A 55,460-nucleotide genomic window follows, 5' to 3' on the forward strand; every position below is an offset into this window, starting at 1 on the left:
ACGGCGGCGAAAGCCTGCTGGGCAGGCGCGCCGTTAGCACGCCAGTTATCGGTACGGTAAGGCCAGCACATCCAGACAGCCTGATGCGGTGCCCATTCGGCAGGCATGGCAAAACCATCCTGACGCGGTGTGGTCAGCGCAGACATTATTTGCTCCTCTCGCTGCCGTCAGAGGTCGCGATGGTGCTATACATATTCGGGCGACGGTCACGGAACAGACCCCAGGAGGCACGTTGTGCAGCAATGGCATCCAGATCGAAGGTGTGCACCAGCACCCCTTCGTCGGTCTTGTTCGCCTGTTTCACCAGCTCACCGGTCTGGTCAGCAATGAAGGACGAACCGTAGAAGGTCATTTCCAGGCCTTCGATGTATTTGCTTGCTTCGGTGCCGATACGGTTAGAGGCGATAACCGGCACCAGGTTTGCCGCTGCGTGGCCCTGCTGTACGCGGGTCCAGTGTGGCTGGCTGTCGATTTCCGGGTAAGCCGGTTCAGAACCAATTGCGGTCGGGTAGAAAATAATTTCTGCGCCGTTCAGTGCCAGGCAACGTGCAGTTTCCGGGAACCACTGGTCCCAGCAAATGCCCACGCCGATTTTGGCGTAGCGGGTGTTCCACACTTTGAAGCCGGTGTCGCCAGGGATGAAGAACTGTTTTTCCTGGTAAGCCGGGCCGTTCGGAATATGGGTTTTACGGTAGGTTTCCAGCACGCTGCCGTCGGCGTCAATCATCACCAGCGAGTTGTAGTAAGCGTTGTTGTGCTTCTCAAACAGGCTCAGTGGCAGAACCACTTCCAGCTCTTTTGCCAGTGCTGAGAAGTGTTTGATAAGTGGGCTGGTGGCAACTTCCTGCGCCAGCGCGTAGTGTTCCGGGCTCTGATCGATGCAGAAGTACGGGGCAGCGAACAGTTCCTGAATCAGGATAACCTGCGCGCCTTTGCTGTGCGCATCACGCACCAGACGTTCAGCGTTGGCAACGTTCTTATCGAGGTCCCAGGTACAGGCCATTTGGGTAGCGGCAACCGTTACATTTCTCATGAGCTTCTCCGTAAAGCAGAGGTTAATTCGTTCTGTGTCATAAACGCTGCCATCAGGCTGCAGCATCTATTTTGCGTAAGGATGACTATAGCAATGTCTGACGTTATGCATAAAATGTATTGTTTGCATGAAACCATGAACAGGATGCATAGTCGTGATTGACCTCAATTTGCTGCGTCTCGTCCCCATTCTGGCGAGAGAGAAAAATGTCACCCGGGCGGCGCGCAAAGCCAACATCACCCAGTCGGCCTTCAGTCACGCGCTCAATCGCCTGCGCGAACAGCTCAACGATGAGATGTTTGTGCGCACGCGCAACGGCATGGAGCCAACACCTTATGCCGCCTCGATGATTCCGGTGATTGAGAATGCCCTGAGCAAACTGGATTCGGCAACGCGGGGGAAGGGTAACTTCAACCCGGGCCGCGACCCGCACACCTTTTATATTGGCGCGGTGGATTACTTCGAATTTATGTATATGCCTGCGTTAACGGCAAAATTTAAGGTGACTGCGCCGAATGTGCGGCTATCGGTCGACATTCTCTCCGAAACCATCAAATTCGAACGCGTGGAGCGTGGGCAACTGGATGCGTTTATTGGCGTAAATAACCTGCAATACATCCCGCAGTATTTTAATAAGCACCCGCTGATTTCCGACCATTATGTGGCGATTGCCTCGGTTGAGCGCACCGACTTGCCCGAGCAATTGACGCTCAAACACCTGGTGACCGAAGCACAAATTCATCTCCCTGCGGTAAGTTCCGGCGCAGACCATATTGATAGCTGGCTGCTTGAGCAACACCTCTACCGCCCGTTGACCACCGTGGTGCAAAGTTACGCCGTGGGTGGCCGCGTGGCGGTGGCATCGGGATATTTGATGTGTGTGCCGTACCGTATTGCCAAAGAATTAGCGGCGATGATGCCGCTGCGTATTCTGGAATTACCCGCAGGTGCACCGTCTTATGACTTAATCCTGTTAACGCACCGGTTGTTTGATTATCAGTCGGCGTTGCAGTGGCTGATTCAGGAATTGAAGGCAGTGAAGATAGATTGATTATGCATATGATGCGCGAAATTAGATTCTTTTATTTTTTTTAAAAATTCTTTTATCTTTTTCTGAAAGTCAGATTAACGTTATTTTTTGATTGCAGAAATTATCACGGCCCTTGTATTTTACCTCATCTAATATTTTATCGAGTCAACATTCCTGCTTTATATTGGCAATCCTGTTTCATATTCCCAATCATGATGCTCGCGCTGGTTTTTTAAGAAGGCGATCCTCATGGATTTGACGGCATCTCATGCCGTTTCAGGAAAGAAAAGGATGCTGAAAGATGAAAAGACGGATTTTATTCGCGTGCGGACTGCTGTGTTTAACTACTTTGTTGGTACCACGAATGGCCTGGGCGTTTGGGTGCGATACTAGAACTGGCAGTAATAAAATAGCGGTTTCAACTATTCCTCTCACTATGACTGGTGAATCATCTTCAAGCGGTGCCTGGACAACAGGTTGTAGCGGTGTGTCCCCTGGCGGAGAGCAAGATGCATTACGTATCGAGAGCATCACCCTGGGGCCAGTTTTTTCAAGTGCCGGTTTTGATATTGACGTTGCAATAAACGGTGTCTGGCAAGAACGGACGGCTGCTATTCAGGCATGTTTATGGCCCTCTTCGAATACGAATCTGAATTGCACGCCAGCGAAGGGCAGTGGTAGTAAACATAATATGCGAAGCCTGCAGGTAAGGGTGAAGCGTACTGCCATTAATGCTTTTACCTCTATTGCAAACAATACTGTGATTGCCACAATCAGAATTACACAGCGTTCAAGTGGTCGATGGGGGTATGCCCCCATGACGTATACAATTACATCAAACGGTGAACTTAAATCCGTTGTCCCCACCTGCGACGTGAAAGACTTTGATAATAAGGTTTTGCTCCCTATCGTAAAAGCTACCGATTTACTCGGCAACGGTACCGGGCGTTATGCCAAAGCCAAAAAGCCCTTTACCATTAATCTGGAATGTAAAGACAGCCCGAAAGTCAGCGTCACTTTTACCGGGACAATTATGGACAGCAATGATGAGGTCCTGAAAAATCTGGAATCAAATAACCCTAACGTCGGCATACAACTGGAGTATGTTGATAATTACAGCACGACCAAAATGACTGTGAAAAACGGTACCGCTTTTCAGGTATTACAAAACGCGGGAGCCAACGAAACGCTGAACTTTAATTCCTATTATTACTATAAAGGCGGTAGTTCAACAGTAAACGGTGGCCTGGTAAAATCAAACGCTGAATTTTTGTTTGCCTATGAGTAACAGGCATCAATATTTCAACGCTACAGCTTACCTGCTGTAGCGTTTTTTTTGCTATGCGCTCTGCGCCAGATTCTCTTGCTGAGGTACCGCACGGTTAAACGCCTGATGCACAAAGCGGCGCAGCAACTCAGCGGTTTCCGGCGACGGCAGCACACCAGACAGCAGTGCCACTGGGTCAAAACCCTCTTCGCTCAGCGCGCTTTCGCGCTGGTGAATCATCGCTGAGGCGATTTCCGGGGTAAATTCCGGGTGGAACTGCGTCGACATGGCGTTCGGCCCGTAGCGAACAATCTGATGCTGATCGTGCGAGGAAGAGGCCAGCGCCAGCGCGCCTTCAGGCAGGCGAGAAACGGTCTGCATGTGGGTCAGATGCGCGGGAAACTCACGCGGCAATGTGCTCAACAGCATGTCGTTACTGGCATGCGGGTGAAGCTGAATCGCCTGGCTGCCCACTTCGCGGCCCTGCGGGTGCCACTCCACTTCGCCACCGAGCGCATGTGCCATCAACTGGTGCCCGTAGCAGACGCCAAACAGCGACATGCCAATCGACATGGCTTCACGGATCCACTCCGCGGCGGCTTCGCTCCACGGCAGACGATCGGTGACCATCGCCCAGGAGCCGGTAATGACGGCAACACGGTTGGCATCCGGTGGGGGAAGGGCTTCGCCTTCGAAAACTCTGACCACTTCCGTTTGTTCAAGAGGGTGCTGGATAGCGCGGCAAAACCAGGACGGGATATCGCCATGGGCTTCACGAATAGACTCTGAGGGTAAACCGACTTGCAGGATAATTAACGGACGATCTGCCATTACAACCACTCTCTTCCTCTGCTGAACATTTGCTCAACTATGCGCCGAAAAATCCATGCTGTGAAGGGGTTAGCGGTAAGAGGATTGTAAAGGCGAAGCGGAAAGTAGAGAGGCTCGCAGCCCAGTAATTACGCTATTTGTTTGTTTTTCTGAGCGAAAATCGTACAGTTTTGAACATATGATTTTTTTGTATTTATTTAGCATAAAAGTGCATGAATTTTTAGTGACGTCATTCATTGAGTTGATTAAATATACTCACAAGAAGCACACATGAGCCACACCCCAAAAATGTCATGGATAAGGGCGCGGTTGCTGGGCTGAGGAAGATGGCATTGCTCCGTTTCGTGAAGAAGAAAAGCAAAAACGGTTAACGTTACGCGTTCCAGTGCGTATTGATTCCCATCTGACGCTTGTGGCTAAACAATATGCCGTTTCTAAAAACCAGATTATCGTGGATATTTTAGAGCGCGAGTTTGCCTTTGCTCACTGAAATCAATCAGGGCGTTGAGCGGCCTGCACCTCCGCATTTGTCGGTCCGGTAAGCATCGCGCCACCGGGCATCCCGCATTACAACTTCAGTTCCGTACGGCTGATTTTACCCACCACGAACAGGTAGCAGAGCATAGCGGCTACCGCCGACGCGCCGACGAAAATCAGTGCGCCATTAAACGAATGCAGCTCTTTAACCAGGTAGCCAATCACCAGCGGTGTGACGATGGATGCCACGTTACCAAAGGCGTTAAAAAGCCCGCCGCAGGTCGCCGTTTCTTTATCGAAACGCAGGACCTGTTGCAGCGTGCGCCTTCTGCGCTGACCGTAGTGCAAAGTGAAGTGCTGGTCCGTGAGCCCTTCGTGCTGGTGGTTCCGCGCCAGCATCCCCTGGCGACGCAAGCAAACCTGGCGATTGCTCATCTCGATAAGCAACCGTTCATCATGTACGCGCTCTCGGCCTGGCAACCCTTCTATGAGTTATTCGCGGGCATGTTCCGGCCCGACTATGTGCAGCATATTGGCTCGACGCTGACGATTTTATCGCTGGTGAATGCCGGAATGGGTGTCACCCTGGTGCCGGAAAGTGCAACCCGAATTCAGTTTGATGAAACCATATTCCGTCAAATTGAACTGCCTTCGGGTATTGAAAGTCTGCTCTATTTTGCCTGGCGGGATGATAACGACAATCCGGCGTTTAAGGTGATGCTGAGGTTAATTAAGGCTTCTATTAATTAATAAATGACTATGATCACTATAACCTATTTACAAGAGTAATGATTTTAATAATAAACCTTCCTGAGCTAATGGATGTTTTCTGAATTATTTTGTTTTTCACCCAAAATACGACTTGTTTATTGACATCTATGATTGAAAAGTAGACTTTTCTAAATAATGTCTTTGAATGCCATTTCATTCTCATTAATTATTTATATGCTGTTTCAGTAAGATAAAAATGTATTCTGAATATCCATGAGGTTCTAAAAATTGTTAAAAATCAATACTGCTTTTTATCTACTTTCATTTCTATTGGCTGGCGTTTCCTGTCAGTGTCAGGCTTTTTCATTTCATTATCAATCCTCAGGGAATCTGTATAACAGTATGGGGAATTTTTCCAACTATGCAGAGTCCGGTACCTCCTGTTCCAGCTGGAGTACAGCAGGCACCGTTACTGCTAATGGTCAAAGCGGGGGGACTAACTATGATGGCGTTTATGTCCATAGTGTCACGTCAGTGCCCGCTTCATTTTCTACTGACGGAATTACAGTCAATATTAGTCCCGGTGTGGGCAGTTCGATCTGGACTGGAGCACAAGACTATGTTCCAAATAAGTCGAGAAATGTATCAGTACAGATCTGTCGGCCTGCCAACAAGGCATTTCAAACGATCAATGGTGGAACGATAAAAGTCAAAGTTATGCAGACTAATGCGAGTAAACCCTTTTGGGCAGGTGGTACGGGGAATTTTTATAATATTGATTTTTATCTTCCGACTATAGCGGGTGTTTCGAAAACCTGTGACGTCACGGGTGTGGATAATAGTACAGTACGATTACCTTCCGTCCAGCGCGCTACAATGAAAAACGGCACTGGCCGTTACCCTGATACATCTAAAGATTTTACCTTTGTACTAAAATGCAAAAGTAAACCAAAGATCAATCTCAAATTCGACAGCGAAAATAAAATGACCGGTGTCTCTGACGATGTTCTGGCAAACACAACGTCAGGTAATGCCAATATAGGTTTTCAAATATATTATGGTGATACAGCACTTAAGTTTGGTAACAATTTGGCATTAATGACCAGTAGTCAGGATACTGAAGAACTTAAATTCACGGCTTATTATTACCGAAAATCAACCGAGATAAATGCGGGTACTGTTACAGGTAATGCAGAGTTTACGTTTACCTATGATTAAAAAAGCTGTCAGCCTCAATATCGGGCTGACAGAGTTTTTGCGATTGGATTCCTGCTAACACCTCTTTGCCCCGTCTTTTCCGCTCGTATTAAATCCGCAACACCGAAACACTTTTTAAATTTGCGTTAAGTGAATTTCGAATGAAACTACATGTAGGTTGCTGCTCGCTTAACATTGCACGCGGTTTGTTTGGGTAAGGATAACGTGCCTGGAAATGAAAAAAAAAGAACTCAATAACCCTTTTCCGCTCCGTTTCATGAGGATCTTCTCATACTGTTCAACACGGTATTGATAACATCTTCTCAGGTTAATCAGTGAAGGAGTTGGACCTGACTTTCAACATTTTGGTTATCGGAAAGGTATCAGAACATAAACCAGGATTTGTTTTTTTAAAACGCCATTTTGCCATGTGGAATACGCTTTTATATGAAACCGTAGCACTATTTAGATTAAAGAAATTCTATTAATTGTCGTTATACCCACTAATTCAACCAGACCGAGTGCTGCCATTATGACATGGAAAAATACACAGGGCCGGATCGGCCTGCTCCTTATAAGTTTTTTCGTTATTTTACTGATGGTTACCTGGATTGTTATTAAACAATTTGTCTCTCCACAGATTATTGAAACGGAGACTAAAAATATTCAGGCAACGGTTGAATTGCAAAGTGATGCCATTAAAGAGCAAATGAACCGTGTTAAAGCGCAGCAACGTGCCATTACTGAACTGGTTGTTGCATTACAAAGTGAACAGATTGATGAGTTATTACCGCAACTCGTTAATCAGTATGGAGATTTAAATGTCTTCGGTGGTGGAATCTGGCCATTACCGGGCCAGCGTGACCCGGCGCGTGACAAATTCAGTACCTTCTATGCACGTAATTCCAGCGGCACTCTTCAGGTCAACACCGTCTGGAACCAGCCTGAATCGGCAAAATACTGGGAACAGCCCTGGTATAAAGACGGCCTGAGCGCACCGAAAGGGGAATGTGCCTGGGCAAAAGCCTACCAGGACGCCGCCAGCCCGCAGCCACGTACTAACTGCGCCATGGCAATTACCAAAGACGGTAAAGCCTGGGGTGTGGCAACCATCGACGTGACGCTGGGCTTCTTTAACCAGTTGGCCGTGGACATGGGTAAAGCCGTAGGTGGCAGCGTACTGATCGTTGAAGCGGACGGCAAAATCGTCGGCAACGGCTCATCTGTACAAGACAAACCGGCGCTGTCGAACGTGCGTGACCTCAATCTCCCGTCCTCTTCTGCTTTAAGCACCTTGCTGGCGAAAGGCAGCAAGACGGAAATCACTGGCACGTATGATGGCCCGGACGGTGCACACACGCTGCTGGTCCTGCCGATTAGCGGTAGCCCGTGGTTGATGGCGGTCGATATTCCAAGCAGCCAACTGGTGAGCATGTCTGACGCCATTATGACCAAACTCACCATCGTGCAGACCGTGATTGGCCTGCTGATCGTGTTAATCATGATGGTCATCGTGCGTAATATTTTCCGCAATGTGACGCTGCTCAACCGCAACATTGAAGCGCTCTCCAGCGGCGGTGCCGATTTAACGCAGCGCCTGGTGGAAAGTAAGAGCCCTGAATTCAATGCCATTATCAATAACTTTAACAATTTCATCTCCTTCCTCAATGAACTGATGCGACAGGTTGGCAGCAGCTCGATGGCGATCTCTTCTGCGTCGCGCGAAATTGCCAGCGGCAACCTGAACCTGTCTTCGCGTACCGAAGAGCAGTCGTCGTCGATTGTGGAAACGGCGGCCTCGATGGAAGAGCTCACCAGCACCGTGCGCCAGAATGCTGAGAACGCACTGCAGGCGAATAAGCTGGCGGTTGAAGCAACGCAGGCGGCGAAGAAAGGGGCCAGCGTGGTAAACCAGGTGGTGTCGACGATGAATAACATCAACGACTCTTCCTCAAAAGTGGTGGAAATCATCAGTGTGATCGACGGCATTGCCTTCCAGACCAACATCCTTGCCCTTAACGCGGCGGTGGAAGCGGCACGTGCAGGCGAGCATGGACGAGGGTTTGCGGTGGTTGCAGGGGAAGTGCGTTCCCTGGCGCAGCGCAGTGCCCGCTCCGCGCAGGAGATCAAAAAGCTGATTGAAGAGTCCGTCAGTAGTATTGAGCAGGGCAGTGGGCTGGTGCGTCAGGCTGGCACCAACATGGATGGCCTGATGGAAAAAGTGGAAAGCGTGAACGTCCTGATTTCGGAAATCAGCTCCTCAAGCGATGAGCAGAGCCGTGGGATCGCGCAGATCAACATCGCCATTAACCAGCTCGATAGCGCTACGCAGCAGAATGCCGCGCTGGTTGAGCAGGTCGCGGCCGCCGCCCAGTCGATGGAAGAGCAGACCGTACAGCTCGAAAACGTCGTTGGTAGCTTCAAACTCTGAGTGTAAAACAGGGCCGACCCGCAAGGGTCGGTCATCTCGCTTCTCTCCTTCAGCACATTTCCCTCATCAATGAATATCAGATTTACCTATTGTCAGAAAAATACATTAGCGCTAATGTATTTTCTCACTTTGAGGATTCTTGCATGCAAAACACCCCAGGACTTGGCGAACTGCTGCGCTACGTGTCCGATCTCGTCGACAGCGGTTCTGAAAAAACCTACCGCGACATGGCGATAACGTATCGACCCCGGTTTACTCCCGTGCTGCGGGCGATGGCGGCGGGCGCACAGACCGTTACGGACATCACCGCGCAGACATTTTTAACCCAGGGGGCCATCAGTCAGTCGGTCACCATGATGGAAAAAGAGGGCATTCTGCACAAAGTGGCGCTGGAAGACGGGCGCAAAAGCCGCCTGCAGCTCACCGATCAAGGGGATGCGCTGGTGTCGGAACTGCAACCGCACTGGCAGACGTTGTTTGTGGCTATCGAGCAACTGGAGAAAGAGACCGGGCACCCGCTGCTCACCATTCTTCAGGACACTGCCCGTGCGCTGGAGAAGCAGGGTTTCGATGAGCGTATTCGTCTGGCGAAAACGCGTCACACAGACGAGGGTGAAACAGCATGCTGAACTGGTTTGAAAGCGGTGGTGAAAACTATGCACGTTATCGCCCGGAATACCCGGAGGTGCTGCTGGAGTACCTGGCGTCTATCACTCCGGCTCATCACCATGCGCTGGATGTGGGCTGCGGCACGGGGCAGTTGACCCGCCTGCTGGCTTGCGCCTTTGACAAGGTGACCGGCATCGACCCCAGTCAAACTCAAATCGACAATGCTGAGTCTCATGTGCGTATCGACTACCGCGTAGGGCCTGCTGAGCAACTGCCCGCAGATTTGCACGGTATCAACCTCGTCACTGTTGCCCAGGCGGCGCACTGGTTCGATTTACCTGCCTTTTATCGCGAAGTGAAGCGGGTGGCGGCACCGGGCGCGACGTTGGCGCTCATCAGCTACGGTGTTCTTAACCCTGATGAGGTCATCCGGGCGCGGTTTCTGCAGTTTTACTATGACGAAATCGGCCCGTTCTGGCCGCCGGAAAGGCAACTGGTGGACAACGGCTACCGGGGAATTGCATTTCCCTTTACTGAGCAAAGTGCACCGGCCATGGCGATCCGCCTGCACTGGGATCTGGAGGCGCTGATGGGCTATCTCTCCACCTGGTCGGCGGTGAAACGTGCGCGCGACGCGGGGAAGGAATACCTGTTGGTGCGTTTTTACGACGACGTCCGTCAACTCTGGGGCAACCCGTTACAGGTACGCACTTTTAGCTGGCCTATAAACTTACGCGCAGGAACAGTATGACTACACTCCCACTCAACGTTGGGCTGATTCATCAGGAACAGTTCACCGTGGAACCCCGCCACACCGTGCCGCAGGTTGAGACGCAATGGCCCGGTTTTCAGGATATGCCGCCGCTGCTGGCAACCGCCATGATGATCGGGTTTATGGAGCAGACCTGCATTCAGGCGCTCCGTCCGTTTTTAGAGCCCGGAGAACACACGCTGGGCATTGCGGTGGACGTGAGCCACGATGCACCCACGCTGGCAGGCAACACCGTGACTGCAACCGTCGAACTGGTAAAACGTGAAGGCAAAATTCTCTATTTTGCGGTGAATTGCCACGATAATAACGGACTTATCGGTAAAGGGATGCACAAGCGGGCGATCATCCAGGTCGAACGCTTTATGCAACGATTACAAGGGCAGTAACGGAGGTGCCGTCGGGGTTTGGACCTGACGGCAGCGTGGTTAGCGCAGTAAAGCACACGCCTTTTCAATGCGCTGGCAGGCCGTTTCCAACAGGCCGTCTTCCACCGCATAGGCAATGCGCAAATAACCCGGTGTACCAAAGGCTGAACCGTGCAGCACGGCAACCTGGGTGTGGGCGAGCAGCCAGTTAGCTAACGCCTTATCGCTGTCCAGCGTTTCGCCTTCCGGCGTGACGCGCCCCATCAATGCCTGACAGTTCGCGAAAATGTAGAACGCCCCTTCCGGTGTCCTGGCGCTCAGGCCGTCGGTGGCGGTAATCATCGCCAGTACCCGCTGACGACGTTTATCGAGCGTCGCTAACCAACCCTCGAAGAACGTTGCCGGGTGGTTCAGGGCGGCGACCGCTGCCGCCTGCGAAATGCTGCTGGGGTTGGAGGTGCTCTGCGATTGCAGGATCTGCATGGCAGCGATGAGCCACTGCGGGCCGCCTGCATAACCCAGACGCCAGCCGGTCATGGCATGGCTTTTTGACACGCCATTGACCGTCAGCGTGCGCGAGGCCAGATGGGGTGCCGCTTCGGCAAAGGTGGTGAACGGCGTGTGGTCGTAGCGCAGCGGCTCATAAATATCGTCGGCCATCACCAGCACCTGCGGGTAATCTGCCAGCACCTCTGCCAGCGCGGACAGCTCCTGCTTGCTGTAAATCGCCCCGGTAGGGTTACCGGGTGAGTTGAGAATCAACCAGCGTGTTGAGGGGGTTAACGCCGCCGCCAGTTTCTCCGGGGTCAGCTTCCAGCCGTGTGCTTCTTCGCAGGGCACAATCACCGGCTCACCTTCAGCCAGCGCCACCATGTCCGGGTATGACACCCAGTATGGGGCGGGAATTATCACCTGTTGGCCCGCATCCAGGGTGGCGAGAAAAGCGTTGAAAATAAGCTGTTTGGCACCGCTCCCGGCAATGATCTCTTCCGGGCGATATGTCAGTTGATTATCGCGAGCAAATTTTGCCGCAATGGCCGATTTCAGTGCTGCTGTACCCGCCACCGCCGTGTATTTGGTCTGGTGTTGCACGATGGCTTCAATGCCCGCGTAGCTGATGTGTGCAGGGGTGGCAAAATCCAGTTCCCCTTCACCGAGATTAATCACCTGCTTGCCTGCCGCTTCGAGTGCACGCACCTGGTCGGAAATGGCTGCCGTCGGGGAAGGGCGTACCGATTGCATACGACGGGCCGTTTGACTGTTATTCATAAATCCTCTTTTGTATCTAATGAATCAATTAATACAATTAAGCACCCAACATCAGCAGGAAAATTGCCGTGTCACCGATCTTTATTCTCGATAACGCCTCTGTTCCCGCCCGCTTTGGCATTACTGCCAGCCTGTGGGCCAATCGTCTGGGCTTGCCCTTATGGAGCCTGCGCCCTGAATTTGCTGGCGATGTGCCCGACAGCCACCAGCACGTCATTCGCACCGGGTATTGCGTCACCAGCGGCCTCTGGCGCAGTGACACGTTGCGCGAAGAGGTGCGTGATGTGGCGCAGTTACCCACCTCTGACGCAGTCGTTGTGCTGGCGGAAGCCGATATACACCGGATTGCCTCACTCATCGGCACGCGTCTGTACAGCGACGATCGTGACGGCAACCTGACCCTGCGGGAGGGCACTCAAACCCTGCTACGCCTGACCACTGACCGTTTTGGGCGCTGGCTCACCACAAAACCTGGCGAAGCGGGGGCATCGCTGCGCATTGGTCTGGTGGGGCGCGAGGCTGACCACCGCCTGGTCTATCCCGCCACACTCGGCTCACTAGGCGATGCTGCCAGTGCTCTGGGCTTTGACCTCGACGTGCATTTTCTGCCGCCCGCAGAGCTGTCTGACGGCTTGCAGGAGCTGGATGCACTCCACGGCGTGGTGCTGCCGGGAGGCGCTTCCATGGCGGTGGTCAACGGGCAGATCCGCGTGGCGCAGGAGACCCTGACCCGCCGGTTGCCCACCCTCGGTCTGTGCCTTGGCATGCAGAGCATGATGACCGCCGCCGTACGCCAGTCAGCCGGTTATGAGCAGGCCATCCTGGCGGAAGTCGCGCCCGATGCTGCCCACCACAGCTTTGTGGCCTTTGCCGATGGCCGCCATCGCTGCGGCGTGCTGCCCTTTACCTCAACCTTGCTGCCGGGCAACACGGCGCATATGCACTACAACCACCGTTACCGTTTTAACCCGCAATTCCTGCCGCAGCTTGCCGCGAGCGGCGTGCAAATCAGCGCCCAAACCGACGATATCGTTGAGGGCATCTCCCTGCCTGAACACCCGTTCTGGCACGGTGTTCAGGGGCATCCGGAACTGATGTCCCGCCCGGATGCGCCCCATCCGCTGTTTACGGCGTTGCTACTGACGGCACTTAGCGCGCAAGGGTGACGCCAGTGCGCGGGTCGCTGGCGAGGGCCTGCATCACGCGGGTCAACTCTGCCAGCGCCGCTTCAGAGACCGGCTTTAACGGTTCGCGCACGGTGCCGCCGTTAAAGCCGCGCAGTGCCATCGCCGCTTTCACCAGTTGTGGCTGCCCGTGTTTACGCGCCAGCGCACGGTAGTCGTACCACATCTGGTGCAAATCACGTGCGGTAGCGGCATCACCCTGTTCCACGGCGCGGAAAGTGTTGATGATGATTTCCGGCAGTGCACCGCTGTTGGTGGTGCTGATGCCGTCAAAGCCCGCCATCATAGGCCCGAGGAAGGCCAGGTCTGAGGCACAGAACAGGCGCAGACGCCCGCGCAGGCGGTTAGCAATCTGGTCGATAGCCGTCGGGTTCAGATCGCCTTGCTTGATTCCGACCACGTTCGGGATATCTGCCAGCTCATCGAGTAGCGCCGGAGAGAGGGTGATGCCGATACCCGGCGCGTTGTAGACGAGAATGCCGGTTTTGGATAACGGGGCCATTTCTTTGAAATAGCTGATGATTTGCGCGTCAGTGATTTCGCTGACAAAAGGCGCTGTCACCATCGGCAGGCCACCGAGGTCGCTCGCCAGAATCGTCAGTTCACGGGCATCACGCGGGTCAGAACTGGCGCTGCACAACATCACCGGAATGCGATCGCCCACGCAGGCCATCACTTCAGTAAACAGTTCGCGGCGCTCTGCCACTGTCATCACCGGAAACTCACCGTAGGTGCCGCCAATCAGCAGTCCGTCATAACCTAATCCGATGACGCGCTCGATGTTCTCGCGCAGGGCCGGGAAATCAATCGCTCCCTGGGCGTCAAAAGGGGTCACGGTGATATTGAAGATGCCCCGCAGGCGTTCACGACATTCGTTAAAATCTTTCATTTTTATTCCTTACAGCAGAGTTAATGGGCGAGCCAGGCTACCAAGCTGGCGATATCCGGTTTCGGTCACCACCACGGTTTCACTGACGCCGACGGTGAATTCACCGTAAATGCGCAGGGCCGGGGGGATGTGGAAGGTCATGCCAGGTTGCAGCTCGGTGGTGACACCGCTGTACAAACTGAGGATTCCGCCTTCGCCCCAGTCGGGAGCAAAGGCCACACCGATGGAGTAACCGGTGCGTTTTTTAAAGTTGTCGGTAAAGCCGGCGCGGTCGATGACCTTCTGGCAGGCCAGGTGTGGCGCTTCACAGGTGGCACCCGGACGAATCGCGTCCAGCGCGGCCTGCAAAGCTTCCTGGCACACTTTTTCCATTTCCAGAGCGATGGCCGGTGGGCGACCGAGCCAGGCGGAACGCATCAGCGCGGCGTGGTAACGATCGTGGGCGGCAGACATCTCCAGGAAGACCGGGTCGTTGTCCTGCATCACGCGGCGACGCCAGGTACCGTGTGGCACGCCGCTGCGTGGGCCGGTGGAAACCAGCGGCTCCATGCCGACATACTCAGAACCCGCAGCAATAGCGGCACCCATCATGGCGGAGACCAGCGCGTTTTCGTCCGCACCGCTGCGAATGGCCGCCATCCCGGCACGCATCCCGGCATCGACATAGCGCGCTGCAGCAGCGATTTTGTCCACCTCGGCGGCGGATTTCACCGCGCGCAATGGCTCGATGACGCCAGCGGTATCAGCGATGGTGCCGAGTTTCGATTGCAGCAGTTCATACACCGCAATTGGCAGGAACCAGCCGCGTTTGTCCAGCCCGATGCGCTTGTTGAGCCAGCCGCGCTGTTGCAGCATGCCCACCAGGAAATCCACCGGGTTATCACCGTCCTGATAGACGGCGGCGTCAGAAATAAAGGTGTTGGCGATAAAGTTAAAATATTCGAGCTGGCGAATCACAAACACCGGTTCCCCTTCTACCGGCAACAGCAGCGCCTGGAAGGTGTAATAACCGGGTGTTTGCTGACCGGTTAACCAGAAGATGTTCTCCGGCCCGGTGACTATCATCACATCCACGCCCGCCTGGCTTAAGCGCTCGCGGGTGCGCCGAATGCGCTGTGCATATTCGTCAGCACCAAATGCCGACTCACTGCCCTGAATTACGTTGTTAACATCTTGCATCACTAAACTCCTGAAGGAAGGTGGCTTGCGCGGCGTCGAACTGCACGCCCAGGCCGGGAGAATCGTTGACGGCGACAGCGCCATGCTGGTAGTTAAGCCCACTGACCGGATCGTCGGTTAAACCGTCTGCGCCATACAGTTCGGCAAAATCGGGTTGTACTACCCGGCAAAGCTGGAGGGCAGCGGCGGTGGCGGCATGGCCTTCATTCATCTGCCCGACCATAAAGGGCACACCTGCCGCCTGGAGTCGTTTTGCCGCTGCGAGCGTTGGAGCGATCCCGCCCAGTTTCACCAGCTTGAGATGGCCCCACAGTGCCCCTTTGGCCGCCACTAAACGGTCAATGGCCGTCTCGCTATTGAGGCTTTCATCAAGCATGACTGGAATGCCGTAGTCGTAGAGCTCCGGCAATTGGGCGTCATGTGCCGGGCTTAAGGGTTGTTCGATGTAGCTCAGTGCCAGTTCACGAAGCTGAGGAAAGGCCTTGTGTGCCTGGGCCACTGACCATTGTCCGTTGACGTCGATCGCCAGTTTTATCTGCTCACCAAAGCGTTGACGAAGTGCCTGTAAGCGCGCCAGATCGGTGGCGAAATCTGCCACTCCGGTGCGTAACTTCAACTGAGTGAAGCCCCGCTCTACATAGCGCCATGCCTGGTCGAGCATCTGCGCTTCGCTCCCCCAGAACAGCGTCTGATTTGTGGGCCAGGATAGCGGGCTGTGATGTGCGCCGAACCAGGCCGCAACGCTCTGATTTTGTTGGCGTGCCAGCAGGTCGTGCAGCGCCATGTCCAGCACCATGCGTGACGGTGCAAGCAGGGCATTACCCGGTGCGTGCACGGTAGCGAGCAGCATATGCGCGCTCTGCTGCCAGTCCCATCCGGCGAGCATCGTCAGCAGGTTGTCCAGTACCTGGGTTTCGCTGTAGCCGTGCAGGTAACGGATGTTGAGCCGCACTTCACCGATGCCCGTGACGCCCTGGTCTTCGAGTTGCAGCCAGAGGGTGTCGAGTGCGGTAACCGCGCCGGAGGCCGCGGTGTGCAGCGTGACCCCGGCATAGTGCAGATCTCCCCGGAAAAGTTGCGCTTTCACGACGCCGACTCCACCGGCAGCATCGCCAGCGCGATATCAATGTAGATATGCGCTGCGGCGATGAACTCATCGATGGGCACGAACTCATCAGGTTTATGCGCCACCGCCAGTGAGCCTGGGCCAATCACCACACCTTTTGCCCCCAGCGAGCGGAAATGGACGAGGTCGCAACCGCCCTGGAAACCGAAGGGACCGGGTTCGTTCTGCCCATGTCGGCGGCAGGCTACCAGGCTTTGCTCAACAATGGTTTCGCTGCTGTCGGTTTGGGTTGCCCCACCGGTAGTGGGCTGCCAGGCGATGATTTCGGCTTCCACACCCGCATGGGTATGGGCATGGTCCAGGAGTTGCTGTAATTCAGCTTTGACGACCTCTTCGTCTTCGCCCGGCACCATGCGGCGGTCGAGCAGCAGTTCGCAGCTGTCCGGCACCACGTTGTCGGCATGGCCGCCGTGAATACGTGTGACCGTCAGGCTGGCGTTACCGACCAGGTCGTGGCAGCGGCAGCGCACCTGCTGGTGGTGCGCCTCTTCAATCAGGCCTAACAGGCGTGCGGACTGATAAATGGCGTTGACCCCCAGTTCCGGCGTGCCGGAGTGGGCAGTGACGCCTTTGACCCGCACGCGAGGGCGCAGGCTGCCTTTATGGGCCGAGAAGGTGGCGTTGGAGGTCGGTTCACCGATCACCGCGAAATCAATGGTCGGCGGGTTATCACGCACGTAGTACTTCGCCCCTTCACTGGCGACCTCTTCATCAGCGGTGAATACGCCCATCAGGGTGCCGGACCACAGGTTTCGATGCGCGACCAGTTGGCGCAGGGCTTCAATCATAGCGACCAGTGGCCCTTTGGCATCACATGAACCACGACCGTACAAGCGCCCGTCGCGTTCGGTGAGGGTGAAAGGATCGCTGCTCCAGCCGGTGCCTGCCGGGACGGTATCGATATGGGTGTTAAAGGCGAAGCAGGGGCCAGGGCCATTGCTCAGTACGGCAATCACGTTGGTGCGCCCCGGTGCGTATTCACTGAACGAAAGATCGAAACCGGCACTCATCAGCCAGTCGGCCAGACACTCGGCGGCCTCGCGCTCCTGTCCTGGCGGATTTTCCGTGTTGATCGCCACCAGCTTCGCTAAGTTCTTTTTCATGCGTGCGCTGTCAACCTGATACGTAGACATAGGTCACTCCGGGATTAATGTAATATTTGGGTCAGGAAGCGCTGTGCGCGCTCGCTGACATTGCCGGCGAAGAAATCACTGGTGTTGGCGCGATCGATAATTTCGCCGTCTTCCATAAAGAGAATTTTGTTGGCGGCCCGGCGGGCGAAGCCCATTTCATGGGTCACCACCATGCTGGTCATCCCTTCTGCACTCAGCTCTGCCATCACTTCCAGCACTTCACGGATCATCTCCGGGTCGAGTGCGGAGGTCGGTTCGTCGTAGAGCATCAGTTCGGGCTTCATAGCCAGCGCACGGGCAATGGCCACACGCTGCTGCTGCCCGCCGGACAGCTCGTCCGGGAAATGGTCAGCGCGTTCGTTAATGCGCACCTTGGCGAGCAGCTTGTCTGCCAGCTTGCGGGCGTCGATGCGGTTCATGCCCAGTACCGTCATCGGGGCCAGCATGATGTTTTCCGCCGCCGTCAGGTGGGAAAACAGCTCGTAGTTCTGGAACACCATGCCGATGCGTTGGCGCAGTTGGTGGGCGGGGACTTCGCCCCGGCTGATGTGTTGGTTAGCGAAGAACACGTCGCCGCTGTCGGCAGGCGAAAGCATGTTGACGCAGCGCAGCAGGGTGGATTTGCCTGAGCCGGATGGCCCAATCAACACCACGGTTTCACCGCGTTGAAGTTCAAGGGAACAGTTCTTCAGCACGGTCTGGCGGCCAAAGGCCTTATCAATGCCGATCATCTCCAGCAGTGGTTTCTGGCTCATGGTGCCTCCCGGGCGGTTTTCGGTAATTTAAACAGGCGGGACAACCGTTTCTGGCTCTTGCTGCGGCGCTGTTTCGGGTCCAACACACTTTCAAGCCATGACTGGAAAATCATGAATAGCGTGGTGAGCAGCAGGTAGTAGATGCCCGCGGCGCACAGCGCTTCGAAGTAACGGAAGCTGGCGCTGGCGGTCTGGTTGGCGACCAGCAGCAGTTCCTGCACGGCAATAACCGACACCAGCGCGCTCGACTTCAGCATGCTGATCATCTGGTTACCCATTGGTGGCAGAACAATGCGTGCTGCCTGAGGCAGCACGATTTTGCGCATGATTTGCCCGTTGGTCATGCCCAGCGCCATGCCGGCGGTACGCTGGCCGCTTTTCACGGCCTGCAAGCCTGAGCGCAGGATTTCCGCCATATAGGCGCCTTCATTAAGGGAAAGCGCCAGCACTGCACAGGTAAACGCGGAGAAGCGTAAGCCGAAGCCAGGCAGCACGTTGTAGACGAAGATTATCTGGAACAGCACTGGCGTCCCGCGAAACAGCCACAGGTAGAAAAAGGCCAGCCCTTTTCCGGCGCGAAACGGCGATTCCTGCAATAACGCCAGCACCAGACCCAGCACCACGCCACACAACAGTGAGCAGAGGGTAATTAGCAGCGTCATCCACGCACCCTGAATAAACTCGGGTGAGAGGAAGTACTGCCACATAAGTTCAATCGACATAGCTTTCTCCGGTTAATGGCAAAACGATTTAGAAAATGGCAACGGAGTCAGGGAAGTTCCATTTCTCAATCAGTTGCTTGTAGGTGCCATTCTTGACGAGGCCCTGAAGGCCTTTCTCCAGCAGGGCATGGGTGGCGGTGTCGCCTTTGCGCACGGCAAACGCGATGTGGGTATCAGCTTCGAATTCATCACCAACGGCTTCGAACATGCCCGCTTTTTCGGTTAACAGCGCGACGGTACCTGGAGTAGAGAGGAACTCAGCATCCGCACGCCCCTGTGAGACGGCGACGGCAGAGTCGGTGGCCGCCGGGAAAGTCATCACGTTAATGGCCGGCTTTTTGGCATCCAGGCAGCGCTGATTATCCGCACGAGCCTGGCTCTCTTCGATCCCGCCCAGGGTCACGGCGATGTTTTTGCCACACAGGGAAAGGTCACGTCCGGTAATGCCTGCCGGATTGCCTTTACGTACCACCACGCGGCTACCGATTTTCAGATAGGGCACGAAATCGACCTGTGCTGCACGAGTCGGGTTGACGTACATCGCAGAGTTAATGATGTCGAGGCGTTTGCCCTGGAGTGCAGGAATCAGCCCTTTGAATTCCATCGGCATGGGTGCTGGCGTCAGTTTGATCTCTTTGCTCAGCGCGTTGATCAGGTCGATATCGAAACCGGTAAGCTTGCCCTCTTTAACAAATTCAAACGGCATAAAGGTGGCTGCTGTCCCGTAGGTGAGCTTGCCCGGGGCGATGGTTTCTGCTGCCTGGCTTGCCAGTGGGAATACGGTCAGCGCGAACATCAAAGTACGTACGCGGCGAAACAGTAAAGAATTGCTGGACATAGTCGTCTCCTGGTTAAGGTCTAAATTGAATTTAGTGAGTCAATAAATACAATTGCGTATGTGAAAAAAATGTCTCATCCTGGTGCGCCTTGCACGTTAACCGTGCAGTCCTTGCTTTGTTTTGCTGCGTTTTGTTGCCCGTGCTATTGTATCTTTCGACCACAATAATGCATTTCAGGGAACCGTTCTCCATGCAGCCTGACTCCACTGCGAGCAGTCGCCGGATAGCCCGGCAAATACTCGACCTGATATCTGAAGCAAGATTCGATCCAGGTCATCATCTACGTGAACAACATCTTGCCGATGCGCTGGGTGTTTCGCGTACGCCGGTGCGTGCCGGGCTTAAAGAATTGACCCGCATGGGGGCGGTTGAGGCGCGCCCAAACCAGGGGTTTTTCCTGCTCAAGCGCAGCGATGAACTGGAGTTGCTGGAGATCGAGCAATCCAAGAGCAATGACCAGAAGCTGTATGAACAACTGGTGCATGACCGTATTGCGGGTGTGCTGCCGGAATCTTTTACTCAGACGGAAATCAGCCAGCGTTACGACGTGGATCGCGGCGTGCTGACCCGTACCCTGGTGAAGCTGTCTGAAGATGGCCTGATCGCCCGCAATGCCGGGCACGGCTGGCGTTTCCAGCAGACTCTGAACTCAGACGTGGCCCTGCGTAACAGCTACGGTTTTCGCCTGATGATTGAACCGACGGCGCTACTGACGCCCAACCTGCATGTGGACAGGCTGATGCTAAAACGTCTGCGCGCTCAGCATTTGCGACTCATCACCCACCCGGACATTACGCTGGTTCCGGCAAAAGAGATTTTCGAGACCGACGCCGCCTTTCATGAGCTGTTGGCGGAAGCCAGCGGCAACCTGTTTGTGTTGCAGGCCATTCAGCAGCAAAACCGACTGCGCCGTCTGCTGGAATTCGGCAGCTATCACAATAAGCGCCGTGTAAAAGAGTGGTGTGAAGAGCATGTTGCCATCATTGATGCCCTGCGAGAGAACAAGCAGGAGCAGGCCGCAGAATTAATGAGAAAACACCTGCAATATGCATTTGACCAGGTAAATGTTAAAAACGCCCGCGCATAACTGGCATCACTCTTGCACATATTGCTTCTGAAAATACAATCAGGAGCATTTATGGATTTTCAGATACAACAACGTGTGGCACTGGTCTGCGGTGCCGGAAGTGGACTTGGGCAGGCTATCGCTCTTTCACTGGCGCAGGAAGGGGTAAAAGTGGCGGTCACCGGGCGTAACCCGGAAAAGCTGGCCCATACCGTCGAACTGATTACCCGACAGGGCGGCACCGCACAGGCCTGGCAGCTCGACCTGGCGGCACCCGAACAGTTTGATGAGATTATTGGTGCTATTCGCCAGCACTGGGGGGATATCGATATTCTGGTCAACAACTCCGGTGGGCCACCGCCCGCGCTGGCGCAGGGGACGGACGGGGCAATCTGGCAACAGCAGTTTTCCGTGATGGTCGCCTCGCTGATTCAGCTCACCGATAAACTGTTGCCCGCCATGCGCAGCCGTGGCTGGGGACGCATTATTACTACGACCTCTTCCGGCGTGATTGCCCCTATTCCTAACCTTGCGCTCTCCAATGCGCTACGTATGAGTCTGCTCGGCTGGTCAAAAACCCTCGCCAGTGAAGTGGCGGCCGACGGCGTGACGGTGAACGTCATGGTGCCGGGGCGCATCGCCACCGACCGCGTGGGTCAACTGGATGCCATTAAAGCGAAACGGGAAAACAGCAGCGCGGAAGCGGTCGCGGAGAAAAGTCGCCAGACTATTCCGGCAGGGCGCTATGGTGAGCCGCAGGAGTACGGTGCGACAGCCGCGTTTCTCGCCAGCCAGCCCGCCAGCTACATCACCGGTGCGGTGATTCGGGTCGACGGCGGATTGATTGGCTCGATTTAGTGGGATAAGCATTACTGCTTATCGTCAGTTCTTATCGAATTCGCCTTCTGCTGGCGGATAAAATCTTCAAGGGAACGGTCGGGGCGTTCGGCAAAGGGCTTACCAGTTAGCGTTACCGCCTCACAGCGATCCAGGCGGAAGCAGCGATAATCCTGACGCAGTTCGCACCACGCTACCAGCACCCACACTTCCCCCCAGAACGACAGGCCGAGCGGATGGATAATCCGCTCAGAGCCTTCGCCTTTATCATTTTCATAACGGATCCAGACTTCATCATGCTGGCGCATGGCCTGATGGAAAACATCAAACCAGCGTCGGGCCAGCGGGTACTTGCCAAAATCCGGCGTCAGAATGCGGTTACGTTCCGCCAGAATGCGCCTGTCCGTTGGCAGCACCGCCAGCAGTTTTTCCTGCGCTGAACCCGCCGCTTTTGCCAGGGTGTCACCACTCCAGGTTTGCAGCATGCCGATGGCGGCAATCAGGGCTTCCACTTCCATACCGGTAAACATCAGCGGCGGCAGGTCAAAACCTGGCATCAGGCGGTAGCCGCACCCTGCTTCTCCCTGAACAGGCACGCCTGACAGCGACAGATCGCGAATGTCGCGATAGACGGTGCGTTCCGACACCTCCAGCCTTTCCGCCAGCATGGCCGCCGTGACCCGGCGGCGTGTGCGCAGGATCTGGACAATCTGAAAAAGCCTGTCGGCGCGGCGGCTCATGGTTGGTTTCCTGTCAGTGTGTGGTTAGCGTTTTCAGGCTGGCTGGTGCAGCCCGACTTTATTCCCTTCACTGTCGATGATAAGCGCGATGGTGCCAATATCGTTCGGTAAAATTTCTGGCCCGAAGCAGCAGGTACCGCCTTTTTCCGCCACTTTTGCCAGTGAAGCGGCGATATCTGCGGTATAGAGGTAAACCACGGTGCCACTGCTCGACGGCTGGATCATGTCTGATTTCACCAGTGCACCACCGATTGCCGGTTCCTGATAGTTAAAGACTGCCATGGACATGCCCGCGACATGCTCCTGACGAAATTGTGCATTGATGCAGTGTTCATAAAAGGCGGTTGCCCGCTGCAGGTCCTGAACCGGAATCTCAAACCAGTTGATAATGTTGCTCATTTTCTCGTCCTCATTGTGTTTTCGACAATGAGAGTGTCTCACCCCCCTCCTGACAGCATAGTGTCAGGAGTGATCGGGGATGCTGCCGGATGGCGGCTCGCTTTTTGAAGAGGGCTGGGTGGGTAAGCAGGAACGTAGGCCCGATAAGCTTGCGCCATCGGGCGTTTCTGGCAAATCGGCAAAACAAAAAAGGCGCTGAATCAGCGCCTTTTCATTCTTCACAAAAGTATTGATAACGTTGCTTAGCGCATCGTCACAAACTCTTCTGCTGCCGTTGGGTGAATAGCCACGGTGTTATCGAAGTCCTTCTTGGTGGCACCCATTTTGAGGGCGACCGCGAAGCCTTGCAGGATCTCATCCATACCGAAGCCGATGCCATGGATGCCGACAATTTTCTCTTCCGGGCCGACGCAGACTAACTTCATGCGGCACGGCTGACGGTGAGAAGTCACCGCCGTGTACATGGCGGTAAAGGACGATTTGTAGACTTTCACCAGCTCGTCACCGTACTGCTCACGCGCCTGCGGCTCGGTCAGGCCAACGGTGCCAATCGGCGGGTGGGTAAACACCACGGTCGGGATGTTGCTGTAATCCAGATGCTCATCCGGCTTGTTGTTAAACAGGCGTTCTGAGAGGCGACGGCCTGCTGCCACAGCAACGGGAGTCAGCTCAACGGCACCGGTGTTATCACCCACGGCGTAGATACCAGGAACAGAAGTATTCTGGAACTTATCGACGACGATGAAGCCTTTTTCGTCGGTTTTCACGCCAGTCACATCCAGGTTGAACGTGTCATTAGCGGGTTCGCGACCAATCGCCCAAATCAGGCAATCGACAGTCTGCGAGCGTCCATCTTCCAGTTCCAGCGTCAGGCTGCCATCGGCATTTTTGACCACTGCTTTTGGAATCGCTTCTTTGTGCAGCGTCGGGCCTTCGGCGGCCATGATTTCGACCAGCGTTTCGCTGATCATCGGGTCAAAGCTACGCAGCGGCGAATGCTTGCGCACGTACAGATGCGTCTCAGCGCCCAGACCGTTAATCACGCCAGCCAGTTCGACGGCGATATAACCCGCACCGACGACCGCCACACGTTTTGGCAGCGCAGGCAGCTCAAAGAAACCGTCGGAGTCGATACCGTATTCCGCACCCGGAATGTTCGGATGGCTCGGGCGACCACCTGTTGCGATCAGGATGTGATCGGCGGTGATCGTCTCACCATTCACTTCGATCGTGTTTGCATCAACAAAACGGGCGAATCCACGAATAACATCGACGTTATTTTTACCCAGCACGTTGTCGTACGAGGTGTGGATGCGGTCAATATAAGCCGTACGGCTTGCAACCAGCTTCGCCCAGTCGAAATGGTTAATGGAGGCGTCGAAACCGTAATCCGGGCCGTACATGTGAATGGCTTCGCGGATTTGCGCCGCATGCCACATCACTTTTTTCGGTACACAACCTACGTTCACGCAGGTACCGCCGAGCTCTTTGGCTTCAATCAGCGCGCATTTCTGGCCATACATCGCCGCACGGTTGATGGAGGCGATCCCGCCGCTGCCGCCGCCGATGGCGATATAGTCGTAATGTTTGCCCATGGTTAATTCCTTAATCCTGAACGAGGTTGAAAACTGTCGCGATTGTAGCGCGCAGCGAAGAAGGTTCCCTCAATCGCTGCAATTACTCAGGTTTTGTTACTCAGGTACAATCCAGTTTACGAGCGTGTGCCCGGTTCCGCCTGGCACCAGTGTACGGTGCAGCCATGGCAGCACGTTATTCATCTGTGCTTCTAACTTCCACGGCGGGTTAATGACGATCATACCGGAGGCGGTCATGCCCCGCTGGTCGCTGTCCGGGCGCACGGCCAGTTCAATTTGCAGAATCTTACGAATGCCGGTGGCTTCCAGCTCTTTAATCATGCGTTTGATTTGTGCACGCAGGACAACCGGATACCACAGGGCATAGGTGCCGGTGGCAAAACGCTTGTAGCCTTCATGGATGCCCGCAACCACGGCCTGGTAATCGGATTTCATCTCATACGGCGGGTCAATCAGCACCATACCGCGACGGGAAACCGGCGGCAGCTTGGCTTTCAGTTGCTGATAGCCATCAGCACGTTCAACGCGAGTACGCTCATCTTTCTGGAACTCCTGGCGCAGCAGCGGGAAGTCGCTCGGGTGCAGTTCGGTCAGGAACAGGCTGTCCTGTTCACGCAGCAACTGGCGGGCAATCAGCGGGGAACCAGGGTAGTAGCGCAGGGTGTCCGTGCGGTTAAAGTGGCGCAGTACGTTCATGTACGGCTCCAGTTCTGCTGGCAAATCGTCCTGCTGCCAGATACGCGCAATCCCTTCCAGGTACTCTCCGGTACGCTCGGCATGTTCGCCAGACAACTGATAACGCCCCGCCCCCGCATGGGTATCCAGGTAGATAAAGGGTTTATCCTTTTCTTTGAGCGATTCGATGATCAGGCTCTGAACGGTGTGTTTTAAGACGTCGGCGTGGTTGCCAGCGTGAAAGCTGTGGCGATAACTGAGCATGGAGGCAGAGATTCCAGAATATGAACGAGATTCAGCACAGTTTACCGTAGATTGCGTTGAAATGCCGTTGCCGATGCGCTTGTTTCAATTCTCTGATAAGCGTTTCAAAATTTATCCGTGTCACAAAAACGTCAAACGTCAGGTCTAGCGTCGTGTGCAGGCAAGGTAATCGTTTGAATAAAAGGATAAAAAATGAAAATCCGTATGACGCTGTTAACCGCTTCCCTGCTGCTGGCTCAACAGGCGATGGCGAAAGATGTGCCGGTCACTGTTGCGCGGGACATCGCGAACACCACCACGCCGGCTTCCGTCAGTCAGCCGTTCGACGAGCTGGAAGCGCAGTCGCTGGCAGCGCTGCGTGAATCGTTGAAAGCGGGCGGTACGTCCATTGATCGTGCGTATCTTGAGAAAGCGGCGCAAAGCAGCACTCAGGCTGATACCGCATGGCTGAAGGCCAGCGGCTATGACTTCAAGGTCAAAGAGAACCAAAAGGCGGGCATTGAGTTGTTATCTGGCTTTAGCAAACTGCCCGCACCGGTGCTGGATCTCAACCTGAAAACCGTTGAAGGCTTCAACCTGAATGCGACCCAGGGTCTGCGTCATCAGGCACTGGCAGACGCCGAAGGCATCAGCTATCTCTATTTTCTCTCCGATGCGTTAGGGCCACGTCTGGGCAAGGCTTTCATCGCTGCCTATGACAAAGGTGAACTCAACAAAGCGGCAGCGCTCATCAAAACCACCGAAATCAGCACCGGTGAGGCGAAAAAACACTTTAACTACAAACGTCCGTTCCTGATTGAAGGCAACACCATTCACCAGGTGCCGGATGATGTGGTGGTGAAAGACAACAAGCCGTATGCGGCGGACGGCGGCTCCTTCCCGAGCGGCCACACCAATACCGGTTACACCGATTCTCTGCTGATGGCGGAGATGATCCCTGAGCGCTTTGACTCCCTGGTTGAACGCGGCGCGCGCTATGGCTACTCGCGCATTGTGCTCGGCGTGCACTACCCACTGGACGTGATGGGTTCGCGTATGGTGGCACAGCGTAACGTAGCCCATTATCTCAATGACCCGGCTTACCGTAAGTTGTTCAACGAAGCGCGTGACCAACTGCGTACTGCGCTGGAGAAAGAGTGTGGCACGACCCTGGCAGAGTGTGCGAAGACGGTCGGCAAAGACGATCCGTATCGTGACCCGGCCATGAAAGAGTTCTATCGCTTCACCATGACCTATGACCTGCCGCAGCAGAAAGGCAAAGCCCAGGCGGTGAAAGTGCCGGAAGGTGCGGAAGTCCTGCTCGAAGCCGCGTTGCCAAATCTGTCAGCGGCGGCACGTCGTGATTTGATGGTGAAAACCGCTCTACCGGGTGGCTACCCACTGTCGGGTGAGACGGCCGATCAGAACTTCTGGCAGCGTCTGAATCTGCCAGCAGCTTATGCGATGGCGCATAAAGCGAAGTAAGTGTTGACCACGGTGCCGGCCCTGCTGGCACCGTTTGCTATTCAGAGACTAAACGCGGTCAGTTCGCGCACGCTGGCACTTGGGTTAGCGCGTTTCACCGCCTCCAGGAAATCGGCAAAATCCGTCTTAAACAGGGTGTAGTTATGGCGAAACCGTACCTGTTTCGTCTGCCCGTCGGCGACAAAAGTGACTATCCAGAAAGAGCGATTATTCACTTCGATGCTGTCCCGTTCGACTTTGGTAATCGCGCTGAGAGGCACAGATTTTTTTACATCGACCTGAATTTCATAAAAATTCTCTGCGTCGAAGTAATAGGTTGTGGGTAACAACTGCCCACCTTTGCCGGGCCGGAAGGTTTTAGTAGGGATAGATATCTTTCGTAACCCCTTATTTGCTTCATCCCCCTTTTTACGCCGCCGCCACTTCGGGAACGTGAGGAGCAGTGCGATAAGCGCCAGCAAGGGCAATATCGACAGAATGGATTTCAACATACGCTCTCCTTGTGTCCGTCATCATGATTATACGCACTGACAGCATTTCTTATTCCCATGATTTCTGAGTGGAAATCGCAGGGTATTCACAAAAAGGCATTGCAGCGATAAGCGCTTCAACGCCACGCCTGCCATTGAAATCCTCTACACTTAACCCCATGCTACAACGTTATGCAGAGCGCCGGATCGTGCGCTTCATTCACTTTCTTAAACAGGACAGGACTGCGTATATGACCAACCCATTGTTGTCGCCTTTCAAATTACCGCCATTTTCTAAAATCCTGCCTGAGCATGTCGTACCTGCCGTAACGAAAGCACTGGACGATTGCCGCACGGCGGTGGAAAGCATGGTCGCACAAAGCGGGCCTTTTACCTGGGAAAATCTTTGCCAACCGCTGGCAGAAGTCGATGACCGCCTGGGCCGTCTTTTCTCCCCGGTGAGCCACCTGAATTCCGTACAAAACAGCCCTGAACTGCGCGAAGCTTACGAGCAAACGCTGCCGCTGCTCTCTGAGTACAGCACCTGGGTTGGCCAGCACGAAGGGCTGTATAACGCCTATCGTGACCTGCGCGATGGCGACCATTACGCCACGCTAAATACCGCACAGAAAAAATCTGTCGACAACGCCCTGCGTGACTTTGAGTTGTCCGGGATTGGTCTGGATAAAGAGAAACAGAAACGTTACGGCGAAATCGCCGCGCGCCTGTCTGAACTGGGCAATCAGTACAGCAACAACGTGCTGGATGCGACCATGGGCTGGAGCAAACTGATTACCGACGAAGCCGAGCTCTCCGGGATGCCGGAAAGCGCGCTGGCGGCGGCGAAAGCGCAGGCTGAAGCCAAAGAACAGCAGGGCTACCTGCTTACCCTGGATATCCCGAGTTACCTGCCGGTGCTGACCTACTGCGACAATCAGCCGCTGCGTGAAGAGATGTACCGCGCGTACAGCACCCGTGCCTCCGATCAGGGTCCGAACGCGGGCAAGTGGGACAACAGCCCGGTGATGGAAGAGATCCTCGCCCTGCGCCACGAACTGGCACAGCTGCTCGGCTTTGAAAGCTACGCCTTCAAATCACTGGCGACCAAAATGGCGGAGAACCCGTCTCAGGTGCTCGATTTCCTCAACGACCTTGCTAAGCGTGCGCGTCCGCAGGGCCAGAGAGAACTCGCGCAGCTGCGCGCCTTCGCCAAAAAAGAGTTTGGTGTTGATGAGCTGCAGCCGTGGGACATTGCTTACTACAGCGAAAAACAGAAACAGCACCTGTACAGCATAAGCGATGAACAACTGCGTCCGTACTTCCCGGAAAATAAAGCAGTTAGCGGTCTGTTTGAAGTGGTGAAACGCATTTATGGCATCACCGCGAAAGAGCGTACGGATGTTGAAGTCTGGCACCCGGAAGTGCGTTTCTTCGAGCTGTATGACGACAGCAATGAACTGCGCGGTAGCTTCTATCTCGACCTCTATGCCCGTGAGCATAAACGCGGCGGTGCGTGGATGGATGATTGTGTCGGGCAGATGCGCCTGGCAGACGGTTCACTGCAAAAACCGGTGGCCTATCTCACCTGTAACTTCAACCGTCCGGTCAATGGCAAGCCTGCGCTCTTCACTCACGACGAAGTCATCACCCTGTTCCATGAGTTCGGTCACGGTCTGCACCATATGCTGACCCGTATCGAAACCCCGGGGGTTGCTGGTATCAGTGGTGTGCCATGGGACGCCGTCGAACTGCCGAGCCAGTTTATGGAAAACTGGTGCTGGGAGCCGGATGCGCTGGCGTTTATCTCTGGTCACTATGAAACCGGCGAGCCGCTGCCGCAGGATCTGCTCGATAAAATGCTGGAAGCGAAAAACTACCAGGCGGCGCTGTTTATTCTGCGTCAGCTGGAGTTCGGCCTGTTCGACTTCCGTCTGCATGCGGAATTTAACCCGGAACACGGGGCGAAAATCCTCGATACGCTGTTTGAGATTAAAAACCAGGTTGCCGTGATGCAAAGCCCGTCCTGGGGCCGCTTCCCGCACGCCTTCAGCCACATCTTTGCCGGTGGCTATGCGGCAGGTTACTACAGCTATCTGTGGGCTGACGTGCTGGCGGCAGATGCTTACTCACGCTTCGAAGAAGAGGGGATTTTCAACCGCGAAACCGGTCAGTCCTTCCTCGACAACATCCTGACCCGTGGCGGTTCCGAAGAGCCAATGGAGCTGTTCAAACGCTTCCGTGGCCGCGAACCGCAGCTGGATGCGATGTTGGAGCATTACGGTATCGAAGATTAACCGCCGGGTGTCACATAAGTGAAAATCTGTTTAGTGGATGAAACAGGCGCCGGAGACGGCGCCTTATCTGTTCTTGCGTCCCGCTGGGGGCTGGAACATGACGATGAGAATGTGATGGCGCTGGTGCTGACAGCGTCTCGCCTGGAGCTGCGTAAGCGCGATGAACCGAAACTTGGCGGCATTTTCGTGGATTTTGTCGACGGGGCGATGGCACATCGGCGCAAGTTTGGTGGTGGACGCGGAGAAGCAGTCGCCAAAGCGGTCGGCATTAAGGGCAGCTACCTGCCGGACGTGGTGGATGCCACGGCGGGCCTGGGGCGTGATGCCTTTGTGCTGGCGTCTGTAGGCTGCCGTGTGCGTATGCTGGAGCGTAATCCGGTTGTCGCTGCGCTGCTGGATGATGGCCTGGCACGCGGTTACGCTGACCCGGAAATTGGCGGCTGGTTACAGGAACGGTTGCAGCTGATTCATGCGTCAAGCCTGACAGGGCTGGCGGATATTACGCCGCGCCCGCAGGTGGTCTACTTAGATCCGATGTTCCCGCATAAGCAGAAAAGCGCGCTGGTGAAAAAAGAGATGCGCGTATTCCAGTCGCTGGTGGGGCCGGACCTGGATGCCGACGGTTTACTCGAACCCGCACGTCAACTGGCGACGAAACGGGTGGTAGTGAAGCGCCCGGATTATGCGCCGCCGCTGGCTAATGTGGCGACTACCAATGCGGTGACCACTAAAGGCCACCGGTTTGATATTTATACCGGGACGCCGGAGGAGAGTGCGGTCTGATGCCCTCACCCTAAGCTAGAAAACAAAACGCCCGCATCAGCGGGCGTTGTCATACTGGTCAACAGAACCAGATTAATCTTCTTCATCGTCCTTCAGCGGGACAATCAGCATATCGACGTGAACGGTGTTAATCAGCTGGCGAGCCGAAGACATCAGCTTGCTCCAGAAATCCTGATGATGACCGCAGACCACCAAATCCATATCGTATTTTTTGATGGCATCAACCAGCACCTGCCCCAGATCACCGCTACCGCTCAGTGTTTCAGTAATCGGATAACCTGCGTTGGTGGAGAGTTCAGTCAGCGCCTGATGCGTTTCATCGGAGATGCGTTTTTGCATATCGCCGAGGTTAACGTCAATAAGGCCAGTGTAAAGATCGGAATAGTTAACATCGACATGAATCAGGGACACTTTCGCGTTGTAAGGACGTGCCATGGAGACTGCTTTCTCAACCAGCAATTTGCTTTCAGGTGAGAGGTCTACCGCGATGAGTATGTGTTTGTAAGCCATAATGTTACTCCTTCCATAAGTTTTCGATGACCACAGGGTCGATCCCCTATGATGCAGTGGCACTTCCCACGTCCTGCATACAACCTGCGCGGGTAGCGCCCGGCCTTAAGGATCTCATTGTAGAGGATATTTCTACCTTATAACTCTCTTATAACGTCGTCAATGCGCCACGATCACGAATCCCTTAAGTCATATTTACAACCAGATGCAATAGATCGCTTAAGGATGTGGCAAAAAAATAGACTGATCTCCTACACTATTTAATGAGCCGTTCGGATAAAAGTTTGTGATCCCGATCGGTTATTGGTAACACTCTTCACTGAATGACTTGGGTGATATCTGGGAGCGGTAGTCCCGGAGCAAGTTTCCGTGGGCAGGTCGCCGGGGGAGTAGATATGATGATCAGCACCGTCGCGCTGTTTTGGGCGTTATGCATCGTTTGTGTTGTTAACATGGCGCGTTACTTTTCGTCGTTACGTGCTTTGCTAGTGGTACTGCGTGGTTGTGACCCGTTGCTTTATCAATATGTAGATGGCGGAGGCTTTTTTACCTCCCATGGACAGCCTGGTAAGCAGATGCGTTTGGTGTGGTATATCTACGCCCAACGTTATCGCGATCATCATGATGATGAGTTCATTCGCCGTTGTGACCGTGTGCGTGGTCAGTTCATCTTAACCAGCGCGTTGTGCGGTTTAATCGTAGTGAGTTTGATTGCGTTGATGATATGGCACTGAGCATATAAAAACGGGCCAGCAAGCTGACCCGTTTTTATCCGTCACACCGAAGTATTAGGGTGGCGTTTTTAAATCAGCTTCAGGGCAATCCAGTACAGCACTCCTGAGAGAATGATGGATGCGGGCAATGTGAACACCCAGGCCATCAGAATGCTGGTCACGGTTTTGCGTTGCAGACCGCCGCCATCCACAATCATGGTCCCCGCCACGGAGGACGAGAGCACGTGAGTGGTGGAGACGGGCATACCGGTATAGCTCGCCAGACCGATAGAAACAGCCGCCGTCATCTGAGCGGACATCCCCTGCGCATAGGTCATGCCTTTCTTACCGATTTTCTCACCGATAGTGGTTGCAACACGACGCCAGCCAATCATCGTACCCAGGCCCAACGCCAGTGCGACGGCCATGATAATCCAGATTGGCGCGTACTCGATGGTGCTCAGCATATCGCCTTTCAGCTTTTTAAGCAGGCGTTGATCATCTGCACTCACCTCAGGCATTTTGGTCACCTGGTCGGTAATATCAGACAGGCAAAGCATGATGCGGCGCAGCTGGCTACGTTGCTCGATTGCCAGTTTGTCGTAGCTTTCGATTCCGGTCAGCATCTCTTTCGCCTTGTCCAGCGCGATAATGGCGCGGCCAGGGTGACAATGGAATTCTGTCGGATTCGATACGACGTCAGTCGGTGCCGGAACCGGGGCCATAGGGTCAACACCGGTCACTTTTTGCAGCAGGTCAGGATGCTGCTGGAAGTACGTTTCCACGTTGTTGACTGCATCACGGGTACGGGTGATATCGTAACCCGTGGCATTCATGTTGACCACGAAGCCCGCAGGTGCGACGCCAATCAGTACCAGCATAATCAAACCAATGCCTTTCTGACCGTCGTTTGCGCCGTGGGAGAAACTCACGCCAATAGCAGAGAGAATCAGGGCAATACGTGTCCAGAATGGAGGCTTTCTTTTACCGTCCTGCTTTTCACGTTCAGCAGGCGTTAAATGGATGCGATCGCGTTTTTTGCTTCCACTCCAGAAGCGACGCAGGATGTACACCAGGCCGCCAGCAAACACCAGACCCACGATCGGTGAAACGATCAGTGAACCAAAGATGTTCAGCACTTTAGGAATGTTAAGCGCGTCGACCACCGAGGTACCGGTCATCAGGGCGTTGGTTAAACCAATACCGATAATGGCGCCAATCAGGGTGTGTGAACTGGATGCCGGAAGACCAAGATACCAGGTACCCAGGTTCCAGATAATGGCTGCCAGCAACATAGAGAAGACCATGGCGAGGCCATGTGCGGAACTCACGTTGAGCAGTAAATCGGTCGGTAACATATGCACAATCGCATAAGCGACACTTAGCCCCCCCAGCAGAACGCCGAAGAAGTTAAACACAGCCGCCATCACAACAGCGAGTTGTGAGCGCATTGCACGAGTATAGATAACCGTAGCTACAGCGTTTGCCGTGTCGTGGAAGCCGTTGATCGCTTCGTAGAACAGAACAAAAACCAGAGCAAGCAAAAGTAATAACCCGGTATGAAGATCCAGGCCGGCAAATAAATGTAGCATAGGACGTTACGCCATCTTGGGGACATGAACGCGGCGCATTATCAGTGACTTTAGTGACATCGGCAAAGTGAAATATGGACTTTTTTTGACATTCTTTATTATTTTGCTTCTTGGCTTTAAGCATATTCTCATATTTTTCAATGAAATGAGCAAAGGTCTGGATATTCGGGCTGGTGCGACCACCTTGAAATATTTACAATCCGCGGCGACTAAAATGAGTGAGGTGAAGTGTGGAAAGGTTTGATGCCATCGTTATCGGTGCCGGTGCGGCAGGGATGTTTTGTGCAGCTCAGGCAGGGCAGGCGGGCTTGCGCGTGCTGCTATTGGATAACGGTAAAAAACCTGGTCGTAAGATCCTTATGTCGGGTGGTGGTCGCTGCAACTTCACTAACCTTTATGTCGAACCTGCTGCGTATCTCAGTCAAAACCCTCATTTTTGCAAATCTGCCCTCGCCCGCTATACCCAATGGGATTTCATCGATCTGGTCGGCAAGTACGGTATCGCCTGGCATGAGAAGACCCTCGGGCAGCTCTTCTGCGATGATTCCGCCGAACAGATTGTCAGCATGCTGGTAGCTGAGTGTGAAAAGGGTGAGGTTACGACACGTCTGCGCAGTGAGGTACTCAGTGTATCTCGTGATGAGAGCGGCTACACGTTGCAGCTTAATGGGGGGACGGTTAGTACATCAAAGCTGGTGATTGCTTCTGGTGGACTCTCTATGCCGGGGCTGGGGGCTTCGCCGTTCGGCTACAAAATCGCGGAACAGTTTGGCCTGAAGGTCCTACCAACGCGCGCAGGACTGGTGCCTTTCACACTGCATAAGCCGATGCTTGAACAGTTCCAGGTACTTTCCGGCGTATCCGTTCCTTCCATTATCACCGCAGAAGATGGCACGGTGTTTAAAGAGAATCTGCTCTTCACCCATCGCGGTCTGTCCGGACCGGCGGTACTGCAAATTTCCAGCTACTGGCAGGCAGGGCAATTTGTCAGCATCAATTTGCTCCCTGAGTGCGACCTGGAAAGTTTCCTGAATGAACAGCGTCAGTCGCATCCAAACCAGAGCCTGAAAAACACGCTGGCAATGCAATTGCCTAAACGGCTGGTGGAGTGCCTGCAACAGCTCGGGCAAATTTTGGATGTCACCCTGAAACAGCTCAACAGTCGCGAACAGGAAACACTGGTCGACAGTCTGACGAACTGGCGTGTGCAACCTAACGGCACTGAAGGCTATCGCACTGCGGAAGTGACACTCGGTGGCGTTGACACCCATGAACTCTCTTCACGTACCATGGAAGCGCGCAACGTGCCTGGCCTCTATTTTATTGGCGAAGTGATGGATGTGACCGGGTGGTTAGGGGGCTATAACTTCCAGTGGGCCTGGGCCAGCGCCTGGGCATGTGCGCAGGCACTGGTAGAGACTCACCAAGCCTGAATCAGTAAACCGTGAGTTTGTGCAGTGTTAACTCACCATCCAGCAATTCCTTGTGCAACTCGACAAGGTTCCTGAGATAAGGTTGTTGAAAGTGTGCGTCACGATCTATCCGGCACATATTGCCTAAAACTAGAACGAGCGTTGTGGCACTCAGATGTCGTCTGAGGTGTGATCAACCACGATCTCCAGCGTCTTGCGGATCACATCGCCGGTGACCACGTCTTCGGTGTTCTCCAGCAGATTGATCAATCGCAGAATGATGGCTTTGTTGGTGATCGGCTCTTCGTAAGCCAGAATGCTGCGAATGACGCCACCAAGAATCGTTGCCTCTTCTGCCAGAAGATCACCCGCGTTTTTGAAATAGTCAGTCAGCGCGCTATCAGGAAGATTCTCGTGGTGTTCTGAGGTATCAATCATCACTTGGCTCATTTATGTAGGCCTTAATAAGTTGTTGTGCCGGGAGCAGTTAGTGCTTTTTACTGCGCCCTTGCCGTTGGCGATTGCCGAATAATGGATACACATTATCTCTGGCACCTTTGTTCAACACATTTTGTTCAGTGCTGGTCCCATCACTGGCAGAGATAATGTGGCTGTGACTGATTTCCTCAACCAGTCTGGCCAGCATTCTCCGACGCTGATTATCCTGCTCATTGCTCTGCATCGTTTGTAACCTGGCAATGAGGGAGAGCGTGTTAATTGGGCCTTTGTCATGGAGAAGCGATAGCACCGCTTCTCCAATCAGTTCATCTGTGATCTGTTCATTTTTACTACTCTTCATAACTGCATCTCTGATTGCCGCACCGTTCAGATAATGAAACGCGGCATTGAGTCAATCCTCCGGTACAGGCGGCAGGCTATTCAGTGTGCCCGCCAGGAACAACTCAGTTCACCAGGTGATTTGCTGCGTTCCGCTTAATCTGGACCAAAGAGCAGGCCAATCAACATTTGGTAGTGCCTCTCTTCTTCTGGCGTAGAAGCCTGATCCAGTCGGCTCAGTAGCTTGGTACAGAGTGATTTTCTGTTCAGATGTCGACCATCTTTGAGGATCTCTACCACGATCTGCCCAAGCGTCTCCTGCTGAGTGGGCAGGTCCGCTCTGTTGAAATACTGGGCAATGGCATTCGCTGTGTCCGGTAGGTAGCCGTTCTGCTGCATGGGTCACTCCTGTAAAGCCAATAGTCAGTGAATTAATCAACTAAGTTATACAACTATAGAAAAACTGTACATTAAAGTTGTACAAATTTAACCTTCTTTTTGATCAAAAAGTGCTAGTAGTTAATTTTCAAAGAGATAGGTGTAAAGAATCAGGTGGAAATCGGACTTTCGGTCTACACTTTGTGCGCAGTATTTAGAAGGTGATGAGTAAAGCCTCAAGGATTGCAGGACTTTTTGTCATTTCAACATCAATTAGTTGTATACCCGCCGTTGGTCTCGAGGGTTAAAAGACCCCCTGCGCATGCCTCTGCTAATGTGGCGATTACAACGCTTTCTTTCGGAAAGTACATGCTTACAACAATCATTTACCGTAGCCATATCTGCGAGAATGTTCCGTTCTCCATGCTGGAGGATATGGTTTCTACTGCGAATACCAGGAACTGGCACGTCGATGTCACGGGTATTTTGCTCTTCAACGGCACCCATTTTTTCCAGTTGCTGGAAGGGCCTGAAGAGAAGATTTCAACCATATATCAGCACATTTGCCAGGATACCCGGCACTACAACATTGTGGAGCTACTGCGCGACTATGCGCCGTCGCGTCGATTTGGTAAGTGCGGTATGGAACTCTTTGATTTACGAGAGTATGGCAGGGAAGACGTGCTGCAAAATGTACTGGATAAGGGAACGTCAAAGTATCAGTTGACCTATGAAGATCGCGCCTTGCAATTCTTCCGTACCTTTGTTGAGGACCTTGAGAAAGAGAACTACTTTGAAATCCCACCGGGGGATTCCTGGGAATTTATTCCCGATGAGGACAACTCAATTCCTAAAACCGTGTCCGCAAACAGTGAACAAGGTTGTCACTTCGCTTTCCAGCCCATTATTGATCCCTTCGCTCGCGAAGTGGTGTCGGTTGAAGCTCTGCTCCGTACACCGAAAGGTGGGTCGGCTCAGGAATGGTTCGACGCATTGGCGGGAGATGAAATCTATGAGGCTGATCTAACAAGCAAAAAGGTCGCTTTTGCCCTTGCGACTGCGCTGAATCTGGGCGAACAGACGCTGTCAGTTAACCTGCTTCCAATGACACTGGTGAAGATCCCGGGTGCGGTGAATTTCCTTCTTGATGAGGCCAAAGCGAACGGGCTTGTACCGGAGCAAGTTATCGTTGAGTTTACTGAAAGCGAAGTGATCTCCCGCCTGGATGAGTTCACTGAAGGTGTCAAATTGCTAAAAGGTGCGGGCTTCCGTGTGGCTATTGATCACTTTGGGGCGGGTTTTGCGGGGCTGAAATTGCTGGCGCAATTCCAGCCGGAGCGGATCAAAATTAACCGTGACCTCATAAAAGATGTACACAAGAGCGGGCCCCGTCAGGCAATTATACAAGCCATCATCAAATGCTGTATTTCTCTGGAAATCATGGTCTCGGCGGTAGGCGTAGAGAAGCCGGAAGAATGGATGTGGCTTGAGTCTGCGGGGATCTCACAGTTCCAGGGGTATCTCTTTGCCCGCCCACTGTTCGGGGCAATTCCTGCTGTTTCCTGGCCGGAAAAAAAGGTGTGATCACCCGTTTTATTCCCCCCGTTTTTGTCTGATCCAACCCATACTATTCAGAGCGAGAACTTTGGTAGTATGGGTGTGTTCACATATCCTTAATTAAAATTCTGATTCTGAATTTTGCAGAATTCAGGTTATGCTTGCAGACCCGCTGTTCCATAGTTGTACAGCATAAAATGAATTGTACAACCTGTTCGTATTAGCTAATTTAGATATACATGTATCGGGTTTGAGTACGAGGGAACTGATGACCTTTTACAGTATTGGCGATGTCGCCGAACGATGCGGAATTAACCCTGTCACACTGCGCGCCTGGCAGCGGCGCTATGGTTTGCTCAAACCTCAGCGAAGCGAGGGAGGGCACCGCCAGTTTGATGAGGAAGATATTCAGCGTATCGAAAATATCAAACGATGGATCGAGAGCGGCGTACCTGTAGGCAAAGTCAAAGCGTTGCTGGAAGAAAAAAAAGTGGATTCCCATGATGGCTGGGAATCACTGCAAGAGGAGCTAATGGCGTCGCTGCGTCATGTTCGCCCTGCTAAGCTCCGCGCTACCGTTAATGCATTCTGCCGTGAACACCCTGTTGATGCGCTTATTGATCATGTTTTTGTGCCGGTGCGTCAGCGGCTTTCATTGGACCAAAATACGGCTCGTGCGATGTGCAGCTTGCTTGACGGCATTTTGATCGACCATGTCATCCTGTCATTGACCCGTGCCCGTAAAAAGCCAGGTAAAGATGCTCTGCTTATTGGCTGGGGGATTGAAGACCGAACACGTTTGTGGCTGGAAGCCTGGCGCTTGTCGCAGCGAGGTTGGAATATTGATGTGTTAGCTGAACCTCTTGACTCGCCCCGACCTGAACTTTTTCCGGGGCAACAGATTTTTGTCTGGGCAGATAAAACATTGTCTCGCTATCAGCAAGAACAGCTTACTCACTGGCAAAAACAGGGATTTTCTATAGCCCTCCACGATGTCTCGATATAAGACAGATAACTGTTTGTAAATCCGCAATATATTCGATGAGTTTCCAGGGGGCTATATCCCCCCTCATGACCCATTTTTCACGCCATGATAATAAAACATTTCCCTTTTCACATTGAGTAATATTTATCCTGCTCTGGGAACATATGATTTCCTATGTCCTAAGAATCCCCTGAATAATTAATTGCAAGAGACACAGTAGCTATACTGAAAGTGTAAGTCATTTATTTACATCACTACATTAATAAAGGAGGAATATTAATGAGACACACTGGTGAAAATAAATTGGGTTATGTTGCAATTGGTGATGCAGTCCTGAATCAGATTAATGGTCATGAGGAAATATCTCGTGAATCACTAATTCAGATACTGGATAAACAGGCAGCGGAGGTCAGCAGTGATGAAAAACGTAAGCAACTATCCCTTGGTCAATCTCTCTTGAGAGATAGCACCATGTCCCCGGATTAGTCTATTAAATATAGATGATCGCCATTTATTCTTGTAGCACGAATGTGTCGAAATGACTCGATAATATTCCGTGATACGAGGTTCATAAACTCATGTCTGAATATTTAAGTCATCGAGTCAAATACACGCTAACAACCTGTTTTAATTAAATGTATTCATTTCCACTAACAAGGGGGAATATTCTCTATCTATGGTTAAAAAAACCAATGATGATGCTTTGACGCAAGAAGAATTAATTCGTGAAGCGATTGGCCTGGCGACGACTCACCTGATGAAAAAGGGAGTGCCTGTAACGGCACGCACACTTATCCAGTTCCTGATGCAGGTTGAGGAGCGCACGGAAGAGGCGGTTCACAAATCCGTTTATCAGGCCGCGCGAAAGCGAGTGCAGCAGAAAATGCAGTAGACCAGCGTTCAGGGACACATGTTTAACGTGTTGAACCGCTATTGAGCGTGAGGAGGGTATGATGGAAAAGAAAAAATCATGGCACATGATTTATCTGAGGCATTGAGCCCAACTGGCTTAATCTGGAGTAATGGGCAATAACTCTGCCCTGGAGGCCAATTAATGTCTCCAGGGATTAATATTGCGTAACACTAATCTAATGCTGTGCCTGGTAATTTTTAGGTTTTCGTTGTCAACAGTAGGACACAGAAACATGAGTTATTCTTTCATTTAACCGCCCGGGATGACACAATGCAGCGCACCTATTTGCGTAAAGCATTTATGGATACTGTCAGTAAGGTATTTTCCTGAACGGATTGAGAAGGTTAAATATGATTAACTCAGATAATGACAGTAAGGGGAAAGCGGAACTGCCGCCAGGCGGCGATATGCTGAGTATCGAGCAGACGATCGGTGCTATCGTTGTTCAACTGCTTCGTGAAGGTCATACCATTACGCGGCAACGACTTTGTGTAGCGGTGGCGGGACGTATTCACAATAATACACCTCCGCTCCTTGAAGCACATTATGAAGATATTCTGCGCCTGCTTTTGACCCGGCATTCTGATTAACGCTTTTCAGCATGTATATTGCACTGATGAGCGAACGTTAAAGGAGTCATCATGTTCAAAAATGTTAAAGATAGCCTCGTTGAAGTTGTCATCGGTGATGCCATTCTTGAGCTGCTTGAAGCAGATGCACCTATTTCTCATGAGGCATTACTCACTATGCTCACCCGACACCTTGAAAGGGAAACACGTGAAACAAGGCGGGAAGCACTGTTGTCTGCAATGGATGAAGTGCGCCAGAGCCTGTCGTTGTCGGGCGAAAAAGGGAAAGAGGCAACTCAATGGGGTGGGGGAGGAAACAAACGCTATGAAGGCCAACGGCCGCATTTGAACACCGATCCTCCGGGACGGGGTGATAAAAAACACTAATCGTTCACATCCGGTATCGCAGTAAAATCAACGTCGTCTGGGTTAGAGATCGTCGGGTGTTCTGTGAACAATCATTTCAAGCGCATTGCGGTAAAGTGACGATCTCCCAGGATCTGTTTCGTGTTCAAGACGGCGGATGATGGCCAGAATAATTTCTTTGTTTCCTGTCGGCAGATACAAGGCTGCCAGTTCATCTTCGACGGTTTTAATTAAAGTGAGTTCGGCACTGTATGCGGGCATGCGAATGGTCTGAGCCGGGTTAAGAAACTCGATTGTAGGAAGTACTGTCATCTCATTGCCTCCAGTAAGTGATCTCGCCTGCACATCAGAAAACTCTCCATTGTGAATTAAACGTAGACTGCTTTTAACGTAATGCATAGCGGCCTAAATAAATTTTATCGATTCTAAAACTGGGGCCATTTTAACGAATGCATTCTTCATCGGTAGGCCAGGTAAGCGAAGCGGCTACCGTGTTGTCCAGCAGTACGAAGTCTGATTAAGGCAGGGAAGCTCGAGTGGACAGGGGAGTGGGCAATAAAAAATATCGATTACTTTTCTCTGGAGCTAACCCTTGCCCCGTGTTGTGATGAATAAGTTTACGGTTGGTTAAATAATATATAATTTTTCTTTATGGCAATATTTGTTAAAGAACCCCCGGATCTTTAATTTCCTTAATTCTACTTTTTGCAACTTATGCTAAATTACTGACTCAAAACTTCTCTCCTAATCACGTACTTTTCTTGCATGTATGATGATATTTTCCCCCACCATCTCAGCATGATTAAACATGAAATACGTTAATATGTCTGAGTTTTAGATAGGGGTATCTATTTCTCTCATTTTCAATGTTATCAATATGTAAAATCTCTTGTATAAGTAACATGAATGTGTTTCATGTGAAAATATAATTTGCATTTTATGATAAGAAAACATGATGTTTATGAAAATAATCAACCAATTTTCAGTCGGTTATGATGTGCAAATTCTCTCTGATTTCCTTGTCTGATAAGGCTTAGCCATAATTTAAATAGATTGCAGCGATCATTGAAATAATCTAGATAGGCAAAACCTATCAAATTATAAATATTGATCATTTAAAACAATTTTTAAATATCTGAAATAAATGATTAGAATACGTAATGTATGGGACTTTTTAAATGCATTCTTGTGGGTCAATGGAACGATAAATAAATGGAAACAAGAATTTTCGAATTCAATGAGAAAAAGTTTCATATGACTGCGGCATTTCAGCCGATCGTGAGTTTGCACGAACAAAGAATTGACCAGTATGAGGCCCTTGCAAGATTTAAAAATGAAGAAGGAATGCCAGTATCCACACAAAAAATAATAGATAGTGCGGAGAAAGCAGGCACAGTTAGTACGATTACAGATTTTATTTTTAAATTAATTTGCAGTTTGATAGCAAAAAAAAGAAATTTAAAAGTGTCATTTAATTTTTCTCACCATTTACTTAATGACACTAATTATCCTGAAAAATTTTATCTTGAATGCGCCACCCAGGGCGTCGATCCACAAAATATTGAAATTGAAATCAGTGAGAAAGTCACTAAAGACCAGCTCCTTCATTGCGAGCGGTTTTTAAAGAAAGCAAAAGAGTATGGTTTCTCTATTTCGCTCGATGACTTCGGTGCTGGCAACATCAAACTCGAAAGTTTGGGGCTTTTCAATTTTGATACCATAAAAATAGATCGTTCCATTGTCGATGGCATCGGTCAAAATGAAGTTAAGCGTAAATCTTTGCACAATATTTTGACGAGTATTCTGCAACTTGATGTCAACATCATTTGTGAAGGGGTCGAAAAGAAAGCCGATCTCAACTTGCTCAAAAAATACAAAAACATTGGCGTACAGGGATACATTTTCTACTATCCCTTAACGATCAAACAGTTGAAGCTTCTCGAAGAGTTCTAGCCCTGAGAAACGGGCTGGCTCTCTTTCTCGCTCCCCGCATCCTCCCTTTCAGATTCCCCGTTTTGGTGTACTATATGTTTCATATATGAAACATATATGGTGACCTATGGGCATTGTTAAAATCTCCGACCTGATGCACGAGAACCTGCGTCTGGCCAGCAACGCGCTGAGCCGCTCAATCAACGCGCAGGCAGAACACTGGCTTAAAGTCGGCATGCTCGCGGAACTCTACCCGCATTTGACGCATCAGCAATTGACCCGACTGCTGATTCAGGCAGAACTCAACGGCGGCGTTGATATTGATAAGTTGATCGACGGCGAACCCCTATCATTAGCGATGGAGCAGGAAGCACATTGAGCAACGTAAAAATTCACACTCAACAAGAGGTTGAGATGGCACGTGCTGCCGGACATGCGGCGGCGAAAGTGCTGGAGATGATCAAAAATCACGTGCGCGCAGGCGTAACAACCGATGAACTCGATACGCTCTGCCATGACTATATTCGTGATGAGCTACAAGCCATTCCGGCCAACATTGGTTACCACGGTTACACCCGCACCGTTTGTACTTCAGTCAACCATGTGGTCTGCCACGGCATTCCCTCAGCTAAGATCCTGAAAAATGGCGATATCGTAAATATCGACGTGGCTATCATTAAAGATGGATGGTACGGCGATACCAGCCGTATGTATGTGGTCGGCGAGCCTTCCGTGCGTGCTAATCGTCTGATCAAAGTGACCTACGACTCGATGATAGCCGGCATTAAGGCGGTTAAACCGGGTGCGACATTGGGTGATGTGGGTGCCGCAATTCAGCAGGTTGCCGAATCCGCCGGGTTCTCAGTGGTAAAAGAGTATTGTGGGCATGGTGTTGGACAGGTTTATCACGACGAGCCACAGGTTCTGCACTACGGCAAACCGGGCACGGGTCTGGTGTTGAAAGAAGGGATGATCTTTACTATTGAACCGATGATCAATGCCGGGAAAGCGGCAACCAGCGTGCTCTCCGATGGTTGGACGGTCGTCACCAAAGATCGTTCACTCTCGGCCCAGTGGGAGCACATGGTCGCCGTCACCAGTACGGGCTTTGATGTTCTTACTCCGTGGCCGGATCCGTCGGACGATTATCCCGCACTTTGATTTTTGATAATAAATTGGGTAGATCTTTTTTAACGGATCTCCCCGATCCCTAATCCCGATCAAAATTAAGCAGTACTCTCTAATACCTCTGGCCCATCACAAATTCCTGCAGATATTACTGGGACAATCGCCCGTATTCATTTCCTGATTGGCTTTTACTCTGCGCACATCCAATTTTTCTCAGCACTTAATCTTCGTGCGCAAAATAAAAATTAATCTTTCATCTTAAATATAGGGAGTCTTCTATGACACTTTCATTTTCTATTCCGCGCAGCATTATTTATGGCGAAAATGCATTAGCACATCTGTCGACATTAAAAGGCAAAAAAGCCGCGCTGGTTACTGGCGGCAGTTCAATGAAACGGTTTGGTTTCCTCGATAAGGCTATCAGCGAGTTGAATAAAGCCGGGATGGAATGCACCGTAATTGATAATGTGGAGCCAAACCCATCGGTGGAAACCGTGTGGCGGGGGGCGAAAGCGATGCTCGACTTCCAGCCGGACTGGATTGTCGCCATCGGCGGAGGATCAGCGCTGGATGCAGCTAAAGTGATGTGGTGTTTCTACGAACATCCAACGCTCACATTCGAAGACATCATCCCCGTGGGCTCTATGCCTGCATTGCGTAACAAAGCTCGTTTCGTTGCCATTCCGTCAACCAGCGGCAGCGCTTCTGAAATCACGGCCTTCTCGGTTATTACGGACACCGCTAACCACATTAAATACCCTATTGTGGCTGCTGATCTGGTGCCTGATATTGCAATTCTCGACCCAACCATTCCGGCCAAAATGCCACCGCATGTTACCGTCCACACGGGTATGGATGTCCTGACGCACGCCATTGAAGCCTACGTGTCCACGGCCGCCAATTCTTTTACCGACCCTTATGCTGTAGAAGCCATCCGTCTTGTCTTTGATTATCTGGAAACCGCGTATCATTCACCGAATGATTTAAACGCTCGCATGCACATGCATAATGCCTCAGCGCTGGCTGGTATTGCTTTTACCAATGCCTCATTGGGGTTGGTGCATTCCATGGCGCATAAAATTGGTGGCGAGTTTGGTATCACTCACGGTCTGGCTAATGCCATTATGCTGCCGTATATCATTCAATATAATTCTATTTACACCAACAAATACCAGAAACTGGAAGCTGCATTAGGCATTGATAACCTTATTGCGAAAATTAAGGGTTTGAATAAGCGTCTGGATATTCCCGAAACGCTGGGCACATGCGGTGAAGTGGAAATAAAAGAAGTGGCCTTTAAGCAGGTACTGGACAGAATGAGCAGCAACGCGGTAGCCGACCCCTGCACTCTGACTAACCCCAACCAGCCGACGGTACAGGATGTAAAAACCCTCTACAGCGCGGCTTATTATGGCGGCTAAATGACGTATGCCGGGCCAATTCACGGCGTTGGCCCGGCAATCTCCAGCTCGCCCAGTGCGTTCAGCAGCGCATCCACTTTTGGCAGTAACTGTTTGCGGCGCGGCCAGACCAGCGTCAGCGGCAGGCCATCCGGCTGTAATTCCGGTAAGACGATTTCCAGTTCGCCCGCAGCGAGCTGGCTACGGATAAGCCAGGTAGGACTTTGTGCCACGCCCAGCCCGGCGCAGACCGCCTGAATCTGCGCGTCCACATCTCCCAGTGCCATGCGAAAGGGCACCGAACGCCAGTGCAGGTGGCGGTCTTCGGTGATAAACAGCCAGGGCTTTGCCGTACCGTCGACGCGCTCATATAAAATCGCCTGATGTTGCAAGAGTTCTTCCACCGTTTGCGGTCGTCCATGGGCGTTGAGATACGCGGGTGAGGCGCAAAAGACCATTTTTTCACGCCCCAGCAGTTTGCACCCCAGCGAAGCAGGCAACGACCCGGCACCGCCAATTCGGACGGCTACATCGATCCCTTCTTCAAACAGATCCACGAAGCGGTCAGAGAAGGTCAGGCTCAGCTCCAGCTCCGGGTTTTGCTTGCAGAAGCGGGTCAGCAGCGGCATTACGCCCAGCCGACCGTAGGTGTTGGGTACCGCCAGCCGCAGTCGTCCGGAAGGGATAATGCGTTGGGCCGCCAGCACCGATTCGGCTTCGGCCAGTTCCTCCATAATGCGGATGCAGGTCTGGTAATAGGCCTGTCCGGCATCGGTCAACTGCAGGCTACGGGTGGTGCGTTCAAGCAGGCGTGAACCCAGCCGGGCTTCCAGCCGACTGACGCTTTTGCTGATGGCAGAGCCGGTCACGTGCAGGCGCTCTGCGGCGGCGGTAAAGCTGCCGCTCTCGACGCTTGCCACAAAGGGAACGATATCTTTCAGGCGCTGATCGTGCATCGATTAATGAACTCAGGTTAGGAATGATGTGAATTAATGCCAGAGATAAGAATTAAATTCTCTATTAGTCTACTCATTAACCTGATTGAGGAGAAACCGAAATGCAGAAACAAGCACTGATCGTCGGCATCAGCGGTGTGATTGGCCGTGCGCTGGCAGAAAAACTGAAAGCAGAAGGCTGGGCCGTCGCTGGCCTTTCACGTGGACGCGGTGCCGTACCGGAAGGCTGCACCAGTCTGGTGGCCGATTTGACCGATGCTAATGCGGTAAAAGTGGCGCTGGATTCCATTAAGCCCGATGCGCTGTTCTTTAGCGTCTGGGCTCGCCAGGAAAACGAGAAAGCGAACATTCGCGTCAACGGCATGATGGTCAAAAACGTCATCGAGGCGTTGGGCGATCGCCTTTCAGGCGCACATGTGGCGTTGGTTACTGGTTTAAAACATTACCTTGGCCCCTTCGAAGCCTATGGCAAAGGCACCGTGCCGGTGACACCGTTCCGTGAAGAGCAGGGCCGTCAGCCGGTCGATAATTTCTATTACGCGCAGGAAGACGAGATTTTTGCCGGAGCAGAAAAATACGGCTATCGCTGGAGCGTACACCGTCCGCATTCGATCATCGGTTATGCCGTAGGCAATGCCATGAACATGGGCCTGACGCTGGCAGTGTACGCCACGCTGTGCCGCGAAAAGGGTTGGCCGTTTATCTTCCCCGGCTCCGTGGAGCAGTGGAATGGTATCACCGATGTGACCGACGCTGGCCTGCTGGCGGAACAACTGAATTGGGCAACTTCCAGCCCGAATGCTGCTAACGAAGATTTTAATGCGGTGAATGGCGATGTGTTCCGCTGGAACTGGTTGTGGCCACGTCTCGCCGCGTACTTCGGCATTGAATCCGCTGGCTTCACTGGCAGCATGATGCCGCTGGAAGGTCGCATGCAGGACGCCGCCGCAGCCTGGCAGGAGATTGTGAGCCGCTACCAGCTTAAAGAGAGCGATGTAAACCGTCTGGCCTCGTGGTGGCATACTGATGCCGATCTCGGTCGCCCGATGGAGGCTTTTACCGACATGAGCAAAAGCCGTAAGGCCGGCTTTACCGGCTATCGCAGCACGCTCGACTCCTTCACCCAACTGTTTGATAAGTTGAAATCAGAGAACATTATTCCTCGCTAAGTCCTGTCTTCACTCAGGCGCTTTTTGCCTGAGTGATTTTCTACCTGCGTCACAAAAATCCGCTTTGGTTTTTACTTTGTTTCCAATGTTAACTATGTTAGATGCAGTCTTCATCCCCGCATCGAGGTTTCTGTGTCCAGACATCGCGTTACTCAAGGTTTACTACTTACACTCGCCGCTACATTGCCGCTTTCCGCGCTGGCAGAGACGGCGCAACAGCAGCAGATTGCCGCTCAGGTCATTCCCTATCAGGCAAAGCCCCGCGTCTTCGTACTGACGGATATCGGTAATGAGCCGGACGATCAGATGTCGCTGACCCGCTTTTTGCTCTATTCAAATGAGATGAATATAGAAGGGTTGGTGGCAACCACGTCCACCTGGCAGCGGGAAAAAGTTCATCCGGATATGATTGAACTGGTGCTTGGGCATTACGCTGAGGTCCAGCCTAACTTACTCAAACATGACCCGGCCTACCCGGCTGCCAGTCAGCTGAAAACCCGCATTGCAGCGGGCCAGGCGAGCTACGGCATGCAGGCGACCGGTGAGGGCAAAGGTACCGCCGGTTCCGCACTGCTGGTCAGTGCGATTGAGAAAAGCACCAATAAGGCGCAGCCGCTGTACATCAACCTGTGGGGCGGGGCGAACACCCTGGCGCAGGCACTGATAGACCTGTCGAAAAAGCATCCTGCGGCAGATGTTGATGCCCTGACGCGTAACCTGGTGGTGTACTCCATCTCCGATCAGGACGATGCGGGCATCTGGGTGCGTCAGCACTACCCGAACATCACTTATATCGTCGACCCGTCGAGCCAGAGCGGAGAAGATTATGCCCGCGCCACCTGGACCGGAATCAGCGGTGATAAATACTACCGTAACGCTCCGGGCGCCGATTTCACCACCGTGTCGCAAAGCTGGCTGGATAAAAATATCCGCAGCAAGGGACCGCTGGGCAAAGGTTATCTGCAGTATCTGTTCATTATGGAAGGGGACACTCCGGCATTTCTGGGGCTTATCCGCAATGGCCTGAACAGCGACATGAACCCTGGCTGGGGCGGTTGGGGCGGGCGTTATATCGTGCGTCAGCCGCAGCATGAACCGCGTCCTGTCTGGAGCAGTGGGGGTGACTTCTATCCGGGCAGCCCGAATGCCGCAGACACGGTGACCGGCAGCGACGGTAAAACTTACACCTCCAATCAGGCGACCGTCTGGCGCTGGCGCGAGGCGTTCCAGCATGACTTTGCTGCACGTATGGACTGGAGCATTAAACCTTATGCTGAAGCAAACCATAACCCGCAGCTGGTGGTGAACGGTCAGTCTGGCAAAGAGGTGGTGTATCTGGAGGCGAAGGTTGGGGAAGAGGTGAGTGTCAGCGCTGATGGTTCCAAAGATCCGGACGGCAACACCCTGAGCTACAATTGGTTCCTCTACCCGGAGGCCACCTCCGCCATCTCCAGCGCTGTTGCGATTGACGATGTGCAGGGGCGCAGAGGGGAGGATTTCCTGAATGCGCCATCGGTGCTCTCCGTGAGCAACAACCATGCGCCTGTCGTGAAGGTGAAGGCACTGCATAAAGGGACAGAGCATCTGATTCTGGCAGTGACCGATAACGGCACACCCTCGCTCACGTCCTATCGCCGTGTGATTGTTACGGTGAAATAAAAAACAGCGCCGGGATCCCCGGCGCTGGTTACTCTTTCCTGAAGTTAAAACAAAGAAAACAACAAGCAATGTACTACTGAGATATCGACTTTTTGGCTTCAATGCAGACGCCATTAAAAATACCGTACCGTATGGTTTTGTTGTAACTTGACATACATTCTCTGTCAAGAGAAGCTTGCGCGATGGACGAACGAACACGAGAAGCGTATGCGGGTTAAAACGGAAGCAAAGCGGCTGGCCATTCTGGATGTCGCGACTAAAGCGTTTATTGAGCTGGGGTTTAACAACACCTCCATGTCAGAAATCGCCAGTCGGGTCGGTGGATCAAAATCGACGCTGTATAACTATTTCAGTTCCAAGGAAGAGATCTTCTCCGCCGTGGTCGAAGCATCAGCGAAAACCGAGATTGCCGATGCCTTTGAATCCTTAGATTTGAAAAAAGATATCGAAGAGACGCTGAACAAATTCGGCAGTCGTTATCTTTCCTGCATCTTAAGCGGCGACATTCTTGCCATCTGGCGTATGGCGATTAGCGAATCGGAGCGTAGCGATATTGGCCGCCGTTTTTATGCTCAAGGGCCGCAGCGCGGCTGGCGTTTGCTGAGCGACTATCTGGCAAAAAAAATTGACGAAGGGGTCTTACGTCAGGCCGATAGCTGGATCTGCGCGATGCACCTGAAGGGGTTGATTGAAGCGGAGCTTTTCCTCGGGGTGGCTCTGGGCGTCGAAACCGCACCCGACAAAGCGCACATCGAGCAGGCGACTACCCGCGCCGTCAGCGTCTTTTTACTCGCCTACCGCATTCAATAACCGCGTGATGGCGGTCAGGCCGCCATCCCTTCACGCAGCACCTCAATCAACTCCCGTAATCCCGATGGCACGGTGCGGTTGCCGGGGTAATAGAGATACATCGCCGGTTCTGTCGGAGCCCAGTCTGCCAGTACCACCTGTAACTCACCGCTGCGCAGCCAGGGTTCGACCCGTTTTTCCAGACAATAAGTGATGCCCACACCGGCCAGCGCCAGCTCAATGCCCATCGTGGTTTCGCCCACGCAGACCTGCCCCGGCACGTCGATGGCGCGGTATGCTTCACCACGACGAAATTCCCATTTATAAATCGTCCCCTGGCCGGTACGAATCTGAATGCAGGCGTGATGCAGCAAATCGTCCGGGCGCATCGGTTCGGCGTGGTGATAAAGGTAGCGCGGGGAGGCCACTGCCACCCACTTCAGCGGTTCACCCAGTTTTACCGCCACAAAGTCATCGGCAATGGTGCCGCCAAAGCGAATCCCGGCGTCGAACCCTTCCGCCACAATATCCACCATCCGGTCGTCCACGGTGATATCCACCTGTACCTGCGGATAGCGTTTGAGAAATGTGGGCAGGTGAGGGGCGATAATCAACCGTGCGCCATCGCTCAATACATTCAATCGGATGCGCCCGACCGGGTTATCGCGCCAGGCGTTTAGCTCGTCGAGCGCTTCGCTGATCTCTCCGAAGCCGATGTTCAACCGTTTTGCCAGCGCCAGCCCGGCATCGGTGGGCGACACTGTCCGGCTGGTGCGGTTGAGCAAACGCACGCCGAGGCGGGTTTCCAGATTGCGGATGGCATGACTCAGTGCTGAGGTAGTTAATCCCAGTTCCACAGCGGCCTGGGTAAAGCTGCGCGCACGCTCAACGGCGCGAAAGGCGTTCAGGTCGGCGAGGTCACTGCGCGAGAGGCGCGATGTGGGTCTGACGGGCATAACACTCCCTCTGTTTATTGAACAAAATTCACCGCACGGTAAACAAAATAGCAACCGAGACGGCGTGACAAAATGCTAGTTTTAAAGCGTGTCCCCTTACCGTCCCCTTTATTGCCATGGAGTTGCGATGTTCTTTATCTGGACGCTGTTACCTGCACTGTATATCGCTTTTCGCTTCATCTGGCGGCTTTCGCTGCCCGTCATCCCGAAGTCGCTTTTCACCCTGCTGGTGGTGCTGATTTGTCAGTTCCATTTTATCAGCAGAATGTTGTGGGGAAATATGTTCTCCCCCGAGTGGCCGCGTCTGGCGATGATCGCCATCGGCACGTTGTTTGGTGCCACGGTACTTTTTGCCAGCTTACTGCTGCTACGCGATCTGGCCGGGTTGTTTACCCGTCTTATCCTGCGCAAGCCCCTGCCGTTTTTACCTATTGCTCTGCCCATGCTGGTAGGCTCGATCGTGCTCTCTGGCATCGGTGTCTGGCAGGCGATTCAGGTGCCAGACGTGCGTACCGTTGAGGTCAAGGTCACGGGGTTACCGCCTGCCTTTGAAGGCTACAAAGTCGTGCAACTGGCAGATATCCACGCCACGCGTCTGCTTCCCCGTGAGTGGGTTGAGCAAATCGTCGATAAAACCAATGCCCTGAAGCCGAATCTGATTGCACTTACCGGCGATATGTCAGACGGCACGCTGGCGGTGCGCTACAACGACGTGGAGCCGCTTTCCCATCTGCATGCGGTTGACGGGGTGTATGCCATTACCGGCAACCACGAATATTACTTCGACTTTAACGAATGGATACCCGCCTGGCAGAAGCTCGGTATTCCATTCCTGATGAACAGCCATGTGCGTATTGCAAAGGGTGATGAGTCGCTGGTGCTGGCGGGCGTCACCGATAAAGTTGCCGAACGCTTTGGGCTGGAAATGCCTGATATCCAGCGTGCACTGGCGGGCACCACGCCTAATGACACCGTTATTCTGCTTGATCACCGCCCTGATGCCGCAGAGAAGAATGCGCAGTATGGCGTCAAACTCCAGCTCTCCGGACACACCCACGGCGGCATGGTGCGCGGGCTCGATCAGGTGATTAAAGCCGTGAATGGCGGGTTTGTTTCCGGCCGCTATCAGGTGGGTAACATGACCCTTTACGTCAGCAACGGCGCGGGCCTCTGGAGCGGATTCCCGCTGCGCCTGGGTCGCTCGTCTGAAATTACCCAGTTTATTTTGCACGCAGAGAAGTCATAGATTGTTGAATCTGTCTCAATGATGCATGCCACCAGGCTCATCAAATCGCTGTAACTCCCCGCCTACAATGAGCACCTTTCAACATGACTAAGCCCGGTACGCCGGGCTTCTTCTCTCTTATCAGGTTATCTCATGCACACTTGCGTAAAGCACGGCACTGCCACGCCCGATGAGCGGCTGGTGACGCCTCCGGCTGGCCTGTTTGCCGCCATGTTGACCCTCGGGCTGGGGGGATTTTTTATCGGCACTGGCGAATTTGCCTCCATGAGCCTGCTGCCGTCACTGGCGGACGGGACGGGAGTGTCGGTGCCAGAGGCGGGGCGTTACATCAGCGCCTACGCCATTGGCGTGGTTGTTGGCGCGCCGCTGATTGCCGTGGTAGGTGCACGCTGGCCGCGTAAAATGTTACTTCTGAGTCTGCTGGCGCTGGTGATTATTGGCTATCTTGCCAGCGCAATGGCGTGGAATGCGCCGTCGCTGCTGGTGGCCCGTTTTGTCTCGGGTTTGCCTCACGGAGCCTGGTACGGCGTCGGTGGGCTGGCTGCGTCAGTGATGGTACCTGTATCACGGCGTACTCAGTACATCGGCTACGTGATGTTAGGGCTGGCGGCGGCAAACGTGGCGGGGGTACCGGCCATGACCTGGCTTGGGCAGCATCTGGGCTGGCGAGCGGCATTTTTATTTGTGGCGGCAGGGTGTGTGCTGACCGCCATCATGCTGATCTTTTTCCTTCCTGCCACGCCGGGCACGAAAAATGTCTCGCTGCTGCATGAGTTGACCGCTCTGCGTAAACCGCAGGTCTGGCTGACCTTTGCCGTCGCTTCCATTGGTTTTGGCGGGATGCTCGCGGTCTACACTTACATCACTCCAACACTCATTCAGGTTGGTCAGTTCGGCCTTTCCACCGTGCCAGTGGTGCTGGTGGTCTGGGGCGTAGGTATGGTGTGCGGCAACATTGTCGGCGGCTGGCTGGCAGACCGTGCGCTCGTTCCGGCGATTGTCGCCATGCTGCTCTGGAACGTCGCCTGTCTGCTGCTGTTTTCCCTCGTGGCACATATTCAGTGGGCGGTGGTACTGGTGCTCTTTCTGCTCGGCAATGGGTTTGCTCTGGTGCCAGCGCTTCAGGCCCGATTGATGGATGTCGCCCGTGACGCCCAGACGCTGGCGGCCTCGCTCAATCACAGCGCGTTTAATATTTCCAATGCCATCGGAGCATCGCTGGGCGGGGTGGCGATTTCTGCGGGTGCAGGCTGGGCGTCGACAGGCTGGGTGGGCGCGCTGCTTGCGGCCGCCGGGTTGGGCATCATGTTTTTATCCATAGGCTATGCAAAGAGGCACTGAAATGACGGATACCCTTATTACGAAAGGCCGCACCGCCGTGATTACCGGGGCTGTAACGTCCTGCGCTGTCGCGCTGGTATTAAGAGTGGAAAGCGAAATGTGCCGCGTGGATGGCGAACTGAGCCGATAAAACGTGCCGCCGTAGGACACGGCGGCAGCAGAGTTACTTCAGACGCTGCTTGATTTTCTCCACCATTGCATGGGTGGAAATACCGTAGCGCTCGTGCAGGGTAGGCAGCGCACCTGCCAGCAGGAACTCATCCGGCAGAGCAACCACGTCAAATTCACAGCTTACTCTTTTGCGCATCAGCAGGGCGGCAACGGCTTCGCTTAACCCGCCGACACAAGTGTGGTTCTCAGCGGTGACCACCAGACGACCCGGTTTCGCCGCCTGCGCCAGAATGGTTTGTTCATCCAGCGGCTTGATGGTAGGTACGTGCAGTACTGCCACGCTCACGTTGTCTTCACGCAACTTGTGCGCTGCTTCCAGTGCGCGCATGGTCATGATGCCTGATGAGATGATCAGCACGTCATTACCCTCTTCAAGTAGTTTCGCTTTGCCCAACTCAAAGGTGTAATTGTACTTATCCAGCACCAGAGGCACTTTACCGCGCAGCAGGCGCATATAGACCGGACCGTTATGGTCGGCGATAGCGCGCACTGCCTGATCCGTATCCAGCGCATCGCACGGGTCAACGATAGTCAGCCCAGGAATGCCGCGCATAATTGCCAGGTCTTCCGTCGCCTGGTGGCTGGGACCGTAGCCCGTGGTCAGTCCCGGTAGTGCCGCGCACACTTTGACATTAAGGTGTTCTTCGGCAATCACCTGGTGGATAAAATCATAAGCACGACGCGTTGCGAATGCGGCATAGGTAGTGACGAAGGGGGTAAAACCCTCTTTTGCCATCCCGCCTGCCGCACCCATCAGCAATTGTTCAGCCATTCCCATCTGGAAGAATCGTTCCGGGAAGGCCTGGGCGAAAATATGTAAGTCGGTATACTTCGAGAGGTCCGCCGTCATCCCGACGATATCCGGGCGCTCTGTCGCCAGTTTTGATAAGGCCACACCAAAAGGTGCCGGGATAGTGGCCTGGCCTTCATCGGCAATCGACGCAATCATCGCCGAGGTTTTTAAGCGGGTTTTGCCCGCAGCGGTCTGGCTCATTACAGCACTCCTTCCGGTTTGTTGGCATCCAGAACGGCGATGGCTTTCTGCCATTCGTCGGCATCAACGCGGATAAAATGGTTTTTGTCGCGGGTTTCCAGGAAAGGCACCCCTTTACCCATCAGCGTGTCGCAAAGGATCACGCGTGGCTGGTTTTCCGGGTAGCTTTTAGCATTTTCAAAAGCCTTGATGACGGCAGGCAGATCATTGCCGTCTACACGTTGAACGTACCAACCGAAAGAAGCCCATTTTTCATGAAGCGGTTCGAAGCCCAGGATCTTGCGTGAGTCGCCGTCGGCCTGCTGTTTGTTAACGTCCACGATGTTAATGAGATTCGTCAGCCCGTAATGGGCGGCGGACATGGCTGCTTCCCAGGTAGAGCCTTCATCCAGCTCTCCATCGGACATGGAGTTAATCACCAGCGCCGGATTTTTCTTCTGCCGCAGGCCAAGCGCCATGCCCACTGCAATACTCAGTCCCTGGCCCAACGAACCACCGGACATTTCCATCCCTGGTGTGTAGGTGGCCATGCCCGACATCGGCAGGCGGCTGTCATCGGAACCGTAAGTTTCCAGCTCCTCTTCATTGATGATGCCCGCTTCAATCAGTGCGGCGTAGTACGCGATGGCGTAGTGGCCGTGCGAGAGCAGGAAACGGTCACGCTCTTCCCACTCCGGTTCATCCGGGCGGAAATTCATGATGTGCGCAAAAGCGGTGCCGAGGACGTCGGCATAACCCAATGCCTGGCCGATGTAACCCTGACCCTGTACTTCACCCATGCGCAGGGCGTAGCGACGGATGCGCCATGCGGCGGCGGTAACCTTCTGAATGTCTGTATTCGTCATGGTGCTATCCCTTAATGAATTAACATCCCGCCGTTAACATCCAGCGTGATACCTGTTGAATAAGAGGAGAGGTCGCTGCCAAGGAACAGTGCTGCGCGGGCAATATCCACCGCGTCACCGAGGCGATTCATCGGGATGCCAGTAAGAATATTTTCGCGCATCTGGTCAGTCAGTTTGCCGGCGGTAATATCGGTCTGAATCAGCCCAGGAGTAATGGCATTGACACGAATATTGTCCGGACCAAGCTCACGTGCCATGGCTCGGGTCAGTCCCAGGACACCCGCTTTGGCGGCGCTGTAATGCGGGCCACCGAAAATACCGCCGCCGCGTTGAGCGGAAACCGACGAGATACAGACAATGCTGCCGGATTGCTGTGCCCGCAAGGTAGGGATAACTGCCTGAGACATAATTAATGTACCGCGCAGGCTGACGTCCAGAACGGCATCATAATTCTCGCGCTTGATATCCATTAATTTAATAGGTTGAGTAATGCCAGCATTATTAACCAGCACATCAATACGTCCATATTTGGCAAGCACTTGTTCAATTGCAGCCTGAACTTGAATTTCATTTGATACATTTGCGCCCAGGCCAATATGTTCGGTGCCGAGCATTTCGGCTGCGGATTTACTGGCCTCTTCATTTAAATCAATAATGACGACTTTCGCACCGTTCTCTGCGAATAATTTTGCGGTA

At 53.1% G+C, this 55,460-nt stretch carries 59 protein-coding genes and 2 pseudogenes (2 of these 61 only partly in view); 33 read left to right on the forward strand and 28 right to left on the reverse strand.

The genetic code is table 11. The features are described 5' to 3' along the window. Window positions 1–146, reverse strand: the start of a protein-coding gene (gene aguA, locus AC5JPW_RS01545) for an agmatine deiminase (protein WP_494237885.1). It extends 937 nt beyond the left edge of the window; 146 of the gene's 1,083 nt are visible here — the first part of the coding sequence; its start codon is at window positions 144–146; its stop codon lies off the left edge, out of view. Next, window positions 146–1,033, reverse strand: a complete 888-nt coding sequence (gene aguB / locus AC5JPW_RS01550) for an N-carbamoylputrescine amidase (RefSeq protein ID WP_494237886.1) — start codon at window positions 1,031–1,033, stop codon at window positions 146–148. Before aguB ends, aguA begins: the two co-directional genes overlap by 1 nt. Window positions 1,034–1,187: 154 nt before the next feature. On the opposite strand from aguB, the gene AC5JPW_RS01555 reads away from it, so the two are divergent. Beyond that, entirely contained in the window at window positions 1,188–2,084 is an 897-nt protein-coding gene (locus AC5JPW_RS01555; RefSeq protein ID WP_494237888.1) for a LysR family transcriptional regulator, read from the forward strand. A 280-nt stretch (window positions 2,085–2,364) separates the two neighbouring features. Next, on the forward strand, window positions 2,365–3,351 hold the full coding sequence (locus AC5JPW_RS01560) for a fimbrial protein (RefSeq protein WP_494237889.1): 987 nt from the start codon (window positions 2,365–2,367) through the stop codon (window positions 3,349–3,351). Window positions 3,352–3,402: 51 nt separating this feature from the next. Here AC5JPW_RS01560 and AC5JPW_RS01565 read toward each other — a convergent pair whose 3' ends face one another. Then, a complete protein-coding gene (locus tag AC5JPW_RS01565) occupies window positions 3,403–4,161 on the reverse strand; it encodes a glutamine amidotransferase (RefSeq protein WP_494238125.1) in 759 nt (252 codons plus the stop codon). Between the two features lie 319 nt (window positions 4,162–4,480). Between AC5JPW_RS01565 and AC5JPW_RS01570 the strand changes: the two are divergent. Beyond that, window positions 4,481–4,651, forward strand: a pseudogene (locus AC5JPW_RS01570) (toxin-antitoxin system HicB family antitoxin); the annotation flags it as partial. 77 nt (window positions 4,652–4,728) lie between these two features. Here AC5JPW_RS01570 and AC5JPW_RS01575 read toward each other — a convergent pair. Further along, window positions 4,729–4,917 (reverse strand): annotated as a pseudogene (locus AC5JPW_RS01575) (MFS transporter); the annotation flags it as partial. A 63-nt stretch (window positions 4,918–4,980) separates the two neighbouring features. Here AC5JPW_RS01575 and AC5JPW_RS01580 point away from each other — a divergent pair. From AC5JPW_RS01580 to AC5JPW_RS01605, 6 genes are all read left to right on the forward strand, one after another. After that, on the forward strand, window positions 4,981–5,388 hold the full coding sequence (locus tag AC5JPW_RS01580) for a LysR substrate-binding domain-containing protein (RefSeq protein WP_494237890.1): 408 nt from the start codon (window positions 4,981–4,983) through the stop codon (window positions 5,386–5,388). Window positions 5,389–5,637: 249 nt separating this feature from the next. Further along, window positions 5,638–6,567, forward strand: coding sequence for a fimbrial protein (locus AC5JPW_RS01585; RefSeq protein WP_494237891.1), 930 nt, complete (start codon window positions 5,638–5,640; stop codon window positions 6,565–6,567). 511 nt (window positions 6,568–7,078) lie between these two features. Continuing rightward, window positions 7,079–8,977 (forward strand): methyl-accepting chemotaxis protein, encoded by a 1,899-nt coding sequence (locus AC5JPW_RS01590; protein ID WP_494237892.1) that lies wholly within the window; start codon window positions 7,079–7,081, stop codon window positions 8,975–8,977. A gap of 143 nt (window positions 8,978–9,120) precedes the next feature. After that, on the forward strand, window positions 9,121–9,606 hold the full coding sequence (locus AC5JPW_RS01595) for a MarR family winged helix-turn-helix transcriptional regulator (RefSeq protein ID WP_494237893.1): 486 nt from the start codon (window positions 9,121–9,123) through the stop codon (window positions 9,604–9,606). After that, window positions 9,600–10,337, forward strand: a complete 738-nt coding sequence (locus AC5JPW_RS01600; protein WP_494237895.1) for a class I SAM-dependent methyltransferase — start codon at window positions 9,600–9,602, stop codon at window positions 10,335–10,337. The genes AC5JPW_RS01595 and AC5JPW_RS01600 overlap by 7 nt, the downstream gene beginning before the upstream one ends. Further along, window positions 10,334–10,744, forward strand: a complete 411-nt coding sequence (locus AC5JPW_RS01605) for a thioesterase family protein (protein WP_494237896.1) — start codon at window positions 10,334–10,336, stop codon at window positions 10,742–10,744. The genes AC5JPW_RS01600 and AC5JPW_RS01605 overlap by 4 nt, the downstream gene beginning before the upstream one ends. A 39-nt stretch (window positions 10,745–10,783) precedes the next feature. Here AC5JPW_RS01605 and AC5JPW_RS01610 read toward each other — a convergent pair whose 3' ends face one another. Further along, window positions 10,784–11,992: a pyridoxal phosphate-dependent aminotransferase gene (locus AC5JPW_RS01610; protein ID WP_494237897.1), complete on the reverse strand. Its 1,209-nt coding sequence runs from the start codon at window positions 11,990–11,992 to the stop codon at window positions 10,784–10,786. 68 nt (window positions 11,993–12,060) lie between these two features. Here AC5JPW_RS01610 and AC5JPW_RS01615 point away from each other — a divergent pair, with 68 nt between their 5' ends. Beyond that, window positions 12,061–13,158 (forward strand): glutamine amidotransferase-related protein, encoded by a 1,098-nt coding sequence (locus tag AC5JPW_RS01615; RefSeq protein ID WP_494237898.1) that lies wholly within the window; start codon window positions 12,061–12,063, stop codon window positions 13,156–13,158. Here AC5JPW_RS01615 and AC5JPW_RS01620 read toward each other — a convergent pair. Genes AC5JPW_RS01620 through AC5JPW_RS01650 form a run of 7 tightly spaced genes read right to left on the reverse strand, consistent with a single transcriptional unit; the run spans window position 13,142 to window position 19,818 of the window. Further along, window positions 13,142–14,065, reverse strand: coding sequence for a dihydrodipicolinate synthase family protein (locus AC5JPW_RS01620; RefSeq protein WP_494237899.1), 924 nt, complete (start codon window positions 14,063–14,065; stop codon window positions 13,142–13,144). The genes AC5JPW_RS01615 and AC5JPW_RS01620 overlap by 17 nt on opposite strands. A gap of 9 nt (window positions 14,066–14,074) precedes the next feature. Next, entirely contained in the window at window positions 14,075–15,244 is a 1,170-nt protein-coding gene (locus tag AC5JPW_RS01625) for a M24 family metallopeptidase (protein ID WP_494237900.1), read from the reverse strand. After that, the gene (locus AC5JPW_RS01630) at window positions 15,231–16,331 is read right to left on the reverse strand and encodes a mandelate racemase/muconate lactonizing enzyme family protein (RefSeq protein WP_494237901.1); all 1,101 of its coding nucleotides are present in this window, start codon (window positions 16,329–16,331) and stop codon (window positions 15,231–15,233) included. The genes AC5JPW_RS01625 and AC5JPW_RS01630 overlap by 14 nt, the downstream gene beginning before the upstream one ends. Then, window positions 16,328–17,503, reverse strand: a complete 1,176-nt coding sequence (locus tag AC5JPW_RS01635) for a M20 family metallopeptidase (RefSeq protein WP_494237902.1) — start codon at window positions 17,501–17,503, stop codon at window positions 16,328–16,330. The genes AC5JPW_RS01630 and AC5JPW_RS01635 overlap by 4 nt, the downstream gene beginning before the upstream one ends. A 14-nt stretch (window positions 17,504–17,517) precedes the next feature. Further along, entirely contained in the window at window positions 17,518–18,258 is a 741-nt protein-coding gene (locus tag AC5JPW_RS01640; RefSeq protein ID WP_494237903.1) for an amino acid ABC transporter ATP-binding protein, read from the reverse strand. After that, window positions 18,255–18,980: an amino acid ABC transporter permease gene (locus AC5JPW_RS01645; protein WP_494237904.1), complete on the reverse strand. Its 726-nt coding sequence runs from the start codon at window positions 18,978–18,980 to the stop codon at window positions 18,255–18,257. The genes AC5JPW_RS01640 and AC5JPW_RS01645 overlap by 4 nt, the downstream gene beginning before the upstream one ends. Before the next feature lie 28 nt (window positions 18,981–19,008). Beyond that, window positions 19,009–19,818 (reverse strand): ABC transporter substrate-binding protein, encoded by an 810-nt coding sequence (locus tag AC5JPW_RS01650; RefSeq protein WP_494237905.1) that lies wholly within the window; start codon window positions 19,816–19,818, stop codon window positions 19,009–19,011. Window positions 19,819–20,009: 191 nt separating this feature from the next. Between AC5JPW_RS01650 and AC5JPW_RS01655 the strand changes: the two genes are divergently transcribed. Both AC5JPW_RS01655 and AC5JPW_RS01660 read left to right on the forward strand, forming a co-directional pair. After that, complete coding sequence (locus AC5JPW_RS01655) at window positions 20,010–20,906, forward strand: GntR family transcriptional regulator (protein ID WP_494237906.1); 897 nt, start codon at window positions 20,010–20,012, stop codon at window positions 20,904–20,906. 51 nt (window positions 20,907–20,957) lie between these two features. Further along, window positions 20,958–21,743 carry an SDR family oxidoreductase gene (locus AC5JPW_RS01660; protein ID WP_494237907.1) on the forward strand — a complete coding sequence of 262 codons (786 nt, stop codon included), beginning with the start codon at window positions 20,958–20,960 and terminating at the stop codon, window positions 21,741–21,743. 11 nt (window positions 21,744–21,754) lie between these two features. Here AC5JPW_RS01660 and AC5JPW_RS01665 read toward each other — a convergent pair whose 3' ends face one another. From AC5JPW_RS01665 to AC5JPW_RS01680, 4 genes are all read right to left on the reverse strand, one after another. Next, window positions 21,755–22,462 (reverse strand): helix-turn-helix transcriptional regulator, encoded by a 708-nt coding sequence (locus tag AC5JPW_RS01665; RefSeq protein ID WP_494237909.1) that lies wholly within the window; start codon window positions 22,460–22,462, stop codon window positions 21,755–21,757. A 33-nt stretch (window positions 22,463–22,495) separates the two neighbouring features. Then, the gene (locus AC5JPW_RS01670) at window positions 22,496–22,861 is read right to left on the reverse strand and encodes a VOC family protein (RefSeq protein WP_494237910.1); all 366 of its coding nucleotides are present in this window, start codon (window positions 22,859–22,861) and stop codon (window positions 22,496–22,498) included. A 242-nt stretch (window positions 22,862–23,103) separates the two neighbouring features. Next, window positions 23,104–24,456 (reverse strand): glutathione-disulfide reductase, encoded by a 1,353-nt coding sequence (gorA, locus tag AC5JPW_RS01675; protein ID WP_494237911.1) that lies wholly within the window; start codon window positions 24,454–24,456, stop codon window positions 23,104–23,106. A gap of 96 nt (window positions 24,457–24,552) precedes the next feature. Next, window positions 24,553–25,395, reverse strand: a complete 843-nt coding sequence (locus AC5JPW_RS01680; RefSeq protein WP_494237912.1) for a 23S rRNA (adenine(2030)-N(6))-methyltransferase RlmJ — start codon at window positions 25,393–25,395, stop codon at window positions 24,553–24,555. A 192-nt stretch (window positions 25,396–25,587) separates the two neighbouring features. Between AC5JPW_RS01680 and AC5JPW_RS01685 the strand changes: the two genes are divergently transcribed. Continuing rightward, window positions 25,588–26,859 carry an acid phosphatase gene (locus AC5JPW_RS01685; RefSeq protein ID WP_494237913.1) on the forward strand — a complete coding sequence of 424 codons (1,272 nt, stop codon included), beginning with the start codon at window positions 25,588–25,590 and terminating at the stop codon, window positions 26,857–26,859. A gap of 41 nt (window positions 26,860–26,900) precedes the next feature. On the opposite strand, the gene AC5JPW_RS01690 is transcribed toward AC5JPW_RS01685, so the two are convergent. Then, the gene (locus AC5JPW_RS01690; protein ID WP_494237914.1) at window positions 26,901–27,350 is read right to left on the reverse strand and encodes a hypothetical protein; all 450 of its coding nucleotides are present in this window, start codon (window positions 27,348–27,350) and stop codon (window positions 26,901–26,903) included. Window positions 27,351–27,580: 230 nt separating this feature from the next. Between AC5JPW_RS01690 and prlC the strand changes: the two genes are divergently transcribed. Together prlC and rsmJ are read left to right on the forward strand one after the other, a co-directional pair. Beyond that, the gene (prlC, locus tag AC5JPW_RS01695; RefSeq protein WP_494237915.1) at window positions 27,581–29,623 is read left to right on the forward strand and encodes an oligopeptidase A; all 2,043 of its coding nucleotides are present in this window, start codon (window positions 27,581–27,583) and stop codon (window positions 29,621–29,623) included. A gap of 18 nt (window positions 29,624–29,641) precedes the next feature. Further along, the gene (gene rsmJ / locus AC5JPW_RS01700; protein WP_494237916.1) at window positions 29,642–30,406 is read left to right on the forward strand and encodes a 16S rRNA (guanine(1516)-N(2))-methyltransferase RsmJ; all 765 of its coding nucleotides are present in this window, start codon (window positions 29,642–29,644) and stop codon (window positions 30,404–30,406) included. A 72-nt stretch (window positions 30,407–30,478) separates the two neighbouring features. On the opposite strand, the gene uspA is transcribed toward rsmJ, so the two are convergent. Continuing rightward, window positions 30,479–30,916 (reverse strand): universal stress protein UspA, encoded by a 438-nt coding sequence (uspA, locus tag AC5JPW_RS01705; protein ID WP_494237917.1) that lies wholly within the window; start codon window positions 30,914–30,916, stop codon window positions 30,479–30,481. A gap of 398 nt (window positions 30,917–31,314) precedes the next feature. Between uspA and uspB the strand changes: the two genes are divergently transcribed. Next, a complete protein-coding gene (gene uspB, locus AC5JPW_RS01710; protein ID WP_494238126.1) occupies window positions 31,315–31,650 on the forward strand; it encodes a universal stress protein UspB in 336 nt (111 codons plus the stop codon). A 68-nt stretch (window positions 31,651–31,718) separates the two neighbouring features. Here uspB and pitA read toward each other — a convergent pair whose 3' ends face one another. Further along, window positions 31,719–33,221 (reverse strand): inorganic phosphate transporter PitA, encoded by a 1,503-nt coding sequence (gene pitA / locus AC5JPW_RS01715; RefSeq protein ID WP_494237918.1) that lies wholly within the window; start codon window positions 33,219–33,221, stop codon window positions 31,719–31,721. A 230-nt stretch (window positions 33,222–33,451) separates the two neighbouring features. Here pitA and AC5JPW_RS01720 point away from each other — a divergent pair, with 230 nt between their 5' ends. Then, window positions 33,452–34,654, forward strand: a complete 1,203-nt coding sequence (locus AC5JPW_RS01720) for a BaiN/RdsA family NAD(P)/FAD-dependent oxidoreductase (RefSeq protein WP_494237919.1) — start codon at window positions 33,452–33,454, stop codon at window positions 34,652–34,654. Window positions 34,655–34,804: 150 nt separating this feature from the next. On the opposite strand, the gene AC5JPW_RS01725 is transcribed toward AC5JPW_RS01720, so the two are convergent. The 3 genes from AC5JPW_RS01725 to ycgZ all read right to left on the reverse strand — a co-directional run bounded on the left by AC5JPW_RS01725 (window position 34,805) and on the right by ycgZ (window position 35,809). Further along, window positions 34,805–35,083 (reverse strand): biofilm development regulator YmgB/AriR family protein, encoded by a 279-nt coding sequence (locus tag AC5JPW_RS01725; RefSeq protein WP_494237920.1) that lies wholly within the window; start codon window positions 35,081–35,083, stop codon window positions 34,805–34,807. 37 nt (window positions 35,084–35,120) lie between these two features. After that, entirely contained in the window at window positions 35,121–35,432 is a 312-nt protein-coding gene (locus tag AC5JPW_RS01730; RefSeq protein WP_494237921.1) for a hypothetical protein, read from the reverse strand. Window positions 35,433–35,566: 134 nt separating this feature from the next. Then, on the reverse strand, window positions 35,567–35,809 hold the full coding sequence (gene ycgZ, locus AC5JPW_RS01735; RefSeq protein ID WP_494237922.1) for a regulatory protein YcgZ: 243 nt from the start codon (window positions 35,807–35,809) through the stop codon (window positions 35,567–35,569). Between the two features lie 348 nt (window positions 35,810–36,157). Here ycgZ and AC5JPW_RS01740 point away from each other — a divergent pair, with 348 nt between their 5' ends. The 6 genes from AC5JPW_RS01740 (at window position 36,158) to AC5JPW_RS01765 (ending at window position 40,199) form a co-directional block, all read left to right on the forward strand. Further along, on the forward strand, window positions 36,158–37,372 hold the full coding sequence (locus AC5JPW_RS01740; protein ID WP_494237923.1) for a diguanylate phosphodiesterase: 1,215 nt from the start codon (window positions 36,158–36,160) through the stop codon (window positions 37,370–37,372). A 241-nt stretch (window positions 37,373–37,613) separates the two neighbouring features. Then, a complete protein-coding gene (locus AC5JPW_RS01745) occupies window positions 37,614–38,351 on the forward strand; it encodes a MerR family transcriptional regulator (protein WP_494237924.1) in 738 nt (245 codons plus the stop codon). 258 nt (window positions 38,352–38,609) lie between these two features. Next, window positions 38,610–38,816 carry a hypothetical protein gene (locus AC5JPW_RS01750; protein ID WP_494237925.1) on the forward strand — a complete coding sequence of 69 codons (207 nt, stop codon included), beginning with the start codon at window positions 38,610–38,612 and terminating at the stop codon, window positions 38,814–38,816. A gap of 190 nt (window positions 38,817–39,006) precedes the next feature. Continuing rightward, window positions 39,007–39,222 (forward strand): hypothetical protein, encoded by a 216-nt coding sequence (locus tag AC5JPW_RS01755; RefSeq protein WP_494237926.1) that lies wholly within the window; start codon window positions 39,007–39,009, stop codon window positions 39,220–39,222. 371 nt (window positions 39,223–39,593) lie between these two features. After that, a complete protein-coding gene (locus AC5JPW_RS01760; protein WP_494237927.1) occupies window positions 39,594–39,833 on the forward strand; it encodes a hypothetical protein in 240 nt (79 codons plus the stop codon). A gap of 51 nt (window positions 39,834–39,884) precedes the next feature. Further along, on the forward strand, window positions 39,885–40,199 hold the full coding sequence (locus AC5JPW_RS01765) for a hypothetical protein (protein WP_494237928.1): 315 nt from the start codon (window positions 39,885–39,887) through the stop codon (window positions 40,197–40,199). A gap of 42 nt (window positions 40,200–40,241) precedes the next feature. On the opposite strand, the gene AC5JPW_RS01770 is transcribed toward AC5JPW_RS01765, so the two are convergent. Next, window positions 40,242–40,490 (reverse strand): biofilm development regulator YmgB/AriR family protein, encoded by a 249-nt coding sequence (locus AC5JPW_RS01770; protein WP_494237929.1) that lies wholly within the window; start codon window positions 40,488–40,490, stop codon window positions 40,242–40,244. Between the two features lie 900 nt (window positions 40,491–41,390). On the opposite strand from AC5JPW_RS01770, the gene AC5JPW_RS01775 reads away from it, so the two are divergent. The 4 genes from AC5JPW_RS01775 (at window position 41,391) to AC5JPW_RS01790 (ending at window position 44,659) form a co-directional block, all read left to right on the forward strand. Then, window positions 41,391–42,131 (forward strand): EAL domain-containing protein, encoded by a 741-nt coding sequence (locus AC5JPW_RS01775; RefSeq protein WP_494237930.1) that lies wholly within the window; start codon window positions 41,391–41,393, stop codon window positions 42,129–42,131. A 106-nt stretch (window positions 42,132–42,237) separates the two neighbouring features. After that, window positions 42,238–42,489, forward strand: coding sequence for a ParD-like family protein (locus tag AC5JPW_RS01780; protein ID WP_494237931.1), 252 nt, complete (start codon window positions 42,238–42,240; stop codon window positions 42,487–42,489). After that, window positions 42,486–43,271, forward strand: coding sequence for a type I methionyl aminopeptidase (map, locus tag AC5JPW_RS01785; protein ID WP_494237932.1), 786 nt, complete (start codon window positions 42,486–42,488; stop codon window positions 43,269–43,271). Before AC5JPW_RS01780 ends, map begins: the two co-directional genes overlap by 4 nt. 245 nt (window positions 43,272–43,516) lie before the next feature. Further along, entirely contained in the window at window positions 43,517–44,659 is a 1,143-nt protein-coding gene (locus AC5JPW_RS01790; RefSeq protein WP_494237933.1) for an iron-containing alcohol dehydrogenase, read from the forward strand. Window positions 44,660–44,679: 20 nt separating this feature from the next. Here the strand turns inward: AC5JPW_RS01790 and AC5JPW_RS01795 are convergent, their stop codons facing one another. Continuing rightward, window positions 44,680–45,594: a LysR family transcriptional regulator gene (locus AC5JPW_RS01795; RefSeq protein ID WP_494237934.1), complete on the reverse strand. Its 915-nt coding sequence runs from the start codon at window positions 45,592–45,594 to the stop codon at window positions 44,680–44,682. Between the two features lie 101 nt (window positions 45,595–45,695). Between AC5JPW_RS01795 and AC5JPW_RS01800 the strand changes: the two genes are divergently transcribed. The 3 genes from AC5JPW_RS01800 (at window position 45,696) to AC5JPW_RS01810 (ending at window position 49,232) form a co-directional block, all read left to right on the forward strand. After that, complete coding sequence (locus AC5JPW_RS01800) at window positions 45,696–46,763, forward strand: SDR family oxidoreductase (protein WP_494237935.1); 1,068 nt, start codon at window positions 45,696–45,698, stop codon at window positions 46,761–46,763. A 132-nt stretch (window positions 46,764–46,895) separates the two neighbouring features. Beyond that, on the forward strand, window positions 46,896–48,422 hold the full coding sequence (locus tag AC5JPW_RS01805; RefSeq protein WP_494237936.1) for a DUF1593 domain-containing protein: 1,527 nt from the start codon (window positions 46,896–46,898) through the stop codon (window positions 48,420–48,422). Between the two features lie 207 nt (window positions 48,423–48,629). Beyond that, window positions 48,630–49,232, forward strand: coding sequence for a TetR/AcrR family transcriptional regulator (locus AC5JPW_RS01810; protein WP_494237938.1), 603 nt, complete (start codon window positions 48,630–48,632; stop codon window positions 49,230–49,232). Window positions 49,233–49,246: 14 nt separating this feature from the next. Here AC5JPW_RS01810 and AC5JPW_RS01815 read toward each other — a convergent pair whose 3' ends face one another. Next, complete coding sequence (locus tag AC5JPW_RS01815) at window positions 49,247–50,167, reverse strand: LysR family transcriptional regulator (protein WP_494237939.1); 921 nt, start codon at window positions 50,165–50,167, stop codon at window positions 49,247–49,249. A gap of 127 nt (window positions 50,168–50,294) precedes the next feature. Between AC5JPW_RS01815 and AC5JPW_RS01820 the strand changes: the two genes are divergently transcribed. From AC5JPW_RS01820 to AC5JPW_RS01830, 3 genes are all read left to right on the forward strand, one after another. After that, window positions 50,295–51,413: a metallophosphoesterase gene (locus tag AC5JPW_RS01820; protein ID WP_494237940.1), complete on the forward strand. Its 1,119-nt coding sequence runs from the start codon at window positions 50,295–50,297 to the stop codon at window positions 51,411–51,413. Window positions 51,414–51,545: 132 nt separating this feature from the next. Next, window positions 51,546–52,754 carry an MFS transporter gene (locus AC5JPW_RS01825; protein WP_494237941.1) on the forward strand — a complete coding sequence of 403 codons (1,209 nt, stop codon included), beginning with the start codon at window positions 51,546–51,548 and terminating at the stop codon, window positions 52,752–52,754. Between the two features lies 1 nt (window position 52,755). Next, the gene (locus AC5JPW_RS01830; RefSeq protein WP_494237942.1) at window positions 52,756–52,884 is read left to right on the forward strand and encodes a hypothetical protein; all 129 of its coding nucleotides are present in this window, start codon (window positions 52,756–52,758) and stop codon (window positions 52,882–52,884) included. A gap of 33 nt (window positions 52,885–52,917) precedes the next feature. On the opposite strand, the gene AC5JPW_RS01835 is transcribed toward AC5JPW_RS01830, so the two are convergent. The 3 genes in view from AC5JPW_RS01835 to AC5JPW_RS01845 are tightly spaced (at most 11 nt apart) and all read right to left on the reverse strand, a layout consistent with a single transcriptional unit that may run on beyond the window. Then, entirely contained in the window at window positions 52,918–53,919 is a 1,002-nt protein-coding gene (locus AC5JPW_RS01835; RefSeq protein WP_494237943.1) for a transketolase family protein, read from the reverse strand. Then, complete coding sequence (locus tag AC5JPW_RS01840) at window positions 53,919–54,764, reverse strand: transketolase (RefSeq protein ID WP_494237944.1); 846 nt, start codon at window positions 54,762–54,764, stop codon at window positions 53,919–53,921. Before AC5JPW_RS01840 ends, AC5JPW_RS01835 begins: the two co-directional genes overlap by 1 nt. A gap of 11 nt (window positions 54,765–54,775) precedes the next feature. Next, on the reverse strand, window positions 54,776–55,460 hold the 3' portion of the coding sequence (locus AC5JPW_RS01845; RefSeq protein ID WP_494237945.1) for an SDR family NAD(P)-dependent oxidoreductase. 65 nt of this gene lie beyond the right edge of the window; 685 of the gene's 750 nt are visible here — the last part of the coding sequence; the start codon falls outside the window, past its right edge; it ends in the stop codon at window positions 54,776–54,778.

The sequence above is a fragment of the Phytobacter sp. genome (assembly GCF_059074235.1).

Excerpts from the sequence above, each read along its gene's own strand:
- aguB (WP_494237886.1), bottom strand. The coding sequence starts at position 1,033 with ATGAGAAATGTAACGGTTGCCGCTACCCAAATGGCCTGTACCTGGGAC.
- AC5JPW_RS01560 (WP_494237889.1), top strand. The coding sequence starts at position 2,365 with ATGAAAAGACGGATTTTATTCGCGTGCGGACTGCTGTGTTTAACTACT.
- AC5JPW_RS01565 (WP_494238125.1), bottom strand. The coding sequence starts at position 4,161 with ATGGCAGATCGTCCGTTAATTATCCTGCAAGTCGGTTTACCCTCAGAG.
- AC5JPW_RS01590 (WP_494237892.1), top strand. The coding sequence starts at position 7,079 with ATGACATGGAAAAATACACAGGGCCGGATCGGCCTGCTCCTTATAAGT.
- AC5JPW_RS01595 (WP_494237893.1), top strand. The coding sequence starts at position 9,121 with ATGCAAAACACCCCAGGACTTGGCGAACTGCTGCGCTACGTGTCCGAT.
- AC5JPW_RS01600 (WP_494237895.1), top strand. The coding sequence starts at position 9,600 with ATGCTGAACTGGTTTGAAAGCGGTGGTGAAAACTATGCACGTTATCGC.
- AC5JPW_RS01605 (WP_494237896.1), top strand. The coding sequence starts at position 10,334 with ATGACTACACTCCCACTCAACGTTGGGCTGATTCATCAGGAACAGTTC.
- AC5JPW_RS01610 (WP_494237897.1), bottom strand. The coding sequence starts at position 11,992 with ATGAATAACAGTCAAACGGCCCGTCGTATGCAATCGGTACGCCCTTCC.
- AC5JPW_RS01620 (WP_494237899.1), bottom strand. The coding sequence starts at position 14,065 with ATGAAAGATTTTAACGAATGTCGTGAACGCCTGCGGGGCATCTTCAAT.
- AC5JPW_RS01625 (WP_494237900.1), bottom strand. The coding sequence starts at position 15,244 with ATGCAAGATGTTAACAACGTAATTCAGGGCAGTGAGTCGGCATTTGGT.
- AC5JPW_RS01635 (WP_494237902.1), bottom strand. The coding sequence starts at position 17,503 with ATGTCTACGTATCAGGTTGACAGCGCACGCATGAAAAAGAACTTAGCG.
- AC5JPW_RS01640 (WP_494237903.1), bottom strand. The coding sequence starts at position 18,258 with ATGAGCCAGAAACCACTGCTGGAGATGATCGGCATTGATAAGGCCTTT.
- AC5JPW_RS01645 (WP_494237904.1), bottom strand. The coding sequence starts at position 18,980 with ATGTCGATTGAACTTATGTGGCAGTACTTCCTCTCACCCGAGTTTATT.
- AC5JPW_RS01650 (WP_494237905.1), bottom strand. The coding sequence starts at position 19,818 with ATGTCCAGCAATTCTTTACTGTTTCGCCGCGTACGTACTTTGATGTTC.
- AC5JPW_RS01655 (WP_494237906.1), top strand. The coding sequence starts at position 20,010 with ATGCAGCCTGACTCCACTGCGAGCAGTCGCCGGATAGCCCGGCAAATA.
- AC5JPW_RS01660 (WP_494237907.1), top strand. The coding sequence starts at position 20,958 with ATGGATTTTCAGATACAACAACGTGTGGCACTGGTCTGCGGTGCCGGA.
- AC5JPW_RS01665 (WP_494237909.1), bottom strand. The coding sequence starts at position 22,462 with ATGAGCCGCCGCGCCGACAGGCTTTTTCAGATTGTCCAGATCCTGCGC.
- AC5JPW_RS01670 (WP_494237910.1), bottom strand. The coding sequence starts at position 22,861 with ATGAGCAACATTATCAACTGGTTTGAGATTCCGGTTCAGGACCTGCAG.
- gorA (WP_494237911.1), bottom strand. The coding sequence starts at position 24,456 with ATGGGCAAACATTACGACTATATCGCCATCGGCGGCGGCAGCGGCGGG.
- AC5JPW_RS01680 (WP_494237912.1), bottom strand. The coding sequence starts at position 25,395 with ATGCTCAGTTATCGCCACAGCTTTCACGCTGGCAACCACGCCGACGTC.
- AC5JPW_RS01685 (WP_494237913.1), top strand. The coding sequence starts at position 25,588 with ATGAAAATCCGTATGACGCTGTTAACCGCTTCCCTGCTGCTGGCTCAA.
- AC5JPW_RS01690 (WP_494237914.1), bottom strand. The coding sequence starts at position 27,350 with ATGTTGAAATCCATTCTGTCGATATTGCCCTTGCTGGCGCTTATCGCA.
- prlC (WP_494237915.1), top strand. The coding sequence starts at position 27,581 with ATGACCAACCCATTGTTGTCGCCTTTCAAATTACCGCCATTTTCTAAA.
- uspA (WP_494237917.1), bottom strand. The coding sequence starts at position 30,916 with ATGGCTTACAAACACATACTCATCGCGGTAGACCTCTCACCTGAAAGC.
- uspB (WP_494238126.1), top strand. The coding sequence starts at position 31,315 with ATGATCAGCACCGTCGCGCTGTTTTGGGCGTTATGCATCGTTTGTGTT.
- pitA (WP_494237918.1), bottom strand. The coding sequence starts at position 33,221 with ATGCTACATTTATTTGCCGGCCTGGATCTTCATACCGGGTTATTACTT.
- AC5JPW_RS01725 (WP_494237920.1), bottom strand. The coding sequence starts at position 35,083 with ATGAGCCAAGTGATGATTGATACCTCAGAACACCACGAGAATCTTCCT.
- AC5JPW_RS01730 (WP_494237921.1), bottom strand. The coding sequence starts at position 35,432 with ATGAAGAGTAGTAAAAATGAACAGATCACAGATGAACTGATTGGAGAA.
- ycgZ (WP_494237922.1), bottom strand. The coding sequence starts at position 35,809 with ATGCAGCAGAACGGCTACCTACCGGACACAGCGAATGCCATTGCCCAG.
- AC5JPW_RS01740 (WP_494237923.1), top strand. The coding sequence starts at position 36,158 with ATGCTTACAACAATCATTTACCGTAGCCATATCTGCGAGAATGTTCCG.
- AC5JPW_RS01745 (WP_494237924.1), top strand. The coding sequence starts at position 37,614 with ATGACCTTTTACAGTATTGGCGATGTCGCCGAACGATGCGGAATTAAC.
- AC5JPW_RS01750 (WP_494237925.1), top strand. The coding sequence starts at position 38,610 with ATGAGACACACTGGTGAAAATAAATTGGGTTATGTTGCAATTGGTGAT.
- AC5JPW_RS01755 (WP_494237926.1), top strand. The coding sequence starts at position 39,007 with ATGGTTAAAAAAACCAATGATGATGCTTTGACGCAAGAAGAATTAATT.
- AC5JPW_RS01760 (WP_494237927.1), top strand. The coding sequence starts at position 39,594 with ATGATTAACTCAGATAATGACAGTAAGGGGAAAGCGGAACTGCCGCCA.
- AC5JPW_RS01765 (WP_494237928.1), top strand. The coding sequence starts at position 39,885 with ATGTTCAAAAATGTTAAAGATAGCCTCGTTGAAGTTGTCATCGGTGAT.
- AC5JPW_RS01770 (WP_494237929.1), bottom strand. The coding sequence starts at position 40,490 with ATGACAGTACTTCCTACAATCGAGTTTCTTAACCCGGCTCAGACCATT.
- AC5JPW_RS01775 (WP_494237930.1), top strand. The coding sequence starts at position 41,391 with ATGGAAACAAGAATTTTCGAATTCAATGAGAAAAAGTTTCATATGACT.
- AC5JPW_RS01780 (WP_494237931.1), top strand. The coding sequence starts at position 42,238 with ATGGGCATTGTTAAAATCTCCGACCTGATGCACGAGAACCTGCGTCTG.
- AC5JPW_RS01790 (WP_494237933.1), top strand. The coding sequence starts at position 43,517 with ATGACACTTTCATTTTCTATTCCGCGCAGCATTATTTATGGCGAAAAT.
- AC5JPW_RS01795 (WP_494237934.1), bottom strand. The coding sequence starts at position 45,594 with ATGCACGATCAGCGCCTGAAAGATATCGTTCCCTTTGTGGCAAGCGTC.
- AC5JPW_RS01800 (WP_494237935.1), top strand. The coding sequence starts at position 45,696 with ATGCAGAAACAAGCACTGATCGTCGGCATCAGCGGTGTGATTGGCCGT.
- AC5JPW_RS01810 (WP_494237938.1), top strand. The coding sequence starts at position 48,630 with ATGCGGGTTAAAACGGAAGCAAAGCGGCTGGCCATTCTGGATGTCGCG.
- AC5JPW_RS01815 (WP_494237939.1), bottom strand. The coding sequence starts at position 50,167 with ATGCCCGTCAGACCCACATCGCGCCTCTCGCGCAGTGACCTCGCCGAC.
- AC5JPW_RS01820 (WP_494237940.1), top strand. The coding sequence starts at position 50,295 with ATGTTCTTTATCTGGACGCTGTTACCTGCACTGTATATCGCTTTTCGC.
- AC5JPW_RS01825 (WP_494237941.1), top strand. The coding sequence starts at position 51,546 with ATGCACACTTGCGTAAAGCACGGCACTGCCACGCCCGATGAGCGGCTG.
- AC5JPW_RS01830 (WP_494237942.1), top strand. The coding sequence starts at position 52,756 with ATGACGGATACCCTTATTACGAAAGGCCGCACCGCCGTGATTACCGGG.
- AC5JPW_RS01835 (WP_494237943.1), bottom strand. The coding sequence starts at position 53,919 with ATGAGCCAGACCGCTGCGGGCAAAACCCGCTTAAAAACCTCGGCGATG.
- AC5JPW_RS01840 (WP_494237944.1), bottom strand. The coding sequence starts at position 54,764 with ATGACGAATACAGACATTCAGAAGGTTACCGCCGCCGCATGGCGCATC.